Source organism: Curtobacterium sp. AC272 (assembly GCF_979258155.1).
In genome coordinates this window covers 3170066-3226920 of record NZ_OZ409838.1, presented here as the reverse complement: position 1 = coordinate 3226920, position 56855 = coordinate 3170066, and the positions used below count along the sequence as shown (strand labels likewise).

Sequence of the window (56855 nt, the reverse complement as noted above, 5' to 3'; positions counted from 1 at the left end):
AGATCGTCCCGAACACCGTCGACCAGGCCATCAGGGTGCGGACCAGGACCTCGTCGGGCAGTGCGATGCCGAACGACCGCAGGGTGGTCACTGCGTCTGCGACTGCGGGGCCGGCCACCCCGGGAGCCGCCGTGGGCGCGGCGGGTGATCCGGGCCTCCCGTCCGCCGCCGACGCCGACGTGACGTCCCCGCCGGGCGCGACCGCGTCGGCCACCACCCGCACCAGCGCGAGCGTCGTCCGCGCGGCGGGCACGACCGTCTCGCGCGGTGCGGCGTAGCCCGGCACGGGCGACCCGAACAGCAGCGCGAAGTCGCCCGGGTGCGCGACGGACCACGATCGGATCGCGCGGCACGCGGCGACCCAGCGTGCACCCGGTTCCGGGCCGGCCGCGGCGTCAGCCGCTTCGACCGCTGCGCCGAGTTCGTCGTAGTCGACGATGAGCAGCGCGGTGAGCAGGTCGTCGCGGCTCGGGAAGTAGCGGTACACCGCGGACGACACCATGCCGACGTCGCGGGCGACGGCTCGGAGGCTGAGCGCTGCGGGCCCTCGTCGGTGAGGCGGGTGCGCGCGGCGGCCAGGATGTCCGCCCGGATCGTCTGCCGGGCGAGCTCGCGTGCCGTCGGTGCCATCCGGTCACCATGCCACACGAGAGCACTGCACACAAATGAGAGCGGTGCTCTTGCTTCCTCGCCACCGAACGCGCATCCTGGTTGCGAGAGCACCGCTTCGCTCACCGAGAGCTTCGCTCTCGCACACCGAGGGAAGCAGGAACCCATGTCACACCACCACCTCGTCATCGGCGCCGGCCCGGTGGGCCGCCACGTCGCAGCGCTGCTCGCCGAACGCGGTGAGCACGTCACCGTCGCCACCCGCTCGGGTCGGGACACCGGCCTGTCGAGGGCGATCACGTCGCGCTCGACGCCTCCGACGCCGAGGCGCTCACCCGGGCAGCCGACGGCGCCGCCGTGCTGTACAACTGCGCGAACCCGGGCGACTACACCCAGTGGGAGCGCACCTGGCCACCGCTCGCGGCGTCGATGCTGACCGCTGCCGAGCGGACCGGCGCCACCTACGCGATCACCGGGAACCTGTACCCGTACGGCCCGGTCGACGGACCGATGCGCCACGACACCCCGGACGCTGCGACCGACCACAAGGGGATCCTCCGCGCACGGCTGTGGGCCGATGCCCTGGCCGCGCACCGTGCCGGACGCATCCGCACGGTCGAGGTCCGCGCTTCGGACTACGTCGGCCCGGGCATCGGGGCGAACGGGCACGTCACCCGGGTGCTGCCGGCCGCACTGCAGGGGAAGGCCGTGACGATGATCGGGCGGACCGACCTGCCGCACACCTTCACGGACGTGCTCGACGTCGCCAGGACCCTGGTGGCGGCGGCCTCGGACGAGGGCGCGCACGGCCGCACGTGGATGGTGCCGAGCAACGCTCTCGTACCCAGCGGCAGGCGCTGACCGAGGTGCTGGCCGCGGCCGGCAAGGCACCCGTGGCCGTCCACCGGATGCCGGCGGGGGTGATCCGTGCACTCGGGCTCGTGTCGCCGATGATGCGGGAGCTCGCCGAGATGAGCTACCAGTGGACCGCACCGTACGTGGTCGACGATGCCGAGAGCCGCGCGGTGTTCGGCATCGAGCCGACCCCGTGGGACGAGGTGTGTCGGCGGACGGTCGCGGGGGTGGCGTGAGGCGGGGGCGTGGCGGGGGGCGGCGGGGCTGGCGGTCTCCGGTGGCGGTCTCCGGTGGCGGTCTCCGGTGGCGCCGAGGTTCCACAACACGCCGCCGGTGTGCCGCCGAGGTTCCACGGAGCGGCCGTACGAGCGCCGACACTCCAAGATTTCGAACCTCGGGCCCCGCCGCCCCCCGCCCGCCGCACCCACGACACAGGACGGGGTGGGACGCGCCGTTGCGTCCCACCCCGTCCTGCCTCGGTCTGCCGGTCAGATCACCAGCAGCCGCGAGTACTGCGCCGACGACAGCTGCTGCGCAGCCCCGCCGGAGGCCGGCACGCGCCACAGTCCGGCCGAGGGCCCACTGTCGACGTTTACGAACACGTCGCCGTCGTCGGAGGCGGCACCCGTGTTCGGTCCGCGCGACCCCGCCGTGATGCCGGAGACCGCCACGGTGGACTTCCCACCGGAGCCGACCACGAGCTTGTCCGGGATCGTGCGGTCGACCTTGCAGCCGGCAGGGCTGGTCGGGTACTCGGCGGGGGCGCTGCACCACTCGGCGGACTGCAGCAGCGAGAACCCGTCGGCGTTTGCGGCCGCGTACTCGAACGCCAGCCGGGGCTCGATCCGCGTCAGCGCCGTGGCGCCCGGCTTCAGCTGGTACCAGGCCCACGAGCCGGCGCCACCGGGCGAACGGATGTCGACGTACACGTTGCCGTGCGAGTCGGCGAGGACCGCTGCGGGGTACCCGACGCCGGAGCTGCCGGGGAGCGTGATCGAGCGGGCCGCGATGCCGGTGCCCTTCACGGACGGCGACACCTGGCCCCCGCCGAGCACGACGACCTTGCCGTCCGGGGTGACGGTCCAGAAGCGCGGCTGGTCGACGGGGTCCTTGCCGCCCAGGTCGAGCACGGTCGTCGCGGTGGAGCTGCCGACGGGGAGCTTCTGCACCGAACCGTTCACCGAGTCGATCCAGTACAGGTTGCCGGCGACGTCGGAGCGGAGGTCGGGCGTCAGGTGCAGGCCGGTCGCCAGGGTCCGCGTCGCGCTGCCGTCGGCGGGGTGGAACAGGATGGAGGTGTGGTCGGCCGACGGGGTGAACACGTCGCCGACGTCGTCCGCGGCGAAGCCCGTCCCGTTCGCCGCGACGACCTTCCCGGTGCTGGAGCCGCCCTCGGCGAACCGCACGACGTTGCCGGACGCGTCGAGGGCGAACAGCGACTGCGTCGTGTCGACCACGGACGGCGTGGTGTAGCTGACCAGCGTCGCGCGACCGGACTGCTTCGCGCCGATCGCCCGGACCGAGAACTTGTAGGTCGTCTTCGGCGTGAGGTCGCCGAAACGGTCGGATCGCGCCTTCGCCGGCAGCCGGTCGACGCCGGCGTCGGGCTGGTGCTGCGCGGGGGTGATCGTGACCTTCCAGCCGACCACCTTCGCGCCGGACTTCGGGGCACCCCAGGTGACGGTGGCGCTGTCGGCCGCGCCCGAGACCCGGACGGAGGTCGGCGCACCAGGCGCCGAGGACGGAGACGAGGGGGCAGCCGTCGCCGGCGCCACTCCCCGATGACGAGCGCCGCCGCTGCTGCGACGGTGATGAGTGCTCGGTACACGTGCGTTCCCCTGCCTTCTCCGCGGCTCCCTGCGTCACGGCTTCCGGTATCACAGCACCGCTCGGGAGCCAGGGGAACGGGTCCGGGCGTGATGTGCGGTTCCCCGCACCGCAAGGCTGGTGACGCAACGCCGGTACGCGGGGCGGCCCGCGGCCTGAGACGCGACCGGACGACGGACGGGAGGCGCGGTGCCAGCTGGCACCCCGCCTCCCGTCAGCAGGTGGTCGCGTCGAGGACGCGGCTCGCGTCAGTAGCGCGGCTTGCGCTCCGGACGCTCGTCGCGGCGGCCGCCACCACGGCGGTCGGGCTTGATCTCGATGAGCTTGCCGCTGATCCGGGTGTCGGTCAGGCGGTCGAGCACGCCGCCGTCCATGTCGGCGGGCAGCTCGACGATGGAGAAGTCCGGCTGGATGCGGATCGCACCGAAGTCGTCGCGGCGCAGGCCGCCCTCGTTCGCCAGGGCGCCGACGATCTGACGCGGCTCGACGCGGTGACGACGGCCGACCTCGATGCGGTAGGCGGTCATCGGCTGCGAACGGCGGGGCGCACGGTCGCGGTCGCCGCCACGGTCGCTGCGCGGGCCACGGTCGTCGCGCGCACCGCGGTCGTCGCGCTCGCCACGGCGGGCGTCACGCTCCATCTGCGTGCGGAGGGCGTCGTCGGCTGCGGTCAGGAGCAGCGGCGAGTCGCCCTGCGCCACGACGGCCAGGGCGGCGGCGACGTCGTCCGAGGGGACGTCGTGGTGCTCGACGTAGTGCGCGATGACGTCGCGGAAGGCGGCGATGCGGCCCTGGTCCTCGAGCGCCGCGGTGATCGCGTCGTCGAAGCGGGTCAGGCGCGTCTCGTTGACGTCGTCGATCGTCGGCAGCTGCATCTGGGTGAGCGGCTGCTTCGTGTGGCGCTCGATCGCGGAGAGCAGGCGACGCTCGCGGGGGGTGACGAAGCTGATCGAGTCGCCCGAGCGGCCGGCACGACCGGTGCGGCCGATGCGGTGCACGTAGGACTCGATGTCGACCGGGATGTCGTAGTTCACGACGTGGGTGATGCGGTCGACGTCGAGGCCACGGGCGGCGACGTCGGTGGCGACGAGGATGTCGAGCTTGCCGGACTTCAGCTGGTTGACGGTCCGCTCGCGCTGGGCCTGGGCGACGTCACCGCTGATGGCGGCTGCGGCGTAGCCACGGGCCCGGAGCTTCTCGGCCAGGGTCTCGGTCTCGCTCTTGGTGCGGACGAAGATGATCATGCCCTCGAAGTCCTCGACCTCGAGGATGCGGGTCAGGGCGTCGACCTTCTGCGGGTACGAGACCATCAGGTAGCGCTGCGTGATGTTCGCAGCGGTCTTCGTCTTGGTCTTGACGGTGATCTCGGCCGGGTCCGTCAGGTACTGCTGCGAGATACGGCGGATCTGGGCGGGCATCGTCGCCGAGAAGAGGGCGACCTGCTTGTCGTCGGGGGTGTCCGCCAGGATCGTCTCGACGTCCTCGGCGAAGCCCATCTTGAGCATCTCGTCGGCCTCGTCGAGCACGAGGTACTTCAGCTCGGACAGGTCGAGCGTGCCCTTCGCCAGGTGGTCCATGATGCGACCGGGGGTGCCGACGATGACGTCGACGCCGCGGCGCAGGGCGGACAGCTGCACGCCGTACGCCTGACCGCCGTAGACCGGCAGGACGTGGACGTGCTTCATGTGCGACGCGAACTGCTCGAACGCCTCGCACACCTGCAGGGCGAGCTCGCGCGTCGGGGACAGCACGAGGGCCTGCGGCTTCTGCTGCCGGGCTCCATGCGGGACAGGATCGGCAGCGCGAAGGCGGCGGTCTTGCCGGTTCCGGTCTGCGCGAGGCCGACGACGTCGCGGCCGTCGAGCAGCGTGGGGATGGTGGCTTCCTGGATGGCGGAAGGGGTTTCGTAGCCGATGTCCTTGACGGCCTTGAGCACAGCATCGCTCAGGCCGAGATCGGCGAAGGTCACCACGGGCCCCTCGTCGGTGGTCTCGGTGGTGGTGGCGGTGTCCGTGCTCATACACCAACGGTATCTCGAATGCACGCTCCGCAGTGACCGGAGGGCGTCCGGACGGGAGGAACGGGGCGGGCCCGCCCCGCGCCTCCCGGTCATGTCGTGGTCACGTCACGGGCGTGTGGTGCCGATCCCGAGGACCGCGTCGGCCCGGTCGTTCAGCCGCGTGAGCATCTCGGCGAGCGAGCGCAACTCGTCCGAGGCGAACTCCTCGGTGAGGTCGTCGAAGACCTCCGCACCGGCGGCGTCGAGCTGGTCGAGCAACTGCTTGCCCGCGGGTGCGAGCGAGACCAGGGTCGCTCGCCCGTCGGCGGGGTCCGGCGAGCCGACCAGGTGCTCGGCCTCGACGAGCGACGCCACCCGGCGGCTGATCACCGGGCGGGACAGGCCCGTCGCGTCGGCGATGGCGGTCGCCCGGACGGGTCCGTGACCGGCGACGGCCCGCAGGATCACCCGCGCCGTCGGGTCGAGCCCGCCGCGGGACTCGATGAGCGAGGAACGCAGGGTCTGCCGGACCCACAGCCGGTCGAGCTGGGATCGCAGGAGTCGCTCGGCAGCACGCCGCTCGTCGGACATGGAGCCAGCGTAGTGGGCACATTTAGTTGCTTGCTGGAAGCAACAGATGTATCGTTGCGCGGTCTGCAAAGTTACACAGCACGAAAAAGGAGTTCGATGACCGCCACCGCACCCGTCCAGGTGCAGCACGGTCGGCACAGCGCCGAGGCCCCAGCAGCCTCCGGTGGTACCGGCCCGCAGCCCCTGATGACCCACCGCCAGATCCTCCTGGTGATCTACGGCCTGATGGCGGGCATGTTCCTGTCGTCCCTCGGCCAGACGGTGTTCGGCACGGCGATCCGCACCATCGGCGACGACCTGCACGGCCTCGACCAGCAGGCCTGGGTGACCACGGCCTACCTGATCACCTCGACGATCGCGACGCCGATCTACGGCAAGCTCTCCGACATCTTCGGCCGCCGGCCCCTCTACATCTTCGGCATCGTCGTGTTCATCCTCGGCGCCGTCCTGTCGTCGATGTCCACCTCGATGCTCATGCTCGCGGCCTTCCGCGCCGTGCAGGGCATCGGCGCCGGTGCGCTCATGTCGCTGCCGCTCGCGATCATGGGCGACATCCTCGCCCCGCGCGAACGTGCCAAGTACCAGGGCTACTTCCTCGCCGTGTTCGGCATCTCGTCCGTCATCGGGCCGCTGATCGGCGGGCTGCTCGCCGGTTCCTCCGAGATCCTGTGGATCACGGGATGGCGCTGGGTCCTGCTGATCAACGTGCCGATCGGTGTCGCCGCGCTCCTCATGGTCATCGTCTTCCTGCACCTGCCGAAGGTGCACAGTGCCGACGACGCGAAGCCCAAGGTCGACTGGTGGGGCGCGACCGCCGTCATCGTCACCCTCGTGCCGCTGCTGCTCGTCGCCGAACAGGGCCGCATCTGGGGCTGGGGCTCCCCCGCGGCCATCGCCTGCTACGTCGTCGGGGTCGTCGGCCTGATCGGGCTGCTGCTCATCGAGTCGAAGATGGGCGACGCGGCGATCATCCCGCTCAAGCTCTTCCGCTCGGGCACGTTCTCGATGGCGACCGTCATCGGGTTCCTGGTCGGCTTCGCGATGTTCGGTGCGATGCTCACCATCCCGCTCTACCTGCAGATCGTCGTGGGGCTCACCCCGACCGAGTCCGGCTTCGCCACGCTGCCCCTGGTCGGCGGTCTCATGATCGCCTCGATCACGAGCGGTCAGATCGTCGCCCGTGTCGGCCGCTACCGGATCTTCCCGGTCATCGGCACCGCGCTCGTGTCCGCCGGCTACGTCGTCCTGACCTTCATGTCGATCGACAAGCCGCTCTGGTTCCTGATGATCGGCATGTTCCTGATCGGCCTCGGCCTCGGCTCGGTCATGCAGTCGCTGACCCTGGCCTCTCAGGGCTCCGTCGAGGCCCGTGACATGGGCGTCGCCACGTCGTCCGCCACGTTCTTCCGGCAGATCGGTGGAACGCTCGGCACCGCGGTCCTGCTGTCCATCCTGTTCTCGGTGATGCCGGCGAACATCCTGCACGCCACCGCGAACGAGAAGGACCTCGGCCCGGCGCTCGACGCCGCGCTCAACCCCACCGTCGCCAGCGCGAAGGCGAACCAGGGCGCGATGGACAAGATCTGGACGCCCGTCGTCACCCCGCTGACGAAGACCGTGCAGTCGCAGCTCGACGCCGCCTCGGCGAAGGCGACGCAGGCCGCCGACGCCGCGGTCACCGAGCAGGTCACGGCAGCCGTGCAGCAGCAGGTCGCCGCCGGCGCGGTCCCCACCGCCTCGGCCCAGTCCGTCATCGACCAGCAGGTCGCAGCGGCGACGCCGGCGGCCGAGCAGTCCGCGCTCGAGCAGGTCGCCGACCAGGCACACGCCAGCGTCCAGGACGGCACCGTGTCCGTCGACTGGTCGAACGCCTCGCAGCGCTCGTACTGGGTCGACGAGCTCACCCCGGAGCTCGCGAAGAAGATCGACGACGGCAACACCACGAGCGACAGCGCCACCAGCACGAACGACACCTCGTTCCTGACCGGTGCCGACAGCCGCCTGACCCGGCCGTTCATGGCGGGCTTCAACGCCTCGTCCGTGACGATCTACTGGGTCGGCCTCGGTGTGATCCTGCTCGCGTTCGTGCTCACCTGGTTCTTCCGGTTGCCGCCGCTGCGCCAGCGCTCCGCCCTGCAGGAGCGTGCCGACCTGTCCGCCGAGGCCCAGCTCGAGGCCGAGGCCGGTGCCGCCGCTGCCGACGCCGGCTCGTTCACCGGTCCGATGACCGGGTCCGTGCCGACCGGCTCGGTGCCCGCCGGATCGGGCTCGACCGGATCGGGGTCGACCGGATCCACACCGACGCACCGTCGGTGACCGACCGGGCCGTCCGTGCCGTGCCCCTTTCCGGCACGGGCGGCCCACCAACCCCCACCACCAGGAGTCCACGTGATCACCACCCCGGCAGCTGCAGTGGCGACGGAGCCGTGCACCCTGCGGGAGCGCAAGAAGCAGCAGACCCGGCAGGCGCTGCACGACGCGGCCCTGACGCTGGTGTCAGCGCACGGGCTGGACGGCGTCACCATCGAGCAGATCTGCGCCGATGCCGACGTCTCGCCCCGCACCTTCTTCAACTACTTCTCGTCCAAGGCGCACGCCGCCCTCGGACTCGACTCGGTCGAGGTCCCGGAGACCTCCGCAGCATGGTTCACCGAGGCTCGTGGCGGCCTGGTCGACGACCTCTGCACCCTCGTCGCGGCGACCGTACCGCTGTCCCAGGACCGCCGACGGATGAAGGAGCTGCTGGTGCTCCGGCCCGAGATGTCCTCGATGGTGATGCAGTGGATGGCCGAGTCGCGCCAGTCCCTCCTGAGCGTCGTGGGCACCAGGACCGACGACCAGACCGCTCGCACGGCGGTGACGCTCGTGATGTCGGCGCTCAGCGAGGCCGCCCACCGCGACTCCGTGCGGAGCAACGACGAGCTCGCGGTGCGGCTCCGGGCCGTGGTGCGCGAGATGGCGGCGCTGGCCTCCTGAGGGGGTCGTGCCGCGTACCGAGTCGTTTCGGGCGTACCGGGTCGGAACTTCTGACCAGGTACGCCCGATTCCGCTTTCCATCGCACGCGTTCTGGGAAAGAACGTCAGGCGGTGGTGGCGCCTGCTGGCCGCCGCGCCGGTCGGTGCCAGACGAGCGCGGCGTTCGCGGAGTCGCGGGCGAACCGGAGCACCCGCAGCACCACGATGTCGTGGTCGCCCGCGCGGTGGACGGCCTCGACCGAGCACTCCAGCCACGAGTGCGCGCCGTCGAGCAGGATCGCTCCCGCCCCGGTGTCCGTGGACGGCACGCCGACCAGTCGCTGCGACCGATCGCGGGAGGCCAGCTGCCGGGTCTGCGCCGCGTGGCCCTCGGCGAGGACGGAGATGCCGAGCACCGGCGCCCCGGCCAGGTCCGGCCAGGTCGTCGACGAGTGCTGCACGGCGATGGTCGCGAGGGGCGGGTCGTACGAGACCCCGACGGTGAACGACGTCGCCACCATGACGACCGGCACGCCCTCGACCCGCGCGGCGATGGCGGCCACGACGGAGGGGACCTCGGCGATCGCCTCACGGATGTCGAGCGGGTCGTCGATGAAGTCGTGCTGCATGGTGGTTCCTTCGTTCAGGAGCGGGCGAGCAGGGTGCGGGCACGGCGCTCGTCGGCACGCATCGCGGCGACGAGGGCGTCCGGCCCGGGGAACGTGCGCTGCCGCCGGAGCCGACGGCCGACGGTGAGCTCGACAGGGTGCCGTACAGGTCGCCGTCGAAGTCGAGCACGTGGATCTCGACGGTGCGCGGCCGGTCGGCGAAGGTGCTGTTGCTGCCGATCGACACGAGCGCCTCACGGGCACCGGACCACGTCGGCGCGGTGAGCCAGCCGACGTAGACCCCGTCCGACGGAACAGCGCCCGCGTCGTCGGGCAGCAGGTTGGCGGTCGGGAACCCGAGCCCGTGCCCGACCCCGGCGCCGTGCACGACCGCGCCGGTCAGGACCACCGGTGCGCGACCCGGCAGGGACGCCGCCGCCACGAGTGCCCCGAGGGCCGCCAGCGCCAGGGCACCGAGGGCCACCGCGTCGGTCGACACCGCGAGCAGCACGGCGGTGACCGTGCTGCCCAGGACGGCACCGAGCTGCTTCACGGTGTTGAAGGTGCTCGACGCCGCACCGATGGTCGCCGGTCCGGCGCCGAGCACCGCCGCGAGCGAGAACGGCGACCAGACGAACGCGTTCGCGACCCCGAAGCCGGTGAACGCCGTCGCCACCGCCCAGAGGGGTGCGGCGGTCCCGATGAGCACGGCGGTCAGTGCCACCGAGACGACGAGCAGGACGGCGCCGATGGTCGCCGTCGCACGGGGGCCCGCGGTGTTCGTCGTGCGGCCGACGAACGGTGCGGCGGCCAAGCAGGCGACCCCCATCGGCACGAGCACGAGGGCCGCGGCCCCCGGCCCGAGACCACGCCCGTCCTGCAGGTCGAGCATGAGCGGGATCGGGGCAGAGCCGACGCAGAACGACGCGGCGGTCGCGCCCCACGAACCGGTCACGAACCCGCGGTCGCGGAACAACCCGAGCGGGACGAGCGCCAGGTCCCCCGCGCGGCGCTGCACCGTGAGCACCGCAGCGACGACGAGTGCGCCGAGCACCACCAGGCCGGCCCGCGGCAGGGGTGCGGCGAGGACGCCGTCGCCCGTGCCCTGGACCCCGACGACGACCGCGAACACCCCGGCGGTCACCCCGACGACGGCGAGCACCGGCAGGGGCACCGCGATGCGTCGGGACACCGGCACGAACCGGAGCACGGCGACGGCGGTGACGATGCCGACGGGCACGTTCACCAGGAAGACCGACGGCCACCCCCACGCCTCGACGAGCACGCCGCCGACGATCGGCCCGGCGACGGTCGCCGCACCGCCACCGGCGCTCCAGACGGCGAGCGCGACGGCGAGCCGGGGTGGTTCGAACAACGAGCGGATCACCGTCAGGCACTGGGGTGTGAGCAGCGCGGCACCGACGCCCTGCACGGCGCGCCAGACGATGAGCGCGCCGATGCCCGGTGCGAAGGCGCACCCGACCGACGCGACGGTGAACACCGCGAGCCCGAGCAGGTAGACCCGGCGGTGCCCGAAGCGGTCGCCGAGCCGTCCGGCGACGAGGAGCGGCACGGCGAACGCGAACAGGTAGGCGCTGTTCACCCAGACCGACAGCGACGCCTCGGTGCCGAGGTCGCTGCCGATGTCCGGCAGGGCGACGGACACGATCGTGCTGTCCAGCAGCAGCATGAAGAAGCCGAGGCAGAGCCCGCCGAGCGCGAGCCACCGACGGGCCGGGGTCACCTCACACCGCCAGGTTCTCGCGGAGCGTCGACCCCGGGTACCGCGGCGCCAGGGCACCTCGGGCACGCAGCTCCGGCACGAGCAGCTCGCTCAGGTCGGCGAACCCGGTGGGCATGCCGAGCGGGCTGGACAGCATGTAGCCGCCGCGTCCGCCGGTGGCCGCGAAGTTCTCCTGCAGGGCGTCGGCGACCCCGGCGGCGTCGCCGACCAGCATGTGGTCGAGGCCCGTCGCGGCACGCCAGCCGTGCTCGAAGAAGTCGTCGCGGTCCATGGTGTGGTCCTCGCCGAACTCGGCGACCAGGCTGCCGACCAGGCCGGCCGGGCTCGCCTGCGCGGCGACGATCTCGTCGCGCAGCTCGCCGAGGCGGAACGTCTCCGGGAGCGTGGAGAAGTCGTACCCGGCGTTGTGCGAGATGAAGGTGCCGACGGCCTCGCGGTTCCAGAACGACAGCAGCGAGTCACGGCGGGCGGCGGCCTCGGCGTCGGTGGCGCCGACGATGACCTGGGTCGCCCAGAGGATCCCGACGCCGGACGGGTCCCGACCGGCGTCGGTGAGCGCTGCGTCGAGGGCGTTCCGGTGCCGGAGCTGTCCGGCGACGCTCGACCCGAACCCGAACACCAGGTCGGCGAACGACGCACTGGCGGCGATGCCGCGCGGCGAGCTGCCGGCCTGCACGACGACGGGGTGCCGCTGCGGACTCGGGACGCTCGCGAGCGGGCCGCGCACCTTGAAGAAGCGGCCGTCGTGGTCGATCGGGTGCACCCCGGCCGGGTCGGCGAACCGCCCCGTCGCGCGGTCGCGGACGATCGCGTCGGGGGCGACGGAGTCCCAGAGCGCACGGCAGACGCCGATGAACTCCTCCATCCGTTCGTACCGCAGGTCGTGGTCGATCAGGTGGTCGGACCCGTAGTTCGCCGCGTCCGCGCCCCGCGACGAGGCGACGACGTTGAACGCCATCCGCCCGCCGGTGACGTGGTCGAGCGAGTTGAGCAGTCGGGCGACGGAGAAGGGGTGGGTGAACGTGGACGAGTAGGTGAGCCCGAACCCGATGTGCTCCGTGACGGTGGACATCGCGGCGATCACGGGCGACATGTCCTGCCGGGGCCACTGGATGCCCCACTCGACGGCCGGGTCGATGCTGCCGCGCCACGTGCTCGGCACACCGGACCCGTCGCCGAAGAACAGCATGTCGACGCCTGCGCGCTCGGCGGTCCTGGCGACCTCCATGTACATGCGGACGTCGGGGAAGTCCTGGCCGACCCAGCTGCCGGCGGCTGCCCACCGCCCCTCGGTGTGGGTGAAGGACAGGTCGTAGGCCAGGTGCATGCCGCTCATCGCGAACCCACCGGCGAAGCGGACGCAGCCGCAGACGCGGACGCAGCCGCAGCCGCAGATGCAGACCCGGACGCAGCATCAGCCGCGCGCCACAGCGCCACCGTCTCGTCGGCGTCGGTCACGACGCCCACGTTGAGGTCGATCAGCGTCAGTGCGGCGTCGTGCACGTCGGTGTCGTACGCGGCGGTGGCGTCCTGCGGGACCACCACAGGCCAGCCGAGCTGCATCGCGTCCTGTGCGGTGGCGAGGACGCAGCACTCGGTCGTGAGTCCCACGACGGTGACCCAGCCGATCCCTGCGGCGGTGAGCCGGGCCTCCAGGTCGGTGCCCAGGAACCCGCTGTAGCCGCGCTTGACGACGCGTGTCTCACCGGGGGCGGGCGCCGTTCGGTACCACTCGGCGCCCTCCGTGCCGATCCGGCACGGCTCGTCGTCCGGCATGGGTCCGGCCGGGTCGCCCCCGCGCAGCCACGTGCTGGAGCGCCACGGCCGCGCCGGGTCGCTGCCGAGTTCGACCCAGACGACGGGGACGCCCGCTGCGCGGGCCTCGTCGACGAGCGAGCCGATGCGGGTGACGGCGGCGTCCACGGCGACGGACGCGCGGTCGTCGAGTCCGTACGGCGCGATCCGCGCCGGCTCACCGAAGTCGCGCTGCACGTCGACGACGACGAGCGCCGGCGGGAGCGCTGATGACACCAACTGTGCGAGCCGCGGGTCGCGACCCGCGTCGAGTCCCCCGGTCACCGGACGACCGCCGCGTCGTGCTGGCGGAGCGCCGGCAGGACGGTCTCCCCGAACAGCACCATGTCCTGGTCGTACTCGGGGAAGATCAGCATCAGGCCGTCGAGCTCGCCCCGGTCGACGATGTACTCGATGTGCTCGGTGACGGTCTCGGCGGACCCGGCGACGTACGCGGTCTGGAACGCGTCCTCACCGGCAGCACCGTCCGCCCAGGCACGCGCCTGCTCGGCGGGGACGCCCCACGACGCCCGCATCGAGGCCAGTGCTTCGCGGTCGACGCCGGCACCCCACTCGCGCACCTTCCGCTGCGCGGCGGCGTCGGTCTCGCCCTGCACGACCGTGAGCATCGAGTAGGTGCGGCACTCGCGTCCCTCGGCGGCGGCACGGTCGTGGACGTCGCGGGACAGGTCGCGCATCTCGTCCAGGCTGTCCGCTGCCAGGAAGGCGCCGTCGGCGTGCTTCGCCTGGAACGCCCGGGCTGCCTCGGACTTGCCAGCGCTGATGATGGTCGGCCGCGATGCGGGGTGGGGCGGGACTCGCACGCGTCGAGGTCGAAGTACGGCGTGTGCATCGTCACGCTGTCCTCGGTCCACAGGCGCGTGACCGCCTCGGTCCAGAGCTCCGTCATCCGGTACCGGTCGGCGTGGCTGAGGGCCGCGTCCCAGATCCCGAACTGCTCGAACTCCGCCGCGTAGGCCCCGTTGACGATGTTCATGCCGGCCCGGCCGCCGGAGACGTCCTGCAGCGTCGTGTACATCTTCGCGGCGACCGCCGGGTTGTGGACGTTGGCGTGCATCGTCGCCCAGATCTTGACCCGCTCGGTGGCCTCGGCGATGCCGGCCATCATCGTCATCGATTCCAGGGAGCGGCCCCAGTGGTCGGTGGAGCCGCCGAAGCCGCGCCACTTCGCCATCGACATGACGAAGTCCAGGCCGATCGTCTCGGCGTGCAGCGCCGCCCGCTTGTTCCAGGCGTAGGTCGCCTCGGGGTGGGGTGCCGTGGTGGAGAGCATCCACCCGCCGTTGCCGATCGGGAGGAAGATCCCGTACTCCTTCGCGGGCATCTCACGCCGCCTTTCTGGTCGTTGCGGAACACTCGGTGACGAAGGGACTCACGGTGCCGGCCACACGGTCTCGCCGTCCTTCGTGATGGCGTCGATGTACTCGTTCGTGAACCAGCTCTTCGCGTCGTCGGCGGTCACGGAGCTCTTGACGATGTCGAACTGGTGCAGCATGTCGACGAGCTTCGTCACGTTCTCCGGGTCGATCCCGCCGAGGGGCTGGTCCGGCGTCGGGTTGTCCGCGATGACCTTCGTCTCGGTGGTCCAGATCTTGGTGTTCTGGGCGGTGTCGTAGGTGGCGCCGGACAGCTTCGCGGCGTACCCGACGCACTGCTTGGTCTTCGCCTCGCTCGCGGAGCAGAAGTCGTAGGCGTGCAGGGCTGCGCGCAGGACGTCCTCGACCGCGGTCGGGTGCGCCTTCGCGAAGGCGGGGTTCACGGCCATCGCGCCGATCGACGAGGGGATGTCGTAGTCGACGGGCTGCCAGACGGTGACGTCGTCACCGGCGGCCTTCAGCAGGTTCGGCTCGTTCGACACGAAGCCGGTCAGCGCCTCGAGGCCGTTCTGCTTGCGGGGCAGCACGGACGGGTCGTAGCCCTCCTTGACGAGCGTGAGGGAGTCCCACTCGACGCCGGCCTTCTCCATCATCGCCCGGACCGACGCGGGGACGTAGCCCTTGTGGCCGACGACCTGGCCGTCGAGCTGCGGCAGCTTCGTGATGTCCTTGTTCGTCATCAGGACGTCGAGGCCGGCGTTCGAGTACGACGAGATCCCGGTGATGTCGATGCCGTTCGCGCGGGCCTGGATGAGGTCCTGCTCGGCGACGGCAGACACGGTGGCCTGGCCGCTGGCGAGGAGCTTCGTGTTCTGGGCGGTGTCGCCCGAGCCCGGCTTGAGGGTCACGTCGAGGCAGAGGTCCTTGAAGTAGCCGAGCTCGTCCGCCGCGATGTACTCGAGGATCGACGCCGACGACTGGTACTGGTAGCCGGACAGGTAGGTGATCTTGCCGGCGTCCTGGTTCTCCTTGCACCGCTCGGCCGAGATTGCGCTGCCCTCGGACGAGGTGGTGCCGGCGCTCGAGCCGGTGCTGCAGCCGGTGAGCGCGAGGGCGACGACGGCGGTGGCGAGGGCCGCGAGTGCGGCCTTGGTGCGGTGCGTGGTGCTGTGCTGCATGGTGCTGTGCTGCATGGTGCTGTGCTGCATGGTCACTCCTGTGGGAAGGGATGGGTGGTGCAGGGCGGGTGCGGGTGCAGGTGGTGCGGGTGGGTCTGTGGGGTCGGTGGGTCGCCTGACGTCGGCCTGGAGGCGCGGCTGACGTCGCGCGGGCAGGCTCGCGCCGGCGGGTGGTGCGGCAGGGCCGCGGGGCGGCCGCGGGGTGCGGCAGGCAGACCGCGCGTCAGTCGTTCGCGGTGCGGTGCCAGTGCAGGACGCGCCGCTCGACGAGCGTGATGAGTCCGAGCAGGACCACGCCCATCACCGCGAGGATCGCGATCGCCGCGTAGACGACGTCGAGCTGGTTCATCGACGACGCCGTGCTGATCACGGTGCCGAGGCCGCCGGTGGAACCCGAGGCGGAGAGCTCCGCGACGACCGCGCCGATGATCGACAGCGGGAACACGATCCGCAGCGCTGCGAACACGAACGGCAGGGCGTTCGGGATCCGCAGGTGCACGAGCATCTCGAACCGGGAGGCATCGATCGTCTTGTACACCTGCAGCACGGGCTGCGGCACGGACCGGAGGCCCGCGGCGGTGTTGATCAGGATCGGGAAGAAGCAGATGAGTGCCGTGATGACGAGCTTCGGCAGCGGCCCGAACCCGAACGCCACCACCAGGGCCGGAGCGATCGCGACGAGGGGCGTGACGTTCAGCACGATGGCGATCGGCATGACCGCACGGCGGACGATCGGCAGCTCACTCGTCAGCACCGCGAGCACGAAGGCGGCGAGGAACCCGATGGCCAGGCCGACGAGCGACTCCGCCAGGGTGATGCCGGCGTTCTGCAGGTAGTAGGGCAGCTGTGTGGCGAGGGTCTCCCCCACCGCGGGCAACGGCGGCAGCAGGTACGGCATCGCCGTCGCGCCGATCTGCCAGAGCACCGCCAGGACGGCGAGCATCACGACGAGGGGCAACCAGACGGTCGGTCGGAGCCAACCGGGCACCGGTCGGCGCGCGGTGCGTCGTTCGGCGTCGGCCGTGGTGGCGGTCGCGGCGGGCGTGGAGGTGGTGGTGGCGCTCATGGTCCCGTCTCCCTCAGGCCGCATCGGTCATGCGCCAGGCGCTGTGCAACCGGGTCCGGACCAGGTCTTCGTACTCGTGGAACCGCTGTTCCTCGAACAATCGCTGGTTGCGTGGGCGGGGCAGGTCGATGTCGATGACGTCGACGATCCGGCCGGGGCGCGGCGCCATCACGACGACGGTGTCCGACATCCGGACGGCCTCGGACACCGAGTGCGTCACGAAGAGCACCGTCGTGCGCAGCTCGTCCCACAGGTCGAGCAGCTGGTCCTGCAGGCTCTCGCGGGTGAACTCGTCGAGCGCCGAGAACGGCTCGTCCATCAGCAGGACGTCGGGGCGCAGGCCGAAGGCCCGGACGATCGCGGCACGCTGCTGCATGCCGCCGGACAGCTGCGCGGGGAGCTTGTCCATCGCCTCGCCGAGCCCCGCCATGCGCAGGAGTTCGCGCATGTCCGGGCCGGTGCCGGTCGTGCGCTCCTCGAGGTCCTCGATGGCCGCGCGGCGACGACCGGCACCCGGGTTCACGCGCCCGGCGAGCGACACGTTCTGCAGCACGGTGAGCCAGGGCAGCAGCGCCGGTGCCTGGGGCACGAGTCCGATGAGCTTCGCCGCGCAGGCCTGGGCCGGCGTGACACCGTGCACCCGGACGTCACCGCGGTCGGCGGGCTCGAGCCCGGCCACCAGGCGGAGCAGCGTCGACTTCCCGCAGCCGCTCGGGCCGATGAGCGACACGAACTTCCCGGGTTCGATCGTCAGGCGGGCGTCGTCGAGCGCGACCATGGCGCTCGGGCCGCTGCCGTAGACCTTGCGCACCGCGTCCACGCGGACCGCTGATGTGGTCATCCGTTCCTCCATACCGTCGGCGAGCACGCAGGCTCGGTCTCGTATGGCGGAGAGCGTGCGTCGCGAGCTCGGGTTGGTCTGCGACGCGGAAATCCGCTGCTGGTGACGAGGTTAGGACGCCCGTGTTACGGAGTCGGACCACATGTGTTGCGAACGTGTGAACGAGTGCGCGGCTCAGCGCGGCGAGGGCACCGTGGTCTGCCCGTCCCAGACGAGCACCTCGACGCCGAGGTCCTCGGCGGCCACCGCCACCCACCCCGCCAGCGCCCTCGCCGCGGGTTCGGCGACGACGAGCACGGCCCGTTCCACGCCGGGGACCGACCGCCGCAGCCACAGCAGCTTGAACAGGTCCGCCATCACCTTGTTCCGCCAGGCGGGCTTGTAGGCGCCCTGGTTCGCGACGAGCTGCACGACGACGCGGTCGGCGTCGTCGATGCCCTCGACCTCGACCCGGGCGCGGTCGAGCACGACGGTGCGCGGGCGGAGGACGACGCCGAGGGCGGTGCCGGTGTGCTCGAGCATCCGGCGTTCGACGGAGTCGGGGGCGAACCGGCCCCACTCGGAGCGCGCGACGGGGACCTCGGTCATGTCGGCAGTGTAGGCGGGCCAGCCGCTCCGGATCGACCGGCGCATCAGACCGACCGCGCGGCCGCCTCGAGGGCCTCGGCCGCCTCCCCGGCGCGCACGATGTCGCCGTCGCTGACCGACCGCGCGTTGTACTCGGCTTTGGTCTTCACCGCCAACAGCACTTCGAGGTGCTTCGCGACCGACTGTCCAGCAGCCGCACGCAGCACGGGTACCGCTTCGTCGTGTGCTCCCGATCGCGAGTACTTGCCGGTCCGAGCGACGCAGATCGCGTCAGCCGCGGCGATGCCGCTGAGGACGCACTGCGTGACGAACGCGTTCGCGAACTGCGATCCGGCGCTGAAGACCCCTGCGTCACCGCCGAGCGCGCGGAGGACCTCTGCAGCTTCGAGGAACTCCGTCGCCTTGGCGAGCCGGCCCCTCCGGAACGACTCGTCGCCCGGTGCGGTGGTGCCGGTTCGCGGGGTCATCCAGTCAGGGTACGGAGCTTGCGGGACAGCCATCGACCATCGCCTGCGATGGGAATTCCGTCCCGAGCAACCGATGCGAGGAGCGGGTCGGTGCCATCGATCTCGTCCTCGTCGAAGACGACCGGCCGCACGGCGTTCCCGGTCCACCGCCCGGCCGTTCGGCACAACGCGTGGATCTGGTCCTCTGCCTCCGCACGTCGGCCGTGCTCGACGATGAAGCAGACATCGAGGTCGCTGTCTGGCCGCATCTCACCACGGGCGCCGGAACCGAAGAGCGCGGCGTACCGGAGGGGGATCGATCGACAGCCCGATCGGAATCGTTCGAGGAGCGCGCGCCGGAGAGAGGCCAGAGCGGTGATCGCATCGGCGGCGAGGTGTTCCCGGTTCAGGCTGAACGACTTCGTCCGTCCGGTCCGGTGCCCGTCGACGACACCCTGCTCGACCAGCCGATCCGCGCTGTTCCGGACCCCGGCGTACGACCGGTCCGGCACCAGGCTGCAGATGTCCGCGATCGTCATCGGTCCTGGCGCTCGTGCCAACACGGCGAGCACATCGCCGTCCACGGAGGTGGTCACCGTCGCGAAGGGGGACTGCAACTGCATCGGAACCTCCGATCGGATACGAGTAGAAATCTACCACTTCTAGTAGATTTCTACTCGTATCTGAGCATCTTCGTCAGACGACCGACCACCCACCGTCGCTCGGCAGCACGGCGCCGTTCACGTTGGCGGAGTCGTCGCTGAGCAGCCAGGTGATGGCCGCGGCGAGCTGCTCCGGCTGCGCGACCGGCGGGATCGCGACCTGCATGATGGGGCCGACCCGGCTGGCGGCGTACTCGCTGCGCATCGGCGCCTCGATGTTCGTCGCGACCGCACCCGGCGCGACCGCGTTGGCCCGGATGCCCTGCGGCCCGTGGAAGAACGCCACGCTCTTGGTGAACCCGGCGATCGCGTGCTTCGACGCCGTGTAGGCGGCACCCGCTGCGGAGGCGCGGAGTGCGGCCTCGGACGCGACGTTCACGACGGCGCCGCGGCCGGCGGCGATCATGTGCGGCAGGACGGCGCGGGTGAGGCGCATCGGTCCGGTGACGTTGACGCTGAAGACGCGGTCCCAGGTGGCGTCGTCGACCTCGCTCGGCGGCAGGAAGGCGTCCATGATGCCGGCGACGTTCGCCAGTCCGTCGATGCGATCGCCCGCGGCCGCGATGAGTGCATCGATGGTCTCGGTCGCGGCGACGTCGCCGATGACGGTCTCGAGTTCGAGGCCCTCGAGTTCGGAGCGGAGCGCGTCGAGGCGTTCGGCGACGACGTCGGTCGCGATCACCCGCCCGCCCTCGTTCGCGATGCGCGTCGCCGTGGCGCGTCCGATGCCGGAACCCGCCCCGGTGACGATGATGGTCCTGCCGGTGAAACGTCCGGCGGTGGTGTCGGTCATGTCGTCTCCTCACTGAGAGGCGCTCGCTGCGCCACGATGGTTATAGCACTCAGTGCCGAAAGGACTCCATGCGCCCGACGAGCGACCGGCCGACGAGCGATCGACCGACGGGACGCCCCCGCACGATCGACCCGGACGCGGTGTCCCTCGTGGCGCTGCGGCTGTTCGACGAGCAGGGCTTCGACGCCGTGTCGATGGCGGACGTCGCGACAGCAGCCGGCGTGAGCCGCCGGTCGTTGTTCCGGCTGTTCCCGAACAAGGCGGCGCTCGTCTGGGGCGGGCTCGACGAGTTCGCCTCGCGGTTCGGTGACGCACTCCGGCAGCGGCCGTCCACCGAGTCGTCGTCGGTCGCCCTCCGCGCGGCGTACCGGATCGGCGCGACCTTCCCCGACGACGCCGTCGAGGTCACCCGCCACCGACTGCGTGTCATCCGCGCCAACCCCTCGCTCGAGCACGTCGGCGCGGCCACGGTCACGACCCTGACCGACGCGATCGTCCGGTTCGTGGCCGAGCGGGACGGCGCGACGCCCGACGACCTCGCAGTGTCGGTGCGCGCGCACGCCCTGGCTGCCGCGGCGAGCGCGGCCCTCACCTGGTGGGCGCTGCACGGCGACGGCCGACCGGAGGACGTCGTGGACCGCGCACTCGCCCTGCTCGCCTGAGACGCGCCCTGGTCGCGACCACCGGACGGACGGGAGGCCCGTGGCGGGCGCGCCACGGGCCTCCCGTCCGACACCCGGCCGGGCTCAGCCCATCGCGCGCTTCCCACGGACGTCGCGACAGCGCGTCGATGCGCGCGCCGTCGTCCGGCGGTATCGTCCGGGCATGAACGCCACCGGACCGTCGCCGTACTTCCAGTTCGCCGGAACCGCCAGGCAGGCCCTCGAGCACTGGCGAGGGGTCTTCGGCGGCGAGGTCCAGATCGCGACCTACGCCGACTTCTCACGGACCGACGGTCCCGCCGACGCGGTCGCCCACGGGCAGCTCACCGGCGGGCTGCAGCTCTTCGCCGCCGACGCGAGCGAGACCGACGAGCCGTTCGCAGCGACCGGCCTGCTGTTCTCGCTCCTCGGGGCCGACGAACCCGACGTCCTGCGGCGCTGGTTCGACGCGCTCGCCGAAGGGGGCACGGTCGTCGACGCCCTGCAGCAACGGCCGTGGGGTGACTGGGACGGCACCGTGCGGGACGCGTTCGGCGTCACGTGGCTGATCGGGTTCGAGGCGTCAGCGCTGGGATGACGGGCGCCCTCGCTGGCATGACGGGCGCCCTCGCTGGGATGATGGGCGCATGACCGATCGCCCCGCCGTCCTGTTCGTGTGCGTCCACAACGCCGGACGCTCCCAGATGGCCGCGGGGTGGCTGCAGCACCTCGCCGGTGACCGCGTCCGGGTGTTCTCCGCCGGCAGCGAGCCCGCCGACCAGGTCAACTCCGTCGCCGTGCAGGCCATGGCCGAGCAGGGCATCGACATCGCCGGCGCCCGACCGGCAGTGCTCGAGACCGAGACCGTGCGCGAGTCGGACGTCGTCGTCACCATGGGCTGCGGGGACGCCTGCCCGGTGTTCCCCGGCAAGCGCTACGAGGACTGGGACCTCGCCGACCCGGCCGGGCTGGGGATCGAGCAGGTCCGCCCGATCCGCGACGACATCCGGATGCGGGTCGAGCGGTTGATCGCGTCCCTGTAGTCGGCTACTGCTGGTCGGACGGCAGCAGCGGCGCCCAGAGGGCATCCGGGCCGTCAGCCTGCACGGCGTCGCGCTCGAACCGGAAGCCGTAGTCGCGCACGAAGTCGAGTGCGGCGGCCTGCTCGTCCTCGGCGTCGTCGTGCGCGGCGTCGAACAGGTACACGCCGTGCCCCATCTTCACGCCCGAGTCGCTGATCACCGTGAGGTCCCAACGCCCTTCCTCGGCGCGTTCGATCCGCACGACGGCGGCCTGTGCAGCGGTGAAGTCAGCCATGCCGTCAGCCTACGGACGGCGCCCCGGCGGCGTTCAGGGTCCGCCGCGCCCACTACGCTGAGCACCGTCACAGGCCCGGACGAGCGGAGAACGAAGTCATGTCAGTCGGATTGCTCGCCGTGGTGGACGACATCCTCTCCGCGGCCCTGAAGGCGAGTGCGAAGACCGCCGGTGTCGTCATCGACGACGCCGCGGTCACCCCGCAGTACGTGCAGGGACTCGCGCCGGCCCGGGAGCTGCCGGTCGTCGGGCGCATCGCGCTCGGCAGCCTGTTCAACAAGTTCATCATCATCATCCCGCTGGCGCTGCTCCTCACCGCGTTCGCGCCCTGGGTGCTGCCGTACCTCCTGCTCATCGGCGGGACGTACCTGTGCTTCGAGGGCGCGGAGAAGGTCACCGAGTGGTTCGGCGTCCACCACGGCACAGGCAGCACCGACTCGGTCACCGAACCGAAGCTCGTGTTCGGCGCCATCCGGACCGACCTCATCCTGAGCACCGAGATCATGCTCATCGCCCTGGCCGGTCTCGACCCCGACCTCGGGCTCTGGCCGACACTTGGTGCACTCATCGTGATCGGGCTCGTCATGACCGCGGTCGTCTACGGCGCGGTGGCCTTGCTGGTGAAGATCGACGACGTCGGTCTGCAGATGATGAAGAACTCGGTCCGCAGGACCCGTCGCACAGGAGCGCGGATCGTGCGGGCGATGCCGACGGTCTTCCGGGTCATCAGCGTCATCGGCACCGTGGCCATGCTCTGGGTCGGCGGGCACCTGGTCATCGCGAACCTCGCCGAGACCTTCTGGCACGGCCCGTACGACCTGCTGCACACGATCGAGCACGCGATCGAGGCCACGGGGCCGGTCATCACGTGGATCGTCGACACCGCGGTCTCGGCGGTCGCCGGCGTCGTCCTCGGCATGGTCGTCGTGGCGATCGTCCTCGGCATCGGTCGCCTCCGCGGGAAGCACTGACTTACACTTCTGTTCCGCCATCGGTACACTTGTGTACATGGCTGAGGAGAGTGTCGCCGAGTTCGCGGTCCGCGCGGGGTTGTCACCGCGACGCGTCCGGGCGCTGATCGAAGGGGGATCGATCCGAGCACGCCAGGTCGGCGGCCAGTGGCTCGTCGACCAATCGTCGGAGCATCGTCCTGCCGCGAGTCGACCGCTCGGTGCACGGATGCGCAGCAACCTGCTGGCCTCGCTCTCCGGTCAGCCGATCGATGGCCTCTCCGCGCCGGAGCGGGTCCGTCTTCGCCGCTACCGGGACGAACTCGTTCGGAGCGCCGAACCGGACCGCATGCTCGGAGCCTGGATCCGCCCGGTCCCTGCACTTCGTCTCCGAGTGGCCGATGCCGACCTCGAGGACCTCGCCGCCGACCGTCGCCTGGTGAAGTCGGGCTTCAGCGATCCCCGCTCGGAGATCGCCGCGGCGGGGCAGCTCGAGGCTCGAGTCGCGGCCAGCGACGCCGATGCGCTCCGGCGTGACTACCTCCTCCGCCCCTCCGACCAGCCCAATGTCCTGTTGCACGTCTCTGAGCAGAGACCCCCGTCTCCGCTTCCGCTCGGGTTGCTCTTGGTCGACCTCGCGGTGCACGACGGAATCCGCGAACGGTCCCGGGTCGCGGCACTCCTCCAGGCCGCGTCGTGACGATCGTCGCACCGGCCATGACGTCGGCCCAGGCAGCAGCGTGGCACGCGCTGTTCCAGGTCCACGAACGCCACCCGAGTGGATGGGCGCTCGTCTGCGGGCAGATGGTGCATTCGTTGTGCTGGGAGCGAGGCGCCGTTCCGCCCCGGCCAACGCAAGACGCAGACGCCGTGCTCGACGTCCGCGCATGACCGCGAGTCCTCCACGACTTCACCGCCGTGCTCAGCGCGCTGGGGTTCGAGTCTGCCGGCGAAGCACCGCCCGTGCTCGAGGGGACACGTGGCGTGCAACACCGATGGCTGAAGGGCGACGCCCAGATCGACGTCCTCATCCCACGCTTCCTCGGCGAACGAGCGGTCAACCGGGTCGGCGTGACGGGTGGTCGGACGATCGCAGCGCCGGGCGGTCAAGGGGCACTCGACCGATCGGAGACGATCGACGTCGAGGTCTCGGGCCGGACCGGGCGTGTGAACCGACCGGCCCTGCAGGGAGCACTGGTCGCCAAGGCATCCGCGCTCCTCATCGGCGAAGGAGCACGTGCGGACCGACACCTGAACGACCTCGCGATCCTCGCGTCGCTCGTCACCAGGCGGGACAGGGTGGGCGAGCGCCTCACCAGGACCGAAGTCGTTCGCGTCCGCTCCGCGCTCGGACTGGTCCTCGACCGCCCGCCGCTCCACCTGAGTGTCGGCGTGGACGCGGCGACGGTGACGGTCGTGCGGGAGCAGTTCGTCATCGGACCGCACTGACACGAGTCGGAACACGAGTGTTCCGACGGACCACTCGTCGATCGACTCGTGGTCCGTCGCAGAACCGGTGCGCACCGCCCGCGCGGCCGGATTACCCTGGCGCGCATGGCAACGGTGCGACAGGTCCAGGTGACGTTCGACTGCGCCGAGCCGGAGCGGGTCGCCCGGTTCTGGTGCGAGGTCCTCGGCTACGAGGTCCCTGCTCCCCCGCCCGGGTTCGACGACTGGCAGGCGTTCAACGCCTCGCTCCCGCCCGAGCACCAGGACTCCGCCTTCGCGTGCGTCGACCCGACCGGCGTCGGCCCGCGCTTGTTCTTCCAACGGGTACCCGAGGGCAAGACGGTGAAGAACCGCGTGCACCTGGACGTCCGGGTCGGCACCGGTCTGGTCGGCGACGAGCGTCTCGCAGCGCTCGACGCGGAGAGCGCTCGCCTCGTCGCGCTCGGCGCGACGCAGTTCCGCCGCATGCTCGCGGATCAGGTCAACGAGTCCTGCATCGTGATGCAGGACGTCGAGGGCAACGAGTTCTGCCTCGACTGACCCGCGAGCGCGCGCGGGCTCAGGCCACCGGCCCGTAGAGCGGCGTCTCCGCCTGGTCGAGCTCGAGCTCGGCCGTCTGCTGGATGAGCGCCAGCAGGTCGGCGTCGAGCCCGGGGGCGAACTCCTCGAGTCGCTCCGGCGCGATGAACGACGGCACGCCGGCCGGGGCCTGCTCGGTCGCGGTCAGGTCCGTGCCGTCCTTCGACGGTGACGCCCCGCGGAAGATCTTGCCCGCCTCCGAGGCCCCGTCGAGGTCGAAGCTGTACTGCTTGCTCTGCAGCCCGAGGTCGAGGAGCTCCTTGACCTCCGGGAACCGCTCGGCGTTCGTCTTCGGGATCGGCAGCAGGGTCTTCCAGTCGACGCCGAGGGTCTCGAGCGCCTTCGCGTAGGCGTTCTCGTGCGCCTGGTCGCGGACGATCAAGTACGCGACGGTGCTGCGCGCGGTGGGGTTGTCCGTCATCTCGTAGATCCGGCACTTCTGCAGCCGACCGGTGGACTCGAGCATCAGGTTGTAGAGCAGGTCGAGCGGCAGGTTGCCGGAGTTGTAGACGTAGCTGCCGCTCCACGGGTTGCCGGCCGCGTCGACCGGCAGGGCGCCCTGAGCGCCGACGAGGTAGTGGTGGATGTTGCTCGTGTCGAGCGCGATGTTGAGCGGCGTCGCACCCTTCGCACCCGGCTTGTCGAGCGGATCGGTGAGCTTGCCGGTGTACTCGGGCGAGCCGTCGAGCAGGCGGGCGATCGTGGTGCCGATGAGCTCGACGTGGCTGATCTCCTCGGTGCCGACACCCTGGATGAGGTCGCGGTACGGCTTCGCCGCCGGGCCGCGGAAGTTCATCGCCTGGAACAGGTACTGCATCATCGTGCGCATCTCGCCGAACTGCCCGCCGAGCCCTTCCTGCAGGGCGTTGGCGGCTGCCGGGTCGGGCTCGCCGTCGGCGATCTCGTTGATCCAGGTCTGTGCGTGGAAGTACATGGGGCCTCCTTGCCGTCCGCGACGGATCCGCCGCGTGCCTCACCGTCGTCCGGCCTCCCTGGCAGGCGACACGGGTCGTCCGCTCAGCGCGGTATCGTCGTCGGCGCCGCACCGCAGCGCCCGGAAGGACCCCCGAACCGATGACCGTCAGTCACGCCGTCGACACCGCCGACCTCGACGACCTGCTCGCGCCGGACCAGGTCCTCCGCGACCCGGCGTCGCTCGAGCGGTACCGCCACGACGACGCCGAGTGGGCCGACTCCACGGCACCGCTCGCCGTCGTCCTCGCACGCAGCACCGACGACGTCGTCGCCACCGTCCGGTGGGCGGCAGCCGCCGGCGTGCGGGTCGTGCCGCGCGGCGCCGGGACCGGGCTGTCCGGCGGGGCGAACGCGATGGCCGGATCGGTCGTCCTGTCCCTCGAGCTGATGGACGCCGTGCTCGAGGTGAACACCGACGAGCGCTACGCCGTCGCCCAGCCCGGTGTGATCAACGACGCACTGCGGGCTGCCGTCGCGGAACACGGACTCTGGTACCCGCCGGACCCGGCGAGCTCGGCCATCTCGACGATCGGCGGCAACGTCGCGACGAACGCCGGCGGGATCTGCTGCGTGAAGTACGGCGTCACCCGCGACTACGTGCTCGGGATGACCGTCGTGCTGGCCGACGGTTCCGTGGTGGAGCTCGGACGCCGCACGGCGAAGGGCGTCGCTGGGTACGACCTGGCCGGCCTGATGGTGGGCTCGGAGGGCACGCTCGGCATCGTCGTGTCGGTCACCGTCAAGCTGCTCCCCCTGGCCGGACGCGACGAACGCGCCGTGATCGGCTACTTCCCCTCGCTCAGCGCCGCCGGGGACGCCGTCGCCGCGATCTCGCGTGCCGGGATCATCCCCGCCGCACTCGAGATCGTGGACCGGACCTGTCTGCGGGCCGTCGACGACTGGATGCACCTCGGGCTGCCGTCCGACGTCGACACCCTGCTGCTGGCCCGGGTCGACGAGCGCGGTGCCGCGGGGGACGAGCTCGCCGACCAGGTCGCGGCCGTCTTCGCGCAGGCCGGCGGCACCGACGTCGAGCGCGCCACGGACCCCGACGACATCGACCGGCTGTTTCAGGCACGGCGACTGGCGTACCCGGCACTCGAGCGGCTCGGCCCGGTGCTCACCGAGGACATCTGCGTGCCCCGCAGCGCGGTGCCCGAGATGCTCCGACGGATCCAGTCGACCGCGGCCGCGCACGACGTCACCATCGCGAACATCGCGCACGCCGGCGACGGCAACCTGCACCCGCTGATCATCGCTCCCGAGGGCGACGACGCCGCGAAGGCCCGCGCGAAGCAGGCGTTCGACCAGATCGTCGCGGACTGCCTGGCACTCGGCGGCACCGTCACGGGAGAGCACGGCGTCGGCCTGCTCAAGCTGCCCGGCCTGCGGCAGGAGCTGGGCGAGCGGGTCCTCGCGATGCACCGTGCCGTCAAGGACGCCCTGGACCCGGCGGGGACCCTGAATCCCGGCAAGGCGTTCTGAACGCACGTCGACGACGGACGGGAGGCCCGGTGCCAGCTGGCACCGGGCCTCCCGTCCGTCCGCTGGTCGCGTCCAGGGCACGAAGGTCACAGACCGGTAACGAGGACAGATCGGTCCAAACCTTTTGCCGGAGGCCCCCGAATCACCTGCACAGACCGGGAACCACCCGGAGCGCTCACCAGCCGCACATTGCTGGTTCTCCACCCTGCACCAGGGTGTGTTCGGCGCGCACACAGCAGCCGCGCCGAGCGCGACACCTCAGCAAAGGAATGTTCACCATGCGCAAGAGCCTGAAGACCTCCATCACCCTCGCCACGACCGGCGCCCTCGTGCTCGGCGGTGCCGCGTTCGGCATCTCCTCCGCACAGGCCTCGACCCCCGCGATCCACACGGTCTCGTCGTCGTCGTCGAAGATCCCCGCACCCGTCGCCTCGGTCCCCGAGGTCCTCGGTGGTTCCACCGCCGTGAAGCTCGACTCCGGCTTCACCGACGCCCTCACCGCCCTCAAGCTCACCCCCGGCGTCTCCGGGGACGCAACCCTGGCCGACGGGTCGGTGTCGTTCCCGATCACCGCCGGGTCGGTCACGTACTGGTCGCCGGACGGCAACTACAAGCCCTACGTGCAGGGCCTGCTCAACCACGACGACTCCGGCCTGACCCTGAAGGCCGGCGACACCACCGTCACGCTCGAGAACTTCGTCGTGAACCCGGGCTCCTCCAAGCTCTACGGTGACGTCCTGGTCAACGGCAAGGTCGCCGCGTCCAACGCGTACCTGTTCGAGCTCTGGGGCGGTTCCCTCAAGCCCCTCCAGCTCGAGGGCGACAACGCCATCCTGACCGGCACCACCGTCCACGTCTCCGAGGACGCCGCCGGCCTGCTGAACAAGACCTTCGGCACCGACGCCGTCAAGCGCGGCCTCCTCGTCGGCACCGCCACCATCACCGCACAGATCAAGTAACACCCCGCACCACACGCACCACCGCACCACACGTGAAGGGCCGCCCCGGGCAACCGGGACGGCCCTTCACCACGTTCAGCAGCACCCGCCTACCATCGAGCAGATGCCCGCTCCCCGCTCGACCGTGACCGACGACCAACCGGGGCCCGACGACTTCATCCGCGTCCGCGGCGCCCGTGAGCACAACCTGCAGGACGTCGACGTGGACATCCCGCGCAACCGCATCGTCGCCTTCACCGGCGTCTCCGGCTCCGGCAAGTCCTCGCTCGCGTTCGGCACGGTGTTCGCCGAGGCACAGCGCCGCTTCCTCGAGTCCGTCGCTCCCTACGCCCGACGGCTCATCGCGCAGGGCTCGACGCCGCACGTCGACTCGATCACCGGGTTGCCGCCTGCCGTGGCCCTGCAGCAGCGCCGCGGTGCTCGAGCAGCCGTTCGACCGTCGGCACGTTGACGACCCTGTCGAACTCGATGCGCATGCTGTTCTCCCGCGCCGGCACCTACCCGTCCGGGGCCGACCGGCTCGAATCCGACTCGTTCTCGCCGAACACCGTGGCCGGGGCCTGCCCGCGGTGCCACGGACTCGGCATCGCCCACGAGGTCACCGAGGCCTCGGCCGTGCACGACCCGTCGTTGAGCATCCGCGACGGCGCGATCACGGCGTGGCCCGGGGCGTGGCAGGGCAAGAACCTGCGCGACGTCACGGCGGTGCTCGGCTACGACATCGACGTGCCGTGGCGTGAGCTCTCCCGACAGGACCGCGACTGGTTGCTGTTCACCGAGGAGCAGCCGGTGGTCCAGGTCCACCCGAAGCGCGACCGCGTGGCGAAGCCGTACAAGGGGCGGTTCTGGAGCGCACGCCAGTTCGTGATGCACACCCTCGCCGACTCGCAGAGCGAGACCCAGCGGACCAAGGTGCTGCAGTTCGTCGAGTCGGGTCCGTGCGGCCTCTGCGGCGGCACCGGCCTGACCCGGGCCGCGCTCGCGGTGACGGTCGGCGGCCACTCGATCGCCGACCTGAACGGCCTGCCGCTCACGGCGCTGGCCGACGTCCTGCGCCCGATCGCCACCATCACGGACGCCGGCGCTGCCACCGCACGCGCCTCCTCCGGCGAGCACACCGAGGTCGCGGTCGCGATCTCACACGACCTGCTCACCCGGGTCGAGGTGCTCGTCGGCCTGGGCCTCGGGTACCTCGCGCTCGACCGGGCCACCCCGACGCTCTCCCCCGGCGAGACGCAGCGCCTGCGCATCGCGACACAACTGCGCTCCGGCCTGTTCGGTGTCGTCTACGTGCTCGACGAACCGAGCGCCGGCCTGCACCCGGCCGACGCCGAGTCCCTGGTCGAGGTCCTCGACGACCTGCGCGCCGGCGGCAACAGCGTCTTCGTCGTCGAGCACGACATGAGCATCGTGCGGCGGGCCGACTGGATCGTCGACGTCGGCCCGGGTGCCGGGTCCGGCGGGGGCACCGTCCTGTACAGCGGCCCCGTCGACGGCCTCGCCGACGTCGAGGCATCGGTCACCCGACGGTTCCTGCACCCGCGCGACCGTGCCGACGGCGAGCGCACCGTCCGGACCCCCGTCGGGACCCTCGAACTGCGCGACCTCACCCTGCACAACCTGCAGGACCTGGACGTCGACCTGCCGCTCGGGGTGCTCACCGCGGTCACGGGCGTCAGCGGCTCCGGCAAGTCGTCGCTCGTCGGCGGGGTCCTGCCCGGCGTCGCGACGTCGCACCCGCTCGTCGACCGCGTCGTGCAGGTCGACCAGAAGCCGATCGGCCGGACCCCGCGTTCGAACCTCGCCACCTACACCGGGCTCTTCGACGCCGTGCGTGCCGCGTTCGCCGCGACCGACGACGCGAAGGCCCGCGGCTGGACCGCCAGCCGCTTCTCGTTCAACGTGGCCGGCGGCCGGTGCGAGGTGTGCCAGGGCGAGGGCTCGGTGTCCGTCGAGCTCCTGTTCCTGCCGGGCAGCTGGGCGCCCTGCCCGGAGTGCCACGGTGCGCGCTACAACGACGAGACGCTCGAGGTGCAGTGGGACGGGGCGTCGATCGCCGACGTCCTGGGCATGACCGTCGACCAGGCCGCGCCCTTCCTGGCGTCGCTGCCGGCCGCCGCCCGAGGGCTCGAGGCCCTGCGCCAGGTGGGCCTCGGCTACCTGCGACTCGGACAGCCCGCACCGGAGCTGTCCGGCGGCGAGGCCCAGCGCATCAAGCTCGCGACCGAACTGCAACGCGCGCGCACCGGGCACACGCTCTACCTGCTCGACGAACCGACGACGGGCCTGCACCCCGCCGACGTCGAGCTGCTGACCGCACAGCTCGCGCGCCTCACCGACGCCGGCAACACCGTCGTCGTGGTCGAGCACGCCATGGACGTCGTCGCGAGTGCGGACCACGTCATCGACATGGGGCCCTCCGGCGGCGAGGACGGCGGCCGCGTCGTCGCCACCGGCACCCCCGCCGAGGTCGCGGCGTCCGCCGAGAGCCGGACCGCGCCGTACCTGCGGGAGCAGCTCGGGCACTGATCGCGCCCACTTGCGGACGGGAGGCCCGTGACGGGCTGGCACCGCGCCTCCCGTCCGCACCGTGCGTGCGCATGTTCCGACGTTCCACGCGTCGATCAACCGGTGCCGTGTCGCATGATGCGCACGCATGCACCGCGCTCGCACGCACGCACGCAGCAGCGCCCGCCGGGACGGATACCGACGGGCGCTGCTGGTGGTGCGGACTAGGCCCGACGGAATCGGCGGGCGATGGTGAGCCCGACGCCCGCGAGCATCAGCAGGATCGCGAAGGCGATCACCGGGGCCGGGTCGCTGCCGGTGTAGGCGAGCGTCCCGTTCGGGCCGGTCCCACCGGCGCCGGCGGTTGCCAGGCGGACGGTGAACGTCACCGGGTCGGACGCCGCCGAGGTGCCGTCTGCGCCGGTCTGGGTGGCGGTGATGGTCACCGTTCCCGGGCCGAAGCCGACGATCGGGGTGCACTTCCAGGTACCGTCTGCCGCGACGACCGCGGTGCAGACGATGACCGTGCCGTCGGTGACCGTGACGGTCGCGCCGGGCTGACCGGTACCGGTGATCGGCGGGTTGGGCGTCGTGACGGTGCCGCCGTCCGTCGGCGAGGTGATCACCGGCGGCGGGGTCGTCGTGGTCGACGCGGGGTTGTAGGTGTAGACCAGCGGGTCGGACGTGCCACCCGGGGTCGTCACCGTGACCTCGACGTCACCGGCAGCGTGCGCCGGGGTCGTGAAGGTGAGCGTCGTGCCGTCCGCCGACACGCTGTCCGGAGTGATCGGGTCGGAGCCGTCCACCGAGACCGTGGAGTCGTCGGTGAAGCCGGTGCCCGTGACGGTCACGACCGTGCCGCCCGCAGCCGGACCGTTGTCGGGGTCCAGCGCGGAGATCGTCGGGACCGCGGCCGGAGCCGGGTTGTACGTGTACAGCAGCGGCGCCGAGGTGCCGGAGCCGTTGGTGACGGTCACGGGGACCGCACCGGCGGTGTGCGACGGCGTCGTGAACGTCAGCTCGGTGCCGTCGTCAGACACACTGTCCGGCGTGATCGGGTCGGAACCGTCCACCGAGACCGTCGAGTCGTCGGTGAAGCCCGTGCCGGAGACCGTGATGACCGTGCCACCGGTGACCGGACCGTTGTCGGGGTCCAGCGCCGTCAGCGTCGGGGCCCCGGCGGGTGCCGGGTTGTAGGTGTACGTCAGCGGGTCCGAGGTCCCGGCGTCGGTCGTGACCGTCACGTCGACGGGACCGGCGACGTGCGCCGGCGTGGTGAAGGTCAGCTCGGTGCCGTCGTCGGAGACCGACTCCGGGTCGATCGGGTCGGACCCGTCGACCGAGACGGTCGCGTCGTCGGTGAACCCGGTGCCCGTGACGGTGACGAGCGTGCCGCCGCCGACCGGCCCGTTGTCGGGGTCGAGCGTCGTGAGCGTGGGCACCGCTGCGGGTGCCGGGTTGTACGTGTAGTCGAGCGGGTCCGAGGTGCCGGCAGGCGTGGTGACCGTGACGTCGACCGTCCCGGCGTCGTGCGCCGGCGTGGTGAAGGTCAGCTCGGTGCCGTCGTCGGAGACGGAGTCCGCCGCGATCGGGTCGGAACCGTCGACCGACACCGTGGCGTCGTCCGTGAAGCCCGTCCCCGTGACGGTGACGACCGTGCCACCGGCGACCGGCCCGTTGTCCGGGTCGAGCGTCGTGATCGTCGGAACCACGGCCGCGTCGTCGGTGTAGGTGAAGTCGAGCGGGTCGGATTCACCGGCGGGCGTCGTGACGGTGACGTCGACCGTGCCGACGACGTGCGCCGGCGTCGTGAACGTCAGCTCGGTGCCGTCGTCGGAGACGGAGTCCGCCGCGATCGGGTCGGAACCGTCGACCGACACCGTGGCGTCGTCCGTGAAGCCCGTGCCCGTGACGGTGACGACCGTGCCACCGGCGACCGGACCGTTGTCCGGGTCGAGCGACGTGATCGTCGGGACCGCGAGCGGACCGGCGTTCGGGCCGACCGCAGCCGAGGCGAGGTTGACGACGGCGGTGCCGGCGGCCGGCACCAGTGCGACGCGCAGGGCACGCTGGGTGAAGACGCCGTCGGCGCTGGTCTCCTGCACGTTTGCCTGCAACGACACGACCGTCGTCAGGGCGTTGGCGAGGGGCGTGATGACCGTCTCACCGAGGCCGGCGACGACCTGGTTGATCGGGGCGACGACCTGCGCGATGACGGGGTTCACGACGTCGAGGAGCTGACCGATCGGCAGCGGGAGCCCGGCCACCGTGACGGTGAGCCCGCGTAGCGACTGCGTGAGCTGGGTCACGACGCCCTGCAGCGCGGTGGTGACCGCCGGCAGGAGCTGGGTCGTGAGTGCCTCCGTGATGTACGGCAGCAGCTCGGTGTTCGCCGGCAGGTTGTTGATGTCCAGGCCGGCGTTCGTCAGCACTGCGGCGACGTCGACCGTGATCGCACCGGTCTGCAGGTTCGCCGTGATCGAGCCGTCGGCGCTGGTGACGTCGCCGGTGGCCGAGTCGAGCACCGTGACGAGGTCGGGCAGGCCCTGGACCTGGACGAGCGGGCCGAGCGCGTTCAGGGTGTCCTCGACGCCGTCGACCGTCGGCTGGAGCGTGCCGAGGGTGGTGCGGAGACCGGAGACGGTGGTGCCGAGCACGGGGCTCGTCAGCGACAGGTCGAGTCCGGCGATGCCGTAGTCGCCCGTCTGCGCACCGTCCGGGCCGGCTGCCTGCGCAGCGGTGGCCGAGACGGCGCCGACCTGGAGCTGGGCGTTCGCGAGTGCGCCCGCCAGGTCGGCCCCGATGAGACCCGACAGGTCGAGCGTGGCGTTGGACTGCGGGACGCCGTCCTGGCCGCCGACGCCGATCCCGCCGGTGTTCGTCACCGCGCCGGACGCGGCGACGGAGCTGCCGTCGGCGTTGGCGGCGGCGTACTGGTTGACGGCACCGAGGGTGAGGATGCCGTTGTTCCCGAGCAGGTTGAGGCCCCCGCCCAGGTTGACGTTGACCGCGTTGAGCGCGGTGACGTCGAGCGGGTGGACGTCGGTGTCCGTGGCCCCACCGGTGTTGACCGCGTCCGCCGGGGTCACGGTGAGGATGTCGTCGAGGTTCAACCCGAGCGCGGAGCCGCTGAGGAAGCGCCCCTGCCCGGTCGACGCGACGGGCGCTGCCGTCGCGGGGGCGGCGGCGAGGATGCTGCCGCCGGCGCCGAGGAGGGCTGCGGTGACGATCGCGACGCCCTTGCTCCGGCCTGACCATCGGGTGGAAGTGGACGCCCCTGGGTCTTTCTGGGCGCGCTCGAGTACTCCAAGCCTCATGTGGCTTCGCTCCTGATCCTGGTGCTGGTCCGGCAGTTGGTGATGCTGCCTGCAGCTGTGGTGTGGTTCCGATGAGCGTAACCCTGAACGGGCGCACAAGACCATCACCCCCGAACGGGGGCCTGCGCTCTGCGGATGCGGATGCCGATGCAGAACGCCGGTGCACGACGCGGTCAGATCTCGACGTCGCTGCCCATCGTCACGGTGCGCTGCGCGGGGAGACCGAAGCGTGCTGCGGGGTCGGCGGCGTTGTGGGCGAGTCCGACGAAGAGCTTCTTGCGCCAGGCCACCATCCCCCGGTTGCCGGGCATCGGACGGAGGGCTCCGCGGGAGATGAAGTAGGACGCCCGGAGCACTTCCTCCGGGTCGATGTCCAGGACCTCGGCCAGGCAGGCGGCGTGCAGGGCCTTCGGCAGGTCTTGGTCGTCCGAGAACCCGAACTTCACCGTGATGTGGTCGATGCCGTCGTCGTCGTAGCCGAGGTCGTCGCGGAAGAACGCCTTCGCGTGCGGGACGTGCGGCACGTTGGCGGTGAGCACCGAGACGATCAGGACGGTCCGGTGCACCACGTGGTTGTGCTCGACGTTGGCCCGGAGCGCCAGCGGCGTGGTCTCCTTGTTCGGGTGCGGGAAGACCGCCACGCCGGGAACCCGCGGGATGTGCTCGTGGTTGATGCGGTCGATGAACTCGGCGAGCGACCCTTCGCGCTCCTTGCGTTCCTCCTGGACGAGCGCCCGACCACGGCGCCACGTCGTCATCACCGTGATCACCGCCAGCGCGATGAGGAGCGGCACCCAACCACCGTGGATGATCTTCGACAGGTTGCCGGCGAGGAAGGTCAGCTCGAGCCCGCCGAACGCCACCGCCGCGACCACGAGCTTCCAGGTGGCCCACTTCCACAGCGGGCGGACGACGAGCAGGAGCAGGAGCGTGTCGACGACCAGGGCTCCGGTGACGGACACCCCGTACGCGGTGGCCAGGTTCGCTGACGACCGGAACGCGAGCATGATCGCGAGGACGCCGATGAACAGCAGCAGGTTGACCGCGGGCAGGTAGATCTGCCCGCTCTCCCGCCGCGAGGTCTGCCGGATCGTGAGCGGCGGCAGCAGCCCGAGCTGGACGGCCTGACGGGTGAGCGAGAACGCCCCGGAGATGACGGCCTGGCTCGCGATCACCGTCGCGAGCGTCGCCAGCACCACCACCGGCAACCGCAGCGCGTCCGGGAACAGCAGGAAGAACGGGTCCTTCGCGGCCGACGGGTCGCGCAGCACCAGCGACGCCTGCCCGAGGTAGTTGAGGACGAGCGCCGGGAACACCACGAAGAACCAGGCCTTCAGGATCGGCGACCGTCCGAAGTGCCCCATGTCGGCGTAGAGCGCCTCCGCACCGGTGATCACGAGCACCACTGCACCCATCGCCACGAACGTGATGTACGGGTGCGCGAAGGTGAACGAGATCGCCCACGTCGGCGACAGCCCCTGCAGGACGCCGGGGTGCTCGAGGATGTGCGGGACGCCGGCGGCGGCGATCACGACGAACCAGAGCAGCATCACCGGTCCGAACAGGTTGCCGACCTTGCCGGTGCCGAAGCGCTGCACCGCGAACAGCACGACCAGGATGACCGCGGCGATCGGCACGATCAGGTGCTCGACGGACGGCGCCGCGGTACCGAGCCCCTCGACCGCGGACAGCACCGACACGGCCGGGGTGATCACGGAGTCGCCGTAGAAGAGCGAGACGCCGACGATGCCGATCACCAGGAAGATCACCGCACCACCGCGACGCTTCGCGTAGAGCCTGCGGGCCAGGGCGGCGAGCGCCATCACCCCGCCCTCGCCGTCGTTGTCGGCGCGCATCAGGATCAGCACGTACTTGATCGAGACGATGATCGTGATGCTCCAGAACATCATCGAGATGACGCCGTAGACGTCTTCCTGGTTGGCCTTCACCAGGCCGTCGTCGATCGTGAACACCGTGCGCAGGGCGTAGAGCGGACTCGTCCCGATGTCGCCGAACACGACACCGAGTGCGGCGAGCGCCAGGACGGCGACGCCCTTGCGCGGGCCGTGGCCACCGTCGTCGGTGGCCTCGGTCGTGGGGGTGGTCTGGTCCGTCGGCTTCGACGGTTCCGTCGGGGTCTCGGAGCGGGTCTCGGTCACGCTCGGCACTTCCGTCTCCGGCCGTCCGGGCGACGGCCGCCGCTCATCATCGCACCGTGCGCGGGATGCGCTCGCAGGTGGCGCACATGCGTGCGCACCGCGGCTCTCGACGTGCGCCGGGGGCGGACGGGAGGCCCGTGGCGGGCCCGCACCGCGCCTCCCGTCCGACGGTGGGCCCGGCCCACATCCGCGAAAGCGACAGCGTGCCGCGAACAGTTCTCGGAGATCTGTCGCGATGCCGGACCGGACGGTGCCCCGTGCCGCAGGTTTGTCGCTTTCGCGGGCAGCACCGCGGCTCTCGACGTGCGCCGGGGCCGGGTCTCAGGGACGCAGGCCGCGCACCAGGTCGTGGACCACGCGGGCGGCGCGCGCCGCGGCGCCGTCCAGGTGCTCGCGGAACTCGGCACCGTCGGGAGCGCAGAGGTCGCTGATGCAGCGGACCGACACGAACGGCATGTCGTGCACGTGGGCGAACTGGGCGATGGCGGCCGACTCCATGTCGACGGCGGCCACGTCGGGGAAGGCACCGCGGAGCGTCCGGGCGCGCCCCTCGGTGACGAAGACCTCGCTCGAGCCGATCGTCGCCGAGCGCAGCGGCCAGGCGATGTCGGCGGCCATCGCCAGCTCGACCAGTCGGGCGTCCGGGGCGTACCCGGTCGGCATGCCGGGCACCTGGCCGAGGGCGTAGCCGAACGCGGTGGCGTCCGCGTTGAGGTTGACGTACCGATCGCCGACGACGACGTCACCGATCGCGATGCCGTGCATGAGGCCACCGGCGGTCCCGACGCTGATCACGGGGATGCCGGGTCCGAAGTCGTGGAAGCCGTGTGCCACGGCGGCCGTCGCGTTCGTGAAGCCGATGCCGCTGCGGCGGACGGCCACGGTGGCGCCGCCGATGTCGAGCAGCTGGTGCGGGTCGTGGCCTCCGACGGGGCCGTCGAGGATCGGGACCCCGCCGAACAGGTCGGCGAAGGCGGAGACCTCTTCGCTCATGGCCGCGATGATGATCGCGACGGGCGTCTGTTCCTGCACTGATCGATCCTCGCACGGCGAGGACGCGACGGCTGCCAGCGACGGCTGCCAGCGACCGCCGCCGCCTGCGGCTGCCGGTTACCGCTGCCGGTTACCGCTGCCGGGCGAGCTCCTCGGCGACGAACGAGGCCATCGCGTCGGCGCCGAAGTGGTCGTCGGCGGTGATCGTGACGACGGTGTCGCCGTCGGGGTGGTCGTCGAACAGCAGCATCTGCCCGTACGCGCCGTGCAGCCGCCACAGTCTCCCCGGACCGCCCCAGCCGGCCATCGCGTAGCGGTGGTACCCGGGTCCGGTCCCCTCACGCTCGACCCAGTCGGAGTGCATCGCGTCGCACCAGCGGGCGCTGACGATGCGTTCCCCGTCGACCACGCCGCCGTCGCGGATGAGTCGACCGAGGCGCGCGAGTTCCGCGGTCCGGAGCGCCAGTCCTTCACCGGCGGCGACGTACCTGTTCGCGCAGCGTGACCACTCCACGTCCTCGATGCCGAGCGGATCGAACAACCGTCGGGACACGAACGACCCGACGTCGCCGACGCGGGTCTCGAGCACGCGCATGGCGGTGTAGGTGCTGACGTTGGCGTACTGGAACACGCGACCCCGCGAGGGCCGCCGCAGGAACTCGGCCGCCAGGTCCGGCCAGTCGGTCAGCTCCGTCGCCGACCAGGGCATGTCGATCCCGCTCGTCATCGTGAGCAGGTGCCGGAGGGTGACCTGGTCGACGCCGTCGCCGAACTCGAACCCGGGCAGCGAAGCGGCGATCGGTTCGTCGACGTCCACCAGGCCCTCGTCGGCGGCGATCCCGGTGGCGAGGACGCAGACGCCCTTCGCCGCGGAGTGGATCTCCTCGCGCACGTCGGGCGTCCAGCGGTGCTCGGCGACGTCGTCCGCGGCGCCGTCGCCACCGGTGCGGACGTGCAGCCCGTGGGCGCCGAAGCCGGTCGCGTCCACGTGGCGGACGATCGCGTCGAGGATGCTGGTCGCGGTGGTCACACCCCATCTTCTCGTGCGCCACAGCCCTCGTGCCCGACGGTTCTCTAGGGTCGAGGGATGACCTCCGCCACACCAGCCGTCATCGCGCTGCTCGTCGGGTCCGCGATCGCCATCGCCGGACTGGTGCCGTGGGCAGCGCTGCAGTACCGACGCCGGGGCACCCTCGGCGTCGGCAACGCGGTGCTGGCGTTCGCCACGGTCGTCTACGGGCTCGCCCTCGTCACGTACACGCTCCTGCCCCTGCCCGACACCAGCGAGGTCGCGGCGATCTGTCGCGCCGCCTCCGGACCGCAGCTGACGCCGTTCGCGTTCGTCGGGGACATCGCGAAGGAGGGCGGGCTCTCCGGCCCCCGGTCGCTGCTCGCGAACCCGGCCGCGGCGCAGGTGGTCTTCAACGTCATCCTGTTCGTCCCCCTCGGCATGCTCGTGCGGCACGTGTTCCTGCACGGACGGTTCCTGGCCGGTGTGATCGTCGGGACCGTCGCCGGGTTCCTGGTGTCGCTGCTCATCGAGTGCACGCAGCTGACGGGCGACTGGTTCCTGTACCCGTGCTCGTACCGGCTGTTCGACGTCGACGACCTGCTCGCGAACACCACCGGGGCGCTCGTCGGGACCCTGGTCTCCCCCGTGCTCTGGGTGCTCGTCCGGCACCGGGGCGAGCCGTCGTCGGACCTGCCCCGCCGGGTGACGATCTGGCGCCGCGGGTTCGGGATGTTCTGCGACCTGCTCGCCATGGTGCTGACCACCGGCGCGCTGGTGTCGATCACGAGCTTGTCGTTCGCCCTCGCCGGGCAGGACCTGAACTCCACGCTCGCGCGGGTCCTGCTCGCCACGCTGCCCTTCGTCGCACCGGCGGTCCAGCTGGTGGTGGTGCTCGCGTCCGGGCGCACGCTCGGCGAGGCGGTCGTCCGGCTCCGACCGGAGCCGCGGCCGACGGCCTGGCAGCGCCTGGTGCGGTGGGCCGCGGGCTCCGGCGGGTGGGCGACGGCCACCGCCGCCGCGGTGCCCTTCACCGGCCTGCTGGCGTTCGCTCTCGCCGTCGCAGCCGTCATCGGGCTGTTCGCCACCCGAGGGCGGCGCGGGTTCGCGAACGTGCTGGCGCGGGTGGACGTGGTGGACGAGCGCATCGAGCCGACAAGAGCAAGTGAGGAGCGGTAGAAGGTCCGTGGCCTTGGTTCTGTTTCGGTCGTAACTGTTACCAACGAGAGCAGGGATGAACGCATGCGCCCCTTCTGGTGGCCCCGAGGGCCATTGACGGCGGCCACGATCCGTCGACCAGAGCGGACGGGAGGCACATGGCGGGCCCGCCACGTGCCTCCCGTCCGATGACCCGGCGCTACTGCGATCGCAGTACGTGCGTCGGTCGCCGTCTTGGTCAGATGGTTCCGTCCCGAGCCGCCCGTGCTCGTGCCGTGAGGAGCACCATGCGCACCGTCGTCGTCACCGGCCCCGGATCCGTCGAGATCCGCGACGAGCCCGTCCCCGAGGTCGGCCCCGCCGACGTCCTGATCGCCGTCAAGGCGTGCGGGGTCTGCGGCTCCGACGCCTTCTACGCCGCGCGCGGCGGCATCCCGCCGCGCGAAGGGCACACGCCACTCGGACACGAGGTCGCCGGAGAGGTGGCCGTCGTCGGCGACGCGGTCGAGGGCATCGCCGTCGGCGACCACGTGGTGGTGAACCCGATGGGCGACCCACGCGGGATCATCGGCAACGGCGGCCCCACGGGCGGGCTCTCCGAGTTCCTGCTCGTCGAGCAGGCCGTGCTCGGCACCAGCGTCGCCTTGGTCCCGAAGGACCTGCCCTGGCAGGTGGCCGCGCTCAACGAGCCGATGGCGGTCGCCCTGCACGCCGTGAACCGGACCGCGCCGCAACCGGGCGACACGGTCGTCGTGTTCGGTGCCGGCCCGATCGGGCTGGGCGCCGTGATCAGCTACAAGGCGCTCGGCGTCGGGCACGTGGTCGTCGTCGACGTGATCGCCTCGCGGCTCGAGAAGGCCCTGCTCGTCGGGGCCGATGCGGTCGTGAACTCGGCGGAGGAACCGCTCGACGAGCGCCTGATCGCCCTGCACGGCGAAGCACGAGACGGCGTCGGGCACGGTGGCAAGGCCGGCACCGACGTCTGGCTCGACGCCGCCGGGGTCCCCGCCACCGTGCAGACGGCGTTGCGACTGGCGAAGCACCGCGCGACGATCGGCGTCGTGGCCGTGCACAAGCGGCCCGTGGAGGTCGACTTCGGTGACCTGCTGGCCGTCGAGCCGACGATCGTGACCGCGATGGGGTACCCGACCGAGATCTTCGACGTCACCGAGCACATCATCGCGAACCCCGAGGCGTACGCGCAGATCGTCAGCGACGTCTTCCCGGCGAGCGACGTGCTCGAGGCCCTCCGGGTGGCGGCGACCCCGGGCGCGGCCGACAAGGTCGTCGTCACGTTCGACTGATGCCCCTGACGAGGAAGGTCGCCGTGCAGTACGCCGTCACGGTGTGGCGGGACCGGCCGCGGCGCGGGCTCGTGCTCGCCGTGCTGTCGGTGCCGAGCAGCCTCGTGATGGCGGGGTGGAAGGTCGTCCTGTTCTGGGCGGCTCCCTCGTTGTTCCTCGCCGCGACCGTGGTCTTCACGCTCGGGGTCGCGGCCGCGAAGGTCTGGGCCGTCCGTCGGCACCGACTGTCGTTCGCGTTCGACGCGGCGAACGGCGACCGGATGCGGTTCCGGCAGGCCGGACACCGGTGGATCGGGGGTGCGGTGACCGCGATGTCGATCGTGTTCGTCGGGTGCAGCGTGCCGATGCTCGTCGGGCGGGCGCACCCCGTGCACTACGACAAGTGGGTGGCGATCGTCATCGCGGCGGCGACGTTCGCGGAGCTGGGGATCGGGGTCTGGGGTGCGGTGACCGCACGCAAGGACGGGGAACCACTCGTCGAGGCGACGAAGCTCGTGAACGTCGCCGCCGCGGTGATCCTGCTCGTGCTGACCCAGTCGGCCCTGCTCTCGTTCGCGGGCAGCGCTGAGGACGCTGCTGCGTCCACGGGTGCGAGCGGGGTGTTCCTCGGCGGTGTGGCTGCGGTGATCGGGCTCGCGATGGCGCTGCGACGGTTCCCGGAAGCGCCGGCGCCTGGGCCGGCGCCGACCTCAGTCGACCAGGCCGGCCTGGAACGCGAACGCCACGAGCTGGGCCCGGTCGCGGGCGTCGACCTTCGCCATGGCCCGGTTCACGTGGGTCTTGACCGTGAGTGGTGAGAGGAAGAGCTCGGCGCTGATGGCGTCGATGCCCCGACCTCGGCTGACCATCACCACGACGTCGCGCTCGCGAGCGGTGAGGGCCTCGAAGCGCCGGGTCATCTCCGGGTCGACGGAGGACGCGGGGGTGCGGGCGACCTGTCCGATGAGCGCCGCTGCGGCCGCCGCGGACAGCGCCCCTCTGCCCGCTGCCACCTCCTCGATCGCGGCGACGAGTTCTGCGGGTCCCGCGGCCTTGCTGAGGAACCCGTTCGCCCCGGCACGCAGCGCCGCGAAGACGAGTTCGTCCTGGTCGAAGGTCGTCAGCATGACGATGCGCACCTGCTCGGCGGTGCGTTCCGCGCGGATCCGTCGGGTCGCCTCGACCCCGTCGATGCCCGGCATCCGGATGTCCATCATGACGACGTCCGCCGGGACCGACAGCGCCGTCTGCACCGCGGCGAGCCCGTCTGCGGCCTCGCCGACGACCTCGATGCCGTCCTGCCGGTCGAGGATCGCACGGAGCCCCAGTCGGATCATGTCCTGGTCGTCGACCAGGATCACTCGTGTGGTCATCGTGCTCCGTTCGCGGTGGGCAGGTGGACGCGGACGACGAACAGCACGCCGTCCGCCGCGGCCTGGACGGACCCCTCCACGGCGGCGACGCGTTCGCGCATGCCGACCAGGCCGAGCCCGCCGGTCCGGCCTGCGACGAGGTCGCTCGCCGGGGTCCGCCGGCGGGGTTGCGGACCTCGAGGACCAGGTCGTCACCGGCACGGGCGAGGGTGACGGTCGTCCGGCCCTCGCCGTGCCGGTGGGCGTTGGTGAGCGACTCCTGCAACACCCGGTAGACCGTCACACCGATCGGCGCGGAGACCGGGCCGATGTCGTCCAGTCGGGCATCGACGTCGAGGCCGATCCGTTCGTACGACGCGATGAGTCCGGGGAGCTGCTCGATGCCGGGGGCTGGTGCCGTCGGGTCGTCGAGGTCGGCATCGCTGCCCGACGCCGAACGGAGCACCGTCAGGACGTGCTGCGTCTCCGTGAGGACGTTCCGCACGCCATCGCGGGCGGCGTCCAGCGCGCGCCGGGCCTCGTCGGCCCCGGCGGGCAGGGTGACCTCGGCGACCCCGAGCTGCATGCTGACCACCGCGATCTCGTGCCCGATGACGTCGTGCAGGTCCCGCGCGATCCGGACGCGTTCCTCGGCCACGCGGCGTTCGGCCTCGAGTTCCCGCGTGGCGACGGCATCGGCGGCGCGCTGTTCCAACGACGCCCGGTACTGGTGCTGCACCCGCAGCCCCGAGCCGATGGCCGCCGCGGCGACGACGGAGATGAGGGCGCCGAGGGCGGTCGGCGCCGCACCGCCCTCTCCCGGCGCGAGGAGCGTGCCGATGACCACACCGGGAGCGACGATCGCCGCGGCGCGGACCGGGTGCCCTTCCCGCGAGGACACCGCGAACAGCAGCAGCACGGCGCAGCTCCAGGTCACGATCGGCGACCAACCAGACAGTCCTCCGAGCACCGGCGCGATCGTGGCGAGGCAGAGCGCCGCCCACGGTGTCCACGGCGCCATGACGACGGCGAGCACGGTCGCAGCGACCGCGATGCCGGGCCCCGGTCCGGCGTCGGCCGCGATCACCCGACCAGACTCGATCGCGCACGCGAGCAGGACGACGGCGGCCGTGCCGCGGAACACCCAGCGGTCGTCCGGACGCCACGAACCCCAGATCGCCCGCAGTCGCCGCATGCACTCATCCTGTCGTGCGGGTCAACGGCCCGGCTACTGCGAACGCAGTAGTCGGGGGTACCACCGATCGGGGATCTGCCCGCGGCCCGTCCCCGGGACGATCGACACCAGGCCGGAACGATCCGGCACCGACCGGAGGTACCGCCATGACGCTGACCACGACGAACACCACCCCCATGACCTACGACTACTGCACGGTCGAGGTCCCACGGGGCAAGGACGCCCTGTACGCGGACACCTACCGCAACTTCGGCTGGACGCCCGACGGCTCGGACCGAACGGTCGGACCGACCCGCCGGCGCACCCTCGGCCTCCGCCGCGACCGTGCCGTCCGCTCCGTCGAACTGACCGAGCTCCAGCAGAACGCCGAGACCGCCCTGGCCACGATCGACGCCCTCGAACGGTCCCGCACGACCGCGGCGTCGGTGGTCGCGTACACCCTCGGCGCGATCGGCAGCGTCCTGCTGGCCGCTTCGGTGTTCGCGATGCAGGACACCGTGGCCGTCCCCGACCTGCTCGGCGGGCTCGACCCGGTGACGGTGTTCCTCGTCGGAGCCGGCGGCCTGGTCAACTGGGCGATCGCTCCCGTGGCCTTCCAGCTCGTCCGCGCGGCGCGCACCAAGCGGATCCGTCCGGCCGTCGACCGCCAGTTCGACGTCGTCTACGGCGCGTGCGAGGCGGCCAGTCGCCGCCGGACCGCCTGAGCGCGGCCCGAGCCCGATGACGAACACCACCGCCCGGGCCGGCGCTGTCCTGCACGCGCCGGCCCCCGCCACCTGGAGACCCGGGTGCTGTACGCACCGACCGCGTTCGTGTCGCTCCACCGGCACACGCTGGAGCAGTTCGGCTGGACGGTGACCGTGCAGGGCGGACGGCTCGGCACGACGTCCCTGCTGCTCCAGCGTCTGCGCACCCGCCCCGACCCGGCACGACCGCTCCTCGAGCGTCGTGCCGAGCGTGCACTTACCCGGATCGCCGCCCTCGAGCAGCAGCCCGCACGGCTCGCCGGTGTCGTCGACATCGCCGGTTCCGCGGTCGCCGTGCTGGCGGTCGCGCTCGGCGGTCTGCTCGCCCTCGGCGGGGACCCGACGCTCGTGCCGGTCCTCGTCTATGCCGGCGTGTGGATCGCCGCCGTGGCCGCAGCGCCCGGCATCCGGTCGTGGCGCACCGAGCGGAACCAGACCGCACTCAGCCGCGAGTACGCCGCGATCGACGCGTGCACGCACCCACCGACCGGCCGGCCGGTGACCGCGACCGGGATACCGCAGACGCAGTACGCGCCGCGCCCGACGGTCGAGCACCCTGGACCGGTGACCCGCACCCGCACCGAACACACCGCCCTGATCGTCGTCGACCTGCAGGCCGGGACCGCGCCGTACCAGCGCACCCACCCCGTCGAGACCGTCGTGGCCAACGTCGAGACCCTCGCCCGCGTCACCCGTGGCGGCGGCGGCACGGTGGTGTTCATCCGCCACGACCCCGCCACGACCCCGGCAGGCGCGACCCAGTACGGCGGCGGCCCCCGCCTGGCTCCGGTCGCCTACGGCTCCCTGCTGCTCGAACGGGCCGACGCCGACGGCAACCTGACCCGCGGCGGGTGGAGCGCCTTCGCCGGCACCGGCCTCGACGAGCGGCTGCGCGCCGACGGCGTCACCGAGGTGGTCGTGGTCGGCCAGGCGACGACCTTCGGCGTCGAGTCCACGGCTCGGGCCGCGTACGACCTGGGCTACGACGTCGTCCTCGTCGAGGACGCCACGAACGACCCGGACCCGGACGCCCATGCCGCCCGGTTCCGGTCGGTGTTCCCCGCCCTCGGCGTCGTCGTGCAGACAGCCGACCTGGCGGGGCCGGGCGCGGCCTGAGCGGCGACCGGGCGGCGGACGGGAGGCACGTGGCGGGCCCGCCACGTGCCTCCCGTCCGTCACGTGCTCCGTTCAGGGCCGACCCTGTAGGACGGACGGAGCCGAGCGCACGCTCGCCCCGACCCGAGGAGCACCCATGGCCGCGAAGACCATCGTCATCACCGGCGCCAGCGACGGCATCGGCGTCGCCGCTGCGCGGGAGCTCGTCCGCCGCGGGAACGAGGTCGTGGTGGTCGGTCGCAACCCCGCGAAGACCGAGCGGGTCGCCCGCGACCTCGGCGTCGACCACTTCGTGGCCGACTTCTCGGACCTGTCCGCCGTCCGGGGGCTCGCCGACGACCTGCTCGAACGCTGCCCGCGGATCGACGTGCTGGCCAACAACGCCGGCGGCATCTTCAGCGCGGGCCGCCAGGTCACCGTCGACGGTCACGAGCTGACGTTCCAGGTCAACTACCTGGCGCCGTTCCTGCTCACGGAGCTGCTGATGGACCGGCTCGTCGCGTCCGGCGGAACGGTCATCAACACCTCGAGCGTCGCGAACAAGCTCTTCGGCCGCGTCGACATCGACGACCTCGACGCCGAACGGCACTTCCGGGCCACCAAGGCCTACGGCGACTCGAAGCTCGAGCAGATCCTGTTCACCAAGGAACTCGACCGCCGGTACCGCGACCGAGGTGTGACGTCGACGGCGTTCCACCCCGGCACGATCAGCACCGGGTTCTCGAACGACAAGACCTCGCCGATGTACCTCGTGTACCACACGCCCCTGCGCCACGTGTTCCTGACGACCCCGGAGAAGGGCGCCGACACACTCGTGTACCTGGCCGACAACACCCCCGGTCGCGACTACCCGACCGGCGAGTACTACGTGAAGCGCAAGGTGGCGGCACCGAACGCGCAGGCCGAGGACGCCGACCTGGCCCGAGAGCTGTGGGACCGGAGCGTGGCGATGCTGCACGCGGTCTGACCGGGCGCGCTCCGCGTCGGTCGTCGGCGCGCTACGCGCCGGTCTCCGGCGCAGGGGTGACCGGCGGCTGCGCCTGCCGCAAGCCGGTGACCAGCAGCGTCACGATCGTCCGCACGTCGTAGTCCGGGTCCTGGGGGCTCCACGCGACCAGGTCGCCGACGGCGCGGAGCAGCTGGTACGGCGACACCGACGCGACCACCTCGCCCGATGCGCGAGCGGCGTCGAGCATGCCGCCGAGCACGGGGACGAGCTCGTCGACGAACAGCGTGTGCAGCGCGGTGAAGCCGTCGGCGTCGCCCTCCCACACGCGCGCCAGGCCGTGCTTCGTGCCGAGGAAGTCGACGAACTGGTGCACCCAGCGCAGGATCGCGTCGAACGACGTCGGCGCCGAGTCGAGCAGCACGGGGCCGGCCTCGGCCAGGGCCTCGATCTGGTGCCGGTAGACGGCGACGACCAGGTCCGAGCGGGTCGGGAAGTGCCGGTAGAGCGTACCCACTCCCACGCCGGCGGCGGCGGCGACCTCGCGCACCGGCGCACCGACGCCGGACGCGGCGAAGACACCGGCCGCGGCGTCGAGGATCGTCCGCTCGTTCCGTTCGACGTCGCGGCGACGCCGGGGCGGCGCGGTGTCGTTGGACGGCGCGGTGTCGTTCGACGGCGCGGAGTCGTTCGACGGCGTGCTCATCCCCCGATCATCGCACGGTCTGCGCACGGAACGGAACGGCGATCCGTTTCGCTTGCAATCCGGAGCGCTGTTCCGTATCGTTCCGGAACGTCGCTCCGTTTCGAGTGACGACCACTTCCGGAAGGACCCCCGATGCCAGCAACAGCAACGCTCCCCAGGTGATCAGCGTGCGCCCCGTCACCCTGCCCGCGCCGTCACGCGGCCACGACCTCGAGGTCCGGATCACCGCCCCGATCACGGGCACCGAGCTGCCCGTCATCGTCTTCGCCCACGGCTTCGGGCAGTCGACGACCGGCGGCGACCCGCTCGTCGACCACTGGACCGCCAACGGGTTCGTCGTCGTCCAGCCCACCTTCCTCGACTCGACGGGCTACGGCCTGACGCTCGACGACCCCCGCTACGCGACGATCTGGCAGACCCGGGTCGACGACCTCGAGCGGGTCATCGACGACCTCGACGTCCTCATCGCCGCCGTCCCCGGCCTCGCCCGACGTGTCGACCAGGCGAACCTCGCGGTCGCCGGGCACTCGTGGGGCGGCCAGTCCGTCGGCATGCTCCTCGGTGCCCGGGTGATCGGGGCGGACGGACAGCCCGGCGAGGACCGCACCGACCACCGCGTGCGGGCCGGGGTCCTGCTCTCCACCACCGGGTTCGGTGGAGCCGACCTGACGCCGTTCGCGCAGGAGCACTTCCCCTTCATGAGCCCGGACTTCAGCCAGTTGCGCACCCCGTCGCTCGTCGTCGCCGGGGACCACGACCAGTCCCGGCTCTCCACGCGCGGGCCGGACTGGTTCACCGACGTCTACCACCACAGCCCCGGCGCCCGGCACCTGGTGACCGTACACGGCGGGGAGCACCTGCTCGGCGGCATCCAGGACTACGCGTCCACCGCCACGACCGACGAGAGCCCGGAGCGCGTGGACCTGGTCCGCCGCACCACCACGGCGTTCCTCCGGACCGCGCTCGGGCTCGACGACGACGCGTGGTCCGCGACGGCCGATGCCATCGCCTCTGCCGAAGCCGGCGACGCAGTCGGCCACATCGACGCAGTCGGCCACATCGACGCAGTCGGCCACATCGACTCGAAGGAGGACCACTCGTGATCACCGACCAGCACCCGCTCCCCACCCCCTTCACCGCGTCGTCCACCGCCACCGACGTCCTCGACGGTGTCGACCTGACCGGCCGGGACGTCGTCGTCACGGGCGGTCACGGCCGCCTCGGACGCGAGGCCAGCCGCGCCCTCGCAGCCGCCGGCGCCACGGTCACCGTCGCGTCCCGCGACACCGACCGCGCGAGCGCCGCCGTCGCCGGCATCCCCGGGGTCCGGGTCGAGCATCTCGACCTGACCGACCCGGCGTCGATCGACGCCTTCGCCGCACGCTGGACGGCCTCCGGGCGCCCGCTCCACGCCCTGGTCAACAACGCCGCGATGCTCTTCACGCCGGACCGGCGGCTCGACGCCCGCGGCAACGAGCTGTCGTTCTCGACGTCCCACCTCGGGCACTTCCGGCTCACGCGGGCGCTCCTCCTCCCTTCTGGAGGCCCGTGGTGCGCGGGTCCTGAACGTCACGTCCGGCGCCGCCCGCTTCGGGCAGATCCGGTGGGACGACCCGGCGTTCGCCAGCGGCTACGACGCCGCTGCGGCCTACGGGCAGGCCAAGCGGGCGAACGTGCTGTTCGCGGTCGAGCTGGACCGCCGGTACGCCGACCGGGGCATCCGGTCGTTCGCCGCGCACCCCGGGGTGATCATCGGCCCGGGCCCGCACGACGAGTCCCGGATCGCCTCGTACCGCGAGCAGGGGCTGGTCGACGAGGACGGCGCGACGGTGGTCGACCCCGAACACGGCAAGAAGACGATCGAGCAGGGGGCGGCGACGCTCGTGTTCGGTGCCGCCAGCCCGCTGCTCGACGGCGTCGGCGGGGTCTACCTGAAGGACAGCGACGTCGCCGTGGTCGACGACGAGGTCCGGCCGCTCACCGCGGACAGCATCCCGTCGGACGCGAACTCGGCGATGCTCGACGCCGACGAGGCCCGGCGGCTGTGGGAGGTCAGTGTGCAGCTGACCGCCTGAGGGCGTCGTGCCCGCTGGTAGCTTCGTTCCCATGACGCGACCCCGTGGGACCGCACCACTCATCGTCGGCCTCGCGGGCGCTGCCGCCGGTGCTCTCCTCGGGTACTGGGGTGGCAGCCTGATGCTCTCCGGCGGCCGCGAGGCCACGGTCGGGGACGGCCTGCCGCCCTACTCGCTCGTGGTGGTGGTCATCGCCGCGATCATCGGCATCGGGGTCCCGCTCGTGGCCATCGGCTGGTACTTCCGGCAGAAGGTCTCCCTGGCCGGTCTGCCCCACCGCGTGCAGGCGCTGTGGCTCGGCCTCGTCTGGGGGACCATCGCGATGCTGCTCGCCGGGAGCCTGAACGGCATCGCGAGCCTGTTGCCCGGCGGCCTGATCTGGCCCGGGCTCGTCGAGGAGTTCCTGAAGCTCCTGGTGCCCGTCATCCTGCTGCTGTCCTCGCGCACCTACCGCTCCCCCAGGCTCGGCGCGTGGCTGGTGCTCGTGGCCGCCGCCTGGTTGGGGTTCCTCGAGGGCATCAGCTACATCATCACCTCGCTCGACCCGATCCTCGACGGCGCGAAGGCTCCGTCCGATGCGCCGTTCGTCATGATGATGGACGTCATCGTCCGCATCATCGCCGAGGTCTCGCACCCTGATCACCGTCGGCGCAGCGGTCCTGATCTGGCTCGCCGCGAAGACGCTGCCGACGGGCAGGGCGATCGGTGTCGGCGTGCTCGCGTACCTCGGCGCCGCCGCGATCCACGGCCTCAACGACGCCGTGATCGACGGGCCGGTCCGCGACTGGAACGTGCCGGCCAGCATCGTCCTCGAAGCCCTGTACGTCGTCGCGGTCTTCGTGTTCTGGTTCCGGCCGCAGGTGCGGCGGCTGCAGGGCGACGGTTCAGCACACCGATGACCGGCTCCGCCGGTAGCTTCTCTTCTGGTGCAGACGAGATGCACCGCAGGGCGATGCAACGAACGAGGGGACACGTCATGGCAACCGAGGCTCGACGCTACGGCAGGGCGATCGAACGGCAGGACGGTCGGGACTTCCCGTTCTACGACGGCGACCCGATCCGGATCCCCGCATGGCAGTGGGTGACGATCGTCGTCGCGTGCGTGGCCGCCATCACGGTGCTGAGCTTCTACCCGGCGGCGGACAACATCCAGTCGCTCGTGCCACGGTTCCTCTTCACCGCGATCATGCTCGCCGTCCTCATCGCCTTCACGAGACGACACTGGGCGCGCATCTTCCAACGCACCACTGCACGCGACTTCGGCACCATGATCGTGTTCGCGATCCTCAACCTCATCGTGTCGTTCACGGTCGGGATCATCGTCAAGGCGATCTTCGGCACCAATGCCAACACCGCGACCGACGGCATCCACGGAGCGGGTGAGATCGTCGCGTTCTACGTCGGGACCGCGATCCAACTGTTGGGCGAAGAGCTCTTCACGATCCTGCCGTTCCTGGCGGTCATGGCGCTGTGCCACCGCATCGGACTCACCCGCACCCAGGGCATCCTCATCGCCTGGCTCGCGACTGCGATCTGGTTCGGTGCAGCGCACCTGCCGACGTACGGGTGGAACTTCGCGCAGGCGTTGCTGATCATCGGCGTCGCACGTCTGGTCCTCACCCTCGCCTACATCCGCACGAAGAACATCGCGGTCAGCACCGGCGCGCACATCATCAACGACTGGGTGCTCTTCACCGCCGCGATCATCGGGGCGACAGCGAGCGCCTGAACGCCGTCGCGCGCGTGACCACGCCAGGGGCGCGGTGGACGCGCCACAGGGCGGACGGGAGGCGCGGTGCCAGCTGGCACCGTGCCTCCCGTCCGGTGTCCTGGCAGTGCACCCCGCGCCCCGGCGCGGACTCGTAGGGTCGCCTCATGAGCACGAATCGGGACGACGTCAAGGACTTCCTCGTCAGCCGCCGTGCCCGGGTGCGCCCGGACCAGGTGGGCCTGCCCGGTGGGCCCAACCGGCGCGTGGCCGGGCTCCGCCGCAGTGAGGTCGCGATGCTCGCCGACGTCAGTGTGGAGTACTACTCGCGGCTCGAGCGCGGCAGCCTCTCCGGAGTCTCCGACGGCGTCCTGCACGCCATCGCCGGTGCGCTGCTCCTCGACGACGCGGAGCGCGACCACCTGTTCGACCTCGCACGAGCGGCGAACGCCTCCCCGGTCTGTGGACAGCGCCGTGCAGCGACGCCGAAGACCCTGCGCGTCGGGCTGCAGTACACGCTCGACGCGTTCACCGGCGGCCCGGCGTTCATCCGCAACGACCGACTCGACCTGCTCGGTGCGAACGCGCTCGGCCGGGCGCTCTACGCGGACCTGTTCCGGAAGGCGGAGCGGCCGAACCTCGCTCGCGCCGCGTTCCTGGACCGGGACTGGGCCGACGCGTTCCACCCGGACTGGGACGTCGCCGCCGACCAGAGCGTCGCGATCCTCCGCACTGCGGCCGGCCACGACCCCCACGACGAGGACCTGCAGGCCCTGATCGGTGAGCTCTCGACGCGCAGCGCGGAGTTCCGGGCGAAGTGGGGTTCGCACGACGTCCGTCGGCACGCCACGGGCGAGAAGCAGTTCGTCCACCCCGTCGTCGGTGCTCTCGACCTGCACTTCGAGGGGTCGCGGCTCATGAGCGACCCGCGCTTGAGCCTCCTGCTCTACAGCGCGGAACCCGGCTCGCCGACCGCCGACGCGCTCCGTCTGCTCGGTTCGGTCGCCGCGACGGAGCAGCGCGACACCGCCGAACGCCCTGGGACCGACGTCCGGAGCTGACGCTGCGTCGTCGCCCGCGGTCACTCGGTCCTGATGCGGGTCGCGGCCAGAGCAGCGACGAGGAGTACCACGGCTGCGACCACGAAGCTGGTCTGCGTCCCGACGACGAACTGCGACCGGTCGGCCAGGAACGCCCCGAAGACCGCGATCGCCACCGCCCCACCGACCTGCCGGAAGGTGTTGAACACCGCACTCGCTGTCCCCGACCGTTCAGCGGGGACGCTGGCGAGGACGACCGACGTCGCGGGCGGCATCGCGACCGATCCGCCCGCACCGGTCAGGATCGTGCACACCGCGACCGCGACGACCGAGTCGTACGGCGCGAGCACGATCATCACGACGAGACCGAGCACCATCGTGGTGAGTCCCGCGACCACGGGGACCCGAGCACCGAACCGGTTCACGAGGGTGCCGCTGACGACGTTGCCGACGATGCTGAACGCTGCGGACGGCAGGAACACCAGCCCCGCGGCCAGGGGGACAGTCCGAGGTGCTGTTGCAGGTAGAGACTCAGGACGAAGACGCTGCCGAAGTTGCCGACCATGAACGCGAACCCGACGCCGAGCGCGATCCGCATCCCACCGGAGCGGAACAGGTCGAGCGGCATCATCGGGTTCCGACCGTGGGCCTGCACCAGCAGGAACCCGACGACCGCGGCGGCAGCGACGAGCAGTGCGACGACCACGTCCCAGCGGCCGAAGCCCGACGCACCGCCTTCGATGAGCCCGAAGACGAGGCCGCCGAGCGCGAGCAGGGCGAGGACCTGACCTGCCGCGTCGAACCGGGCCGCTCGTCGAGGCGACGGTGCCACCCGGACGAGCATGCCGAGCATCACGGCGCACACCGGCAGGTTGATGGCGAACACGAGGCGCCAGTCGAGCGTCGTCAGCGCGCCGCCGAGGATCGGCCCGACCGCCCCGGCGACCGCACCGCCGACGGCCCAGATGCCGAGGGCGTGCGCCCGCTCGCGCGCCTCGGGGAACGCCTGGCGCATGAGCGCCATCGAGGCGGGCAGCATCACCGCGGCGGCCGCGCCCTGGACCGCACGCGCCGCGATCAACGCGCCGAGCGACGGGGCGAGGGCACACGCGACGGACGCCACGAGGAACCCGGCGATGCCCCAGCCGATCGCCCGCTTCGCGCCGATCCGTTCGGACAGGTTGCCGGCGAACAGCAGCAACGAGGCGAACAGCAGCGTGTACGCGTCGATCACCCACTGCAACCCCGACGTGCTGCCACCGAGCTCCTGGCCGATCGTCGTCAGCGCGACGTTCACGATGAGGATGTCGAGCGTGATGAGGAAGAAGCCGAGCGAGGCGAGCACGAGCGTCAGCCGCGGGGCGCGGCGCGGGCCCTGCTCGGTCGGGACGTCGGCTGCGGTCGGAGCGGTCACGGTTCGATGCTCCCCTGGCCGTGCTCGTCGGGGGATGCCCTGACCGGGAACCCCTCACGCCAGATCGAACAGACATAGGATGTCTCACGCTCCCGACATCGCCGTCGCGAGCCGCCGCAACCGATCGGAGCACGTCGTGCACGAACCGCTCACCCCGCTGGACCCGACCACGCTGCCCGAGCCCGTGGACGTGTCGGACAACACCGCGGCCCTGGCCGCGGTCGACGCCGTCGTGCGCTCGGGTCCGTACGACGCGACCTGGTCGTCCCTGCAGCAGTACCGCGCACCGCTCTGGTACCAGGACGCCAAGTTCGGGATCTTCGTCCACTGGGGCGTCTTCTCGGTCCCCGCGTTCCGGAACGAGTGGTACTCCCGCGACATGTACCGCGCCGGGACGCCCGAGTTCGCGCACCACGCCCGGACCTACGGCCCGCACGACGCGTTCGGGTACAAGGACTTCATCCCCTCGTTCACGATGGAGCACTTCGACGCCGCGGCGTGGGTCCGGGTGTTCCGCGAGGCCGGCGCGCAGTTCGTCGTCCCGGTCGCCGAGCACCACGACGGCTTCGCGATGTACGACACCGACCGTTCCCGCTGGAGTGCCGCGCAGCTCGGGCCCGGGCGTGACGTGTTCGGCGAGCTCCTCGTCGCCGCGGACGAGGCATGGATGGTCCGCGGCGCGTCGTCCCACCGTGCCGAGCACTGGTTCTTCATGAACGGCGGGACGAAGACGCCGTCGGACGTGCTCGATCCGCGGTACACCGACTTCTACGGTCCGGCGCAGCGCGAGGAGACCGCCCCGAACGAGCGCTTCCTGGAGGACTGGCTGCTCCGCACCGTCGAGCTCGTCGACAAGTACCGCCCGCAGGTGCTCTGGTTCGACTGGTGGATCGAGCAGCCCGCGTTCCAGCCGTACGTCCGGACCCTGGCGGCCTACTACTACAACCGCGCCGCCGAGTGGGGCCGCGAGGTCGTCATCAACTACAAGTGGGAGACCTTCGCCCCGGGCAGCGCCGTGTACGACATCGAACGTGGCGCGATGGGCAGCACCCCGGAGACCGTCTGGCAGAACGACACCGCGATCGCGAAGACCGCCTGGAGCTGGATCGAGGGCCACGACTACAAGACCGTGCGCGACCTGGTCGCCGAACTCGTCGACGTGGTCGCGAAGAACGGTGTGCTGCTGCTCAACACCGGGCCGAAGGCCGACGGCACCCTGCCCGAGGACGAGATCCGCATCCTGCGGGGCATCGGCTCGTGGCTCACGGTGAACGGCGAGGCGATCTACGGCACCCGGCCGTGGACGATCTCGGGCGAGGGGCCGACCACTCGTCCCGCGGGTTCGTTCGTGGACGCCGACACGGTCGAGTACACCGCCGAGGACGTCCGGTTCACCACTCGCCACGACGTCACCGGCGACGCCGTCTACGCGACCCTGCTGGCCGATCCCGACGACGGGTCGGCCCGCATCCGGGCGTTCGGGTCGGCCTCGGGCCTGCTGGGCCGCACCATCCGGTCCGTCGCCGTGCTGGGCCACGACGGCGAGGTCGACTGGGAGCAGCGCCCCGACGCACTCGTGGTCGTGCTCGACGGCATCACCAGCGTCGACTCCGGTCCGGTGGTCCGGGTGCGACTCGCGCCGGTGGTCGAGCAGGAGCGGGAGGACTTCCTGCACCAGTGACCGGGGATGCCGGCGCGGGGATGCCGGCGCGGGACGCCGGCGCGACGATCCGTCGCGGTCAGAACGGTGCGGCGCGACTACTCTCAGGCGAACGGTCGTCCGACGAGGATTGGGATGCTGACCTGAACTGGATCATCGCGAACTTCGGTCTCGTCTGGGGCCTCACGGTCACCCACGCGGGTCTCGCGGCCGTGCCCATCGTCCTCGGGTTCGTCGTGGCGGTGCCGTTGGGCTGGGTGGCGAACCGGTGGCAGGCAGTCCGATCGGTCATCGTCGGCGGCGGCAGTCTGCTCTACACGATCCCGTCCCTGCCGCTCTTCGTGATCCTGCCCTACCTGCTCGGCACCCGCATCACGGATCCCGTGAACATCGTCGTGGGGCTGTCGGTGTACGCGGTCGCCATCATGGTGCGGTTGGCAGCTGATGCGTTCGCCGCCGTCCCGGCGGACGTCGTCGACTCGGCCACCTCGGTGGGGTACTCCGCGTGGGGCCGTTTCTGGACGGTCGAGCTCCCGTTGGCGGGTCCCGTCCTCCTCGCGGGGATGCGGGTGGTCTCGGCGAGCACCGTCGCCCTGGTCTCGGTCGGCGCCCTGGTCGGGTCCGCGAACATCGGGTTCCTGTTCACGGACGGGCGACAGCGTCAGTTCCTCGAGGAGATCCTGGTCGGCGTGGCAGCGAGTCTCTTCGTCGCACTGGTCTTCGACACCGTCCTGGTGGCGCTCGGGCGCGTCCTGATGCCGTGGTCGCGACGGATCCAGGTGCGGTCGCGTCGGTCGCGCCGTCGGGCCGCGTTGGCGACGATCGAACGGGGGCCTGACCGTGCAGTTCTTCCTCCACGCAGTCGCCTGGCTCCTGGACCCGGCGAACTACCGCCCTGGCCTCCAGACGCCGCTCCCGATCCAGGACCGGATCGGCGAACACCTGCTGTACACGTTCATCTCGGTCGCCATCGCCGCCCTGATCGCCTTGCCACTGGGCCTGTACATCGGTCACACCGGGCGCGGGCGCAGCTTCGTCATCGCGTTCAGCGGGTCCATGCGCGCGCTGCCGACGCTGGGCCTGCTCGGCACCCTCTTCGTCATCATCGGGATGACCGTGCCGTTCACGCAGACCGCCTTCATCGCGTCCATCATCGCGTTCGTCGTCCTGGCGATCCCCTCGATCCTCGCGGGGGCTTACTCCGGTGTGGAGTCCGTGGACCCGCAGACGGTGGACGCCGCCCGCTCGGTGGGGATGACCGAGCTGCAGATCCTGCTCAAGGTCGAGGTCCCCCTGTCACTGCCGCTGATCATCGGCGGGATCCGCGCGTCGGTCCTCCAGGTCATCGCGACCGTCGTGATCGCGTCGTACATCTCCCTGGGCGGGCTCGGCGCGATCATCTCGACGGGCATCAGCCTGAACGACAACGACCTCATCCTCGGTGGTGCGTTGCTCGTGACGGTCCTCGCCCTCGTGATCGACGGCCTGTTCGCCCTCGCACAACACCTCACCCGCCGCGGCCCCGAGGGGCAGACCCGTCGCCGCCGCACACACGTCCGCGCGCTGTCACTCCGGCGCCGCGCGGTGACGGCACTCTCCGTCGACGAAAGGGACCACTGATGTTCACAGCAGGCACCAGGACACGCATCCTCGCAGGTGTGATCGCGGTCGGGGCGATCGTGGCACTCTCCGGTTGTTCCACCTCGGACCCCACGAAGCCGGCGTCGGGCGGAGACGACGGATCGGGCAGCACGCCGATCGTGGTCGGCTCGTTCAACTTCCCGGAGAGCGAGATCCTGGGCAACATGTACGCCCTCGTCCTGAAGGACGCCGGGTTCGACGTGACGACCAAGTTCAACCTCGGCCCGCGGCAGACCACGATCCCCGCGCTCAAGGACGGTTCGATCAACCTCATGCCGGAGTACAACGGCAACCTGCTGTTCTTCTACGACACCAAGGCCACCGCGAAGACGACAGCAGAGGTCGACGCCGCGCTGAAGACCGAGATCCCGAAGGACTTCCAGGTGCTCGAGCCGTCCCCCGCCGAGGACAAGGACGCCTACGTCGTGACCCAGGCCGAGGCCGAGAAGAACGGCCTCACGTCGATCGGTGACCTCTCCAAGATCGAGCCGTTCACGCTCGGAGCCAACCCCCAGTTCGGCACCCTTCCGTACGGCATCCCCGGGCTCAAGTCGACGTACGGTGTTGACAAGGTCACGTTC

General features: G+C 71.4%; 51 protein-coding genes and 6 pseudogenes (2 of these 57 running past the window's edge). 29 read left to right on the top strand and 28 right to left on the bottom strand.

The window, feature by feature from the left end; genetic code table 11:
• Positions 1-502, bottom strand: the 5' portion of a protein-coding gene (locus ACZZ0J_RS16595) for a WHG domain-containing protein (protein WP_463437741.1). Its footprint begins 110 nt before the window's first position; only the first 502 of its 612 coding nucleotides appear in the window; its start codon is at positions 500-502; the stop codon falls past the left edge of the window.
• Positions 503-966: 464 nt separating this feature from the next.
• Here ACZZ0J_RS16595 and ACZZ0J_RS16590 point away from each other — a divergent pair, with 464 nt between their 5' ends.
• Both ACZZ0J_RS16590 and ACZZ0J_RS16585 read left to right on the top strand, forming a co-directional pair.
• Complete coding sequence (locus ACZZ0J_RS16590) at positions 967-1470, top strand: NAD-dependent epimerase/dehydratase family protein (RefSeq protein ID WP_463437740.1); 504 nt, start codon at positions 967-969, stop codon at positions 1468-1470.
• Positions 1471-1475: 5 nt separating this feature from the next.
• Positions 1476-1700, top strand: coding sequence for a hypothetical protein (locus tag ACZZ0J_RS16585; RefSeq protein WP_463437739.1), 225 nt, complete (start codon positions 1476-1478; stop codon positions 1698-1700).
• Between the two features lie 252 nt (positions 1701-1952).
• Here ACZZ0J_RS16585 and ACZZ0J_RS16580 read toward each other — a convergent pair whose 3' ends face one another.
• From ACZZ0J_RS16580 to ACZZ0J_RS16570, 3 genes and pseudogenes are all read right to left on the bottom strand, one after another.
• A complete protein-coding gene (locus ACZZ0J_RS16580) occupies positions 1953-3239 on the bottom strand; it encodes a fibronectin type III domain-containing protein (protein ID WP_463437738.1) in 1287 nt (428 codons plus the stop codon).
• Between the two features lie 300 nt (positions 3240-3539).
• Positions 3540-5311 (bottom strand): annotated as a pseudogene (locus ACZZ0J_RS16575) (DEAD/DEAH box helicase).
• Between the two features lie 105 nt (positions 5312-5416).
• Positions 5417-5881 carry a MarR family winged helix-turn-helix transcriptional regulator gene (locus ACZZ0J_RS16570; protein ID WP_123340577.1) on the bottom strand — a complete coding sequence of 155 codons (465 nt, stop codon included), beginning with the start codon at positions 5879-5881 and terminating at the stop codon, positions 5417-5419.
• A 96-nt stretch (positions 5882-5977) separates the two neighbouring features.
• On the opposite strand from ACZZ0J_RS16570, the gene ACZZ0J_RS16565 reads away from it, so the two are divergent.
• Positions 5978-8197, top strand: a complete 2220-nt coding sequence (locus ACZZ0J_RS16565; RefSeq protein ID WP_463437737.1) for an MDR family MFS transporter — start codon at positions 5978-5980, stop codon at positions 8195-8197.
• Between the two features lie 72 nt (positions 8198-8269).
• Complete coding sequence (locus tag ACZZ0J_RS16560) at positions 8270-8857, top strand: TetR/AcrR family transcriptional regulator (protein ID WP_463437736.1); 588 nt, start codon at positions 8270-8272, stop codon at positions 8855-8857.
• A gap of 104 nt (positions 8858-8961) precedes the next feature.
• On the opposite strand, the gene ACZZ0J_RS16555 is transcribed toward ACZZ0J_RS16560, so the two are convergent.
• The 13 genes and pseudogenes from ACZZ0J_RS16555 to ACZZ0J_RS16495 all read right to left on the bottom strand — a co-directional run bounded on the left by ACZZ0J_RS16555 (position 8962) and on the right by ACZZ0J_RS16495 (position 19893).
• Positions 8962-9465, bottom strand: coding sequence for a flavin reductase family protein (locus ACZZ0J_RS16555; protein WP_463437735.1), 504 nt, complete (start codon positions 9463-9465; stop codon positions 8962-8964).
• A complete protein-coding gene (locus ACZZ0J_RS16550) occupies positions 9425-11188 on the bottom strand; it encodes an MDR family MFS transporter (protein WP_463437734.1) in 1764 nt (587 codons plus the stop codon). The genes ACZZ0J_RS16555 and ACZZ0J_RS16550 overlap by 41 nt, the downstream gene beginning before the upstream one ends.
• Before the next feature lies 1 nt (position 11189).
• Positions 11190-12524 (bottom strand): NtaA/DmoA family FMN-dependent monooxygenase, encoded by a 1335-nt coding sequence (locus ACZZ0J_RS16545; protein ID WP_463437733.1) that lies wholly within the window; start codon positions 12522-12524, stop codon positions 11190-11192.
• Positions 12521-13267 carry a cysteine hydrolase family protein gene (locus ACZZ0J_RS16540; RefSeq protein WP_463437732.1) on the bottom strand — a complete coding sequence of 249 codons (747 nt, stop codon included), beginning with the start codon at positions 13265-13267 and terminating at the stop codon, positions 12521-12523. Before ACZZ0J_RS16540 ends, ACZZ0J_RS16545 begins: the two co-directional genes overlap by 4 nt.
• Positions 13264-13806, bottom strand: coding sequence for an LLM class flavin-dependent oxidoreductase (locus ACZZ0J_RS16535; RefSeq protein WP_463437731.1), 543 nt, complete (start codon positions 13804-13806; stop codon positions 13264-13266). The genes ACZZ0J_RS16540 and ACZZ0J_RS16535 overlap by 4 nt, the downstream gene beginning before the upstream one ends.
• Positions 13807-13880: 74 nt before the next feature.
• A pseudogene (locus tag ACZZ0J_RS16530) lies at positions 13881-14276 on the bottom strand (LLM class flavin-dependent oxidoreductase); the annotation flags it as partial.
• Between the two features lie 99 nt (positions 14277-14375).
• Positions 14376-15527 (bottom strand): ABC transporter substrate-binding protein, encoded by a 1152-nt coding sequence (locus tag ACZZ0J_RS16525; protein ID WP_463437730.1) that lies wholly within the window; start codon positions 15525-15527, stop codon positions 14376-14378.
• A gap of 193 nt (positions 15528-15720) precedes the next feature.
• Positions 15721-16563 (bottom strand): ABC transporter permease, encoded by an 843-nt coding sequence (locus ACZZ0J_RS16520; RefSeq protein ID WP_173170619.1) that lies wholly within the window; start codon positions 16561-16563, stop codon positions 15721-15723.
• 13 nt (positions 16564-16576) lie between these two features.
• Entirely contained in the window at positions 16577-17404 is an 828-nt protein-coding gene (locus tag ACZZ0J_RS16515; RefSeq protein ID WP_214548524.1) for an ABC transporter ATP-binding protein, read from the bottom strand.
• 174 nt (positions 17405-17578) lie between these two features.
• Positions 17579-17992 (bottom strand): hypothetical protein, encoded by a 414-nt coding sequence (locus tag ACZZ0J_RS16510; protein WP_214548523.1) that lies wholly within the window; start codon positions 17990-17992, stop codon positions 17579-17581.
• A 44-nt stretch (positions 17993-18036) separates the two neighbouring features.
• Positions 18037-18459, bottom strand: a complete 423-nt coding sequence (locus ACZZ0J_RS16505; RefSeq protein ID WP_194648799.1) for a hypothetical protein — start codon at positions 18457-18459, stop codon at positions 18037-18039.
• The gene (locus tag ACZZ0J_RS16500; RefSeq protein WP_194648798.1) at positions 18456-19061 is read right to left on the bottom strand and encodes a nucleotidyltransferase domain-containing protein; all 606 of its coding nucleotides are present in this window, start codon (positions 19059-19061) and stop codon (positions 18456-18458) included. Before ACZZ0J_RS16500 ends, ACZZ0J_RS16505 begins: the two co-directional genes overlap by 4 nt.
• Before the next feature lie 73 nt (positions 19062-19134).
• Positions 19135-19893, bottom strand: a complete 759-nt coding sequence (locus tag ACZZ0J_RS16495) for an SDR family NAD(P)-dependent oxidoreductase (RefSeq protein ID WP_463437729.1) — start codon at positions 19891-19893, stop codon at positions 19135-19137.
• A 68-nt stretch (positions 19894-19961) separates the two neighbouring features.
• On the opposite strand from ACZZ0J_RS16495, the gene ACZZ0J_RS16490 reads away from it, so the two are divergent.
• From ACZZ0J_RS16490 to ACZZ0J_RS16480, 3 genes are all read left to right on the top strand, one after another.
• On the top strand, positions 19962-20555 hold the full coding sequence (locus tag ACZZ0J_RS16490; RefSeq protein WP_463437728.1) for an acyl-CoA-like ligand-binding transcription factor: 594 nt from the start codon (positions 19962-19964) through the stop codon (positions 20553-20555).
• A gap of 163 nt (positions 20556-20718) precedes the next feature.
• Entirely contained in the window at positions 20719-21132 is a 414-nt protein-coding gene (locus ACZZ0J_RS16485; RefSeq protein WP_463437727.1) for a VOC family protein, read from the top strand.
• Between the two features lie 49 nt (positions 21133-21181).
• Entirely contained in the window at positions 21182-21577 is a 396-nt protein-coding gene (locus tag ACZZ0J_RS16480) for an arsenate reductase ArsC (protein ID WP_463437726.1), read from the top strand.
• Positions 21578-21581: 4 nt separating this feature from the next.
• Here the strand turns inward: ACZZ0J_RS16480 and ACZZ0J_RS16475 are convergent, their stop codons facing one another.
• A complete protein-coding gene (locus ACZZ0J_RS16475) occupies positions 21582-21851 on the bottom strand; it encodes a hypothetical protein (protein WP_402726258.1) in 270 nt (89 codons plus the stop codon).
• Positions 21852-21949: 98 nt separating this feature from the next.
• Between ACZZ0J_RS16475 and ACZZ0J_RS16470 the strand changes: the two genes are divergently transcribed.
• The 4 genes from ACZZ0J_RS16470 (at position 21950) to ACZZ0J_RS16455 (ending at position 24790) form a co-directional block, all read left to right on the top strand.
• Positions 21950-22822, top strand: coding sequence for a DUF808 domain-containing protein (locus ACZZ0J_RS16470; protein WP_463437725.1), 873 nt, complete (start codon positions 21950-21952; stop codon positions 22820-22822).
• A 37-nt stretch (positions 22823-22859) separates the two neighbouring features.
• Positions 22860-23501, top strand: a complete 642-nt coding sequence (locus tag ACZZ0J_RS16465) for a hypothetical protein (RefSeq protein WP_463437724.1) — start codon at positions 22860-22862, stop codon at positions 23499-23501.
• Positions 23502-23785: 284 nt separating this feature from the next.
• Entirely contained in the window at positions 23786-24250 is a 465-nt protein-coding gene (locus ACZZ0J_RS16460; RefSeq protein ID WP_463437723.1) for a hypothetical protein, read from the top strand.
• Between the two features lie 105 nt (positions 24251-24355).
• Positions 24356-24790 carry a VOC family protein gene (locus ACZZ0J_RS16455; protein WP_194648792.1) on the top strand — a complete coding sequence of 145 codons (435 nt, stop codon included), beginning with the start codon at positions 24356-24358 and terminating at the stop codon, positions 24788-24790.
• Positions 24791-24809: 19 nt separating this feature from the next.
• Here ACZZ0J_RS16455 and ACZZ0J_RS16450 read toward each other — a convergent pair whose 3' ends face one another.
• Complete coding sequence (locus ACZZ0J_RS16450) at positions 24810-25763, bottom strand: manganese catalase family protein (protein WP_463437722.1); 954 nt, start codon at positions 25761-25763, stop codon at positions 24810-24812.
• 140 nt (positions 25764-25903) lie between these two features.
• On the opposite strand from ACZZ0J_RS16450, the gene ACZZ0J_RS16445 reads away from it, so the two are divergent.
• The 3 genes and pseudogenes from ACZZ0J_RS16445 to ACZZ0J_RS16435 all read left to right on the top strand — a co-directional run bounded on the left by ACZZ0J_RS16445 (position 25904) and on the right by ACZZ0J_RS16435 (position 30777).
• Complete coding sequence (locus ACZZ0J_RS16445; protein WP_463437721.1) at positions 25904-27289, top strand: FAD-binding oxidoreductase; 1386 nt, start codon at positions 25904-25906, stop codon at positions 27287-27289.
• Between the two features lie 278 nt (positions 27290-27567).
• The gene (locus ACZZ0J_RS16440) at positions 27568-28248 is read left to right on the top strand and encodes a hypothetical protein (RefSeq protein ID WP_123353869.1); all 681 of its coding nucleotides are present in this window, start codon (positions 27568-27570) and stop codon (positions 28246-28248) included.
• Between the two features lie 103 nt (positions 28249-28351).
• A pseudogene (locus tag ACZZ0J_RS16435) lies at positions 28352-30777 on the top strand (excinuclease ABC subunit UvrA).
• Between the two features lie 203 nt (positions 30778-30980).
• Here the strand turns inward: ACZZ0J_RS16435 and ACZZ0J_RS16430 are convergent.
• From ACZZ0J_RS16430 to ACZZ0J_RS16415, 4 genes are all read right to left on the bottom strand, one after another.
• A complete protein-coding gene (locus ACZZ0J_RS16430; RefSeq protein ID WP_463437720.1) occupies positions 30981-34073 on the bottom strand; it encodes a choice-of-anchor G family protein in 3093 nt (1030 codons plus the stop codon).
• A gap of 173 nt (positions 34074-34246) precedes the next feature.
• Positions 34247-36232 carry a potassium transporter Kup gene (locus ACZZ0J_RS16425; protein ID WP_463437719.1) on the bottom strand — a complete coding sequence of 662 codons (1986 nt, stop codon included), beginning with the start codon at positions 36230-36232 and terminating at the stop codon, positions 34247-34249.
• Between the two features lie 321 nt (positions 36233-36553).
• Complete coding sequence (gene mtnN, locus ACZZ0J_RS16420; RefSeq protein ID WP_123340234.1) at positions 36554-37264, bottom strand: 5'-methylthioadenosine/S-adenosylhomocysteine nucleosidase; 711 nt, start codon at positions 37262-37264, stop codon at positions 36554-36556.
• Positions 37265-37355: 91 nt separating this feature from the next.
• A complete protein-coding gene (locus tag ACZZ0J_RS16415) occupies positions 37356-38255 on the bottom strand; it encodes a serine hydrolase domain-containing protein (protein WP_463437718.1) in 900 nt (299 codons plus the stop codon).
• 57 nt (positions 38256-38312) lie between these two features.
• On the opposite strand from ACZZ0J_RS16415, the gene ACZZ0J_RS16410 reads away from it, so the two are divergent.
• The 3 genes from ACZZ0J_RS16410 (at position 38313) to ACZZ0J_RS16400 (ending at position 41493) form a co-directional block, all read left to right on the top strand.
• On the top strand, positions 38313-39413 hold the full coding sequence (locus tag ACZZ0J_RS16410; protein ID WP_463437717.1) for a VanZ family protein: 1101 nt from the start codon (positions 38313-38315) through the stop codon (positions 39411-39413).
• A gap of 266 nt (positions 39414-39679) precedes the next feature.
• Positions 39680-40696, top strand: coding sequence for a zinc-dependent alcohol dehydrogenase (locus ACZZ0J_RS16405; RefSeq protein WP_214547434.1), 1017 nt, complete (start codon positions 39680-39682; stop codon positions 40694-40696).
• Complete coding sequence (locus ACZZ0J_RS16400; protein ID WP_123671893.1) at positions 40696-41493, top strand: hypothetical protein; 798 nt, start codon at positions 40696-40698, stop codon at positions 41491-41493. Before ACZZ0J_RS16405 ends, ACZZ0J_RS16400 begins: the two co-directional genes overlap by 1 nt.
• Here the strand turns inward: ACZZ0J_RS16400 and ACZZ0J_RS16395 are convergent.
• Both ACZZ0J_RS16395 and ACZZ0J_RS16390 read right to left on the bottom strand, forming a co-directional pair.
• Positions 41386-42048 carry a response regulator transcription factor gene (locus ACZZ0J_RS16395; RefSeq protein ID WP_123340229.1) on the bottom strand — a complete coding sequence of 221 codons (663 nt, stop codon included), beginning with the start codon at positions 42046-42048 and terminating at the stop codon, positions 41386-41388. The two genes, ACZZ0J_RS16400 and ACZZ0J_RS16395, sit on opposite strands and share 108 nt — an antisense overlap.
• 442 nt (positions 42049-42490) lie before the next feature.
• Positions 42491-43048: pseudogene (locus tag ACZZ0J_RS16390) on the bottom strand (sensor histidine kinase); the annotation flags it as partial.
• A gap of 320 nt (positions 43049-43368) precedes the next feature.
• Between ACZZ0J_RS16390 and ACZZ0J_RS16385 the strand changes: the two are divergent.
• The 3 genes from ACZZ0J_RS16385 (at position 43369) to ACZZ0J_RS16375 (ending at position 46051) form a co-directional block, all read left to right on the top strand.
• Complete coding sequence (locus ACZZ0J_RS16385; RefSeq protein ID WP_463437716.1) at positions 43369-43926, top strand: hypothetical protein; 558 nt, start codon at positions 43369-43371, stop codon at positions 43924-43926.
• Between the two features lie 84 nt (positions 43927-44010).
• Positions 44011-45084 carry a cysteine hydrolase family protein gene (locus ACZZ0J_RS16380; RefSeq protein WP_463437715.1) on the top strand — a complete coding sequence of 358 codons (1074 nt, stop codon included), beginning with the start codon at positions 44011-44013 and terminating at the stop codon, positions 45082-45084.
• Positions 45085-45220: 136 nt separating this feature from the next.
• The gene (locus ACZZ0J_RS16375) at positions 45221-46051 is read left to right on the top strand and encodes an SDR family NAD(P)-dependent oxidoreductase (protein ID WP_131880810.1); all 831 of its coding nucleotides are present in this window, start codon (positions 45221-45223) and stop codon (positions 46049-46051) included.
• Positions 46052-46082: 31 nt separating this feature from the next.
• Here the strand turns inward: ACZZ0J_RS16375 and ACZZ0J_RS16370 are convergent, their stop codons facing one another.
• Positions 46083-46736 carry a TetR/AcrR family transcriptional regulator gene (locus ACZZ0J_RS16370; RefSeq protein ID WP_463437714.1) on the bottom strand — a complete coding sequence of 218 codons (654 nt, stop codon included), beginning with the start codon at positions 46734-46736 and terminating at the stop codon, positions 46083-46085.
• 158 nt (positions 46737-46894) lie between these two features.
• Between ACZZ0J_RS16370 and ACZZ0J_RS16365 the strand changes: the two genes are divergently transcribed.
• The 5 genes and pseudogenes from ACZZ0J_RS16365 to ACZZ0J_RS16345 all read left to right on the top strand — a co-directional run bounded on the left by ACZZ0J_RS16365 (position 46895) and on the right by ACZZ0J_RS16345 (position 51580).
• Entirely contained in the window at positions 46895-47839 is a 945-nt protein-coding gene (locus tag ACZZ0J_RS16365) for an alpha/beta hydrolase family protein (RefSeq protein WP_463437713.1), read from the top strand.
• A pseudogene (locus ACZZ0J_RS16360) lies at positions 47836-48207 on the top strand (SDR family NAD(P)-dependent oxidoreductase); the annotation flags it as partial. The gene ACZZ0J_RS16365 and the pseudogene ACZZ0J_RS16360, both read left to right, overlap by 4 nt.
• Positions 48208-48409: 202 nt before the next feature.
• Positions 48410-48811: an SDR family NAD(P)-dependent oxidoreductase gene (locus ACZZ0J_RS16355; RefSeq protein ID WP_463438252.1), complete on the top strand. Its 402-nt coding sequence runs from the start codon at positions 48410-48412 to the stop codon at positions 48809-48811.
• Positions 48812-48842: 31 nt separating this feature from the next.
• A complete protein-coding gene (locus ACZZ0J_RS16350; protein ID WP_463437712.1) occupies positions 48843-50540 on the top strand; it encodes a CPBP family glutamic-type intramembrane protease in 1698 nt (565 codons plus the stop codon).
• Between the two features lie 146 nt (positions 50541-50686).
• Positions 50687-51580 carry a helix-turn-helix transcriptional regulator gene (locus ACZZ0J_RS16345; protein ID WP_463437711.1) on the top strand — a complete coding sequence of 298 codons (894 nt, stop codon included), beginning with the start codon at positions 50687-50689 and terminating at the stop codon, positions 51578-51580.
• A 20-nt stretch (positions 51581-51600) separates the two neighbouring features.
• Here ACZZ0J_RS16345 and ACZZ0J_RS16340 read toward each other — a convergent pair whose 3' ends face one another.
• Together ACZZ0J_RS16340 and ACZZ0J_RS16335 are read right to left on the bottom strand one after the other, a co-directional pair.
• The gene (locus ACZZ0J_RS16340; RefSeq protein WP_463437710.1) at positions 51601-52041 is read right to left on the bottom strand and encodes an MFS transporter; all 441 of its coding nucleotides are present in this window, start codon (positions 52039-52041) and stop codon (positions 51601-51603) included.
• A complete protein-coding gene (locus ACZZ0J_RS16335; RefSeq protein ID WP_463437709.1) occupies positions 51981-52973 on the bottom strand; it encodes an MFS transporter in 993 nt (330 codons plus the stop codon). Before ACZZ0J_RS16335 ends, ACZZ0J_RS16340 begins: the two co-directional genes overlap by 61 nt.
• Before the next feature lie 79 nt (positions 52974-53052).
• Between ACZZ0J_RS16335 and ACZZ0J_RS16330 the strand changes: the two genes are divergently transcribed.
• From ACZZ0J_RS16330 to ACZZ0J_RS16315, 4 genes and pseudogenes are all read left to right on the top strand, one after another.
• A complete protein-coding gene (locus ACZZ0J_RS16330) occupies positions 53053-54654 on the top strand; it encodes an alpha-L-fucosidase (RefSeq protein WP_463437708.1) in 1602 nt (533 codons plus the stop codon).
• Positions 54655-54674: 20 nt separating this feature from the next.
• A pseudogene (locus ACZZ0J_RS16325) lies at positions 54675-55337 on the top strand (ABC transporter permease); the annotation flags it as partial.
• A 136-nt stretch (positions 55338-55473) separates the two neighbouring features.
• Positions 55474-56253 (top strand): ABC transporter permease, encoded by a 780-nt coding sequence (locus ACZZ0J_RS16320; protein WP_463437707.1) that lies wholly within the window; start codon positions 55474-55476, stop codon positions 56251-56253.
• On the top strand, positions 56253-56855 hold the 5' portion of the coding sequence (locus ACZZ0J_RS16315) for an ABC transporter substrate-binding protein (RefSeq protein ID WP_463438212.1). It continues 336 nt past the right edge of the window; 603 of the gene's 939 nt are visible here — the first part of the coding sequence; its start codon is at positions 56253-56255; its stop codon lies off the right edge, out of view. The genes ACZZ0J_RS16320 and ACZZ0J_RS16315 overlap by 1 nt, the downstream gene beginning before the upstream one ends.

Coding starts and splice junctions, on each gene's coding strand:
- ACZZ0J_RS16570 (WP_123340577.1), bottom strand. CDS start 5,881: ATGTCCGACGAGCGGCGTGCTGCCGAGCGACTCCTGCGATCCCAGCTC.
- ACZZ0J_RS16565 (WP_463437737.1), top strand. CDS start 5,978: ATGACCGCCACCGCACCCGTCCAGGTGCAGCACGGTCGGCACAGCGCC.
- ACZZ0J_RS16555 (WP_463437735.1), bottom strand. CDS start 9,465: ATGCAGCACGACTTCATCGACGACCCGCTCGACATCCGTGAGGCGATC.
- ACZZ0J_RS16545 (WP_463437733.1), bottom strand. CDS start 12,524: ATGAGCGGCATGCACCTGGCCTACGACCTGTCCTTCACCCACACCGAG.
- ACZZ0J_RS16525 (WP_463437730.1), bottom strand. CDS start 15,527: ATGCAGCACAGCACCATGCAGCACAGCACCATGCAGCACAGCACCACG.
- ACZZ0J_RS16520 (WP_173170619.1), bottom strand. CDS start 16,563: ATGAGCGCCACCACCACCTCCACGCCCGCCGCGACCGCCACCACGGCC.
- ACZZ0J_RS16515 (WP_214548524.1), bottom strand. CDS start 17,404: ATGACCACATCAGCGGTCCGCGTGGACGCGGTGCGCAAGGTCTACGGC.
- ACZZ0J_RS16510 (WP_214548523.1), bottom strand. CDS start 17,992: ATGACCGAGGTCCCCGTCGCGCGCTCCGAGTGGGGCCGGTTCGCCCCC.
- ACZZ0J_RS16505 (WP_194648799.1), bottom strand. CDS start 18,459: ATGACCCCGCGAACCGGCACCACCGCACCGGGCGACGAGTCGTTCCGG.
- ACZZ0J_RS16500 (WP_194648798.1), bottom strand. CDS start 19,061: ATGCAGTTGCAGTCCCCCTTCGCGACGGTGACCACCTCCGTGGACGGC.
- ACZZ0J_RS16495 (WP_463437729.1), bottom strand. CDS start 19,893: ATGACCGACACCACCGCCGGACGTTTCACCGGCAGGACCATCATCGTC.
- ACZZ0J_RS16490 (WP_463437728.1), top strand. CDS start 19,962: ATGCGCCCGACGAGCGACCGGCCGACGAGCGATCGACCGACGGGACGC.
- ACZZ0J_RS16485 (WP_463437727.1), top strand. CDS start 20,719: ATGAACGCCACCGGACCGTCGCCGTACTTCCAGTTCGCCGGAACCGCC.
- ACZZ0J_RS16480 (WP_463437726.1), top strand. CDS start 21,182: ATGACCGATCGCCCCGCCGTCCTGTTCGTGTGCGTCCACAACGCCGGA.
- ACZZ0J_RS16475 (WP_402726258.1), bottom strand. CDS start 21,851: ATGGCTGACTTCACCGCTGCACAGGCCGCCGTCGTGCGGATCGAACGC.
- ACZZ0J_RS16470 (WP_463437725.1), top strand. CDS start 21,950: ATGTCAGTCGGATTGCTCGCCGTGGTGGACGACATCCTCTCCGCGGCC.
- ACZZ0J_RS16465 (WP_463437724.1), top strand. CDS start 22,860: ATGGCTGAGGAGAGTGTCGCCGAGTTCGCGGTCCGCGCGGGGTTGTCA.
- ACZZ0J_RS16455 (WP_194648792.1), top strand. CDS start 24,356: ATGGCAACGGTGCGACAGGTCCAGGTGACGTTCGACTGCGCCGAGCCG.
- ACZZ0J_RS16450 (WP_463437722.1), bottom strand. CDS start 25,763: ATGTACTTCCACGCACAGACCTGGATCAACGAGATCGCCGACGGCGAG.
- ACZZ0J_RS16445 (WP_463437721.1), top strand. CDS start 25,904: ATGACCGTCAGTCACGCCGTCGACACCGCCGACCTCGACGACCTGCTC.
- ACZZ0J_RS16440 (WP_123353869.1), top strand. CDS start 27,568: ATGCGCAAGAGCCTGAAGACCTCCATCACCCTCGCCACGACCGGCGCC.
- ACZZ0J_RS16430 (WP_463437720.1), bottom strand. CDS start 34,073: ATGAGGCTTGGAGTACTCGAGCGCGCCCAGAAAGACCCAGGGGCGTCC.
- ACZZ0J_RS16410 (WP_463437717.1), top strand. CDS start 38,313: ATGACCTCCGCCACACCAGCCGTCATCGCGCTGCTCGTCGGGTCCGCG.
- ACZZ0J_RS16405 (WP_214547434.1), top strand. CDS start 39,680: ATGCGCACCGTCGTCGTCACCGGCCCCGGATCCGTCGAGATCCGCGAC.
- ACZZ0J_RS16400 (WP_123671893.1), top strand. CDS start 40,696: ATGCCCCTGACGAGGAAGGTCGCCGTGCAGTACGCCGTCACGGTGTGG.
- ACZZ0J_RS16395 (WP_123340229.1), bottom strand. CDS start 42,048: ATGACCACACGAGTGATCCTGGTCGACGACCAGGACATGATCCGACTG.
- ACZZ0J_RS16385 (WP_463437716.1), top strand. CDS start 43,369: ATGACGCTGACCACGACGAACACCACCCCCATGACCTACGACTACTGC.
- ACZZ0J_RS16375 (WP_131880810.1), top strand. CDS start 45,221: ATGGCCGCGAAGACCATCGTCATCACCGGCGCCAGCGACGGCATCGGC.
- ACZZ0J_RS16370 (WP_463437714.1), bottom strand. CDS start 46,736: ATGAGCACGCCGTCGAACGACTCCGCGCCGTCGAACGACACCGCGCCG.
- ACZZ0J_RS16350 (WP_463437712.1), top strand. CDS start 48,843: ATGACGCGACCCCGTGGGACCGCACCACTCATCGTCGGCCTCGCGGGC.
- ACZZ0J_RS16345 (WP_463437711.1), top strand. CDS start 50,687: ATGAGCACGAATCGGGACGACGTCAAGGACTTCCTCGTCAGCCGCCGT.
- ACZZ0J_RS16330 (WP_463437708.1), top strand. CDS start 53,053: ATGTCTCACGCTCCCGACATCGCCGTCGCGAGCCGCCGCAACCGATCG.